Raw genomic sequence first — 55524 nt, forward strand, 5'->3', positions numbered from 1 at the left:
TACTTTCTTGCTAAACATGGTGTAAAAACCGGCTTCAGCAGAATTTATCGGTCTTATTTTTTACGAGGCATTAAATACGTTAGACCGATGTCGGTCTAAAATTTTTGGAGCTCATTAAAGAAAGGGGTGTTATATGCCGAGAAGATATGGGCCCGACGGGACGCGCCTGTGGTATGGAAAAGCGCCGGAGGACTTTAACGAGGCGGATGTTGCCCGCTTTATGGCGGAAACGGAGGCCATTTTACAAAAGCGGGAATTGCTGGGCGGAAGGGATGACGCAAAGACGATTGCCCAGCAGTTAGCCGAAGGGCGGGCGCAGGCCGCCCGTGAAAACGCTGCCCGCCCTGTCCCGGCAAAGGGCAAGGAGGCAAGGGATGACCGATAAGGCGGCTTTGGGACAAAGTGTCCCGAAGTCCCCGGACTGCCCAGAGGGGCTGTTTCTGATGGACGGCATCGAGGGCCTGCGCTCCCTGCCCCGTCATTCGGTGGATATGCTTTTGACCGATCCGCCCTACGGCACTACCCGCAACTTTTGGGATGTGCCGTTGCCGCTCCCGGAGCTGTGGGAGGCGGTGAAATGGGCTGTCAAGCCGAAGGGTGCGGTGCTGTTCTTTGCTCAATGCCCCTATGACAAGGTGCTGGGGGCCTCCAACCTCTCCATGCTCCGCTATGAGTGGATCTGGTACAAGGAGCGTGGGACGGGATTTCTCAATGCAAACCGGGCTCCGCTGAAAAAGTCGGAGAATATTTTGGTGTTCTATCAGAAAGCCCCACTTTACAATCCGCAGTTTACTTACGGCAAGCCGTACAGCCGTGTCCATGCCCGCAGCGGCACCAGCCCGAACTATGGAAAATTCGAGCGGCAGAGCTCCGAGTCCAGCGATGGGCGGCGCTATCCGGGAAATGTGTTGTTTGTCCCTACGGTAACGGGCGGCATCCATCCCACGCAAAAGCCAGTGGAGCTGTGCGAGTATTTCATCAAGACCTACACCCGGCCCGGCGAGCTGGTGGCCGACATCTGCGCGGGCTCCGGCACAACCGCTGTTGCCGCCCTCAACACGGGCCGCAGCTTCGTCTGCTTTGAAACGGCTCCGGCCTTTTACGCCGCCGCCAGTGAGCGCATCCGCGTGGCGCGCTCGGCGGTGGAGGCCGGGGAGAAAGGAGTTTGATTATCGGAGACTATTCTATCATTTACGCCGATCCTCCCTGGCAGTACCAGCGGAGCAAGGTACAGGGGGCGGCGGAAAATCATTATCCCACAATGGGGATTGACGAGTTATGTGCGCTCCCGGTGGCGGATCTGGCCGCCCCGGACAGTGCGCTTTTTTTGTGGGCGACTTTCCCCCAGCTCCCCGAGGCTCTGCGGCTGATTAAGGCGTGGGGCTTTCAGTATAAGTCCGTGGCTTTCGTCTGGCTGAAGAAAAACAGGAAGGCCGATAGCTGGTTTTACGGCCTGGGCTTTTGGACGAGGGGAAATGCGGAGGTCTGCCTGCTGGCAACGAAAGGGCATCCGAAGCGGCAGGCGGCCAATATCCACCAGTTTATCATTTCCCCCATTGAAGCCCACAGCAAAAAGCCGGACGAGGCCCGGGAAAAGATTGTTGCACTTATGGGCGATCTGCCCCGGGTGGAGCTGTTCGCAAGACAGACGCCGCCCGGCTGGGATGTGTGGGGAAATGAGGTAGAAAGCACCGTCCCGGACTTTGGGACAAATTGTCCCGAAGTCTCCGGGGCGAGAAAGGAGGTTTCTCATGCCCTATGTAAATGTCCCGAATGACTTATCCAAAATCAAAACGAAGATGGCGTTCAATTTGACAAAGCGCCAGCTTATCTGCTTTGGCGGGGCGGCGGCCATCGGCATCCCGTCCTACCTGCTGACCCGGGAGCCACTCGGAAATACCGGAGCCATGTTCTTAATGCTGGCCGTCATGCTCCCGGCGTTCCTGCTGGCGATGTACGAAAAAGACGGGCTCCCCTTTGAAAAGGTGGTGCACAACATCATTCGGGCCAAATTCCTGCGGCCCGGGGTTCGGCATTATCAGACAGAAAACATTTACGCCCCGTTTACCGGGCGGAGCGCTGTGAGAAAGGAGGATGCGATTGCGAAAGGCAAACAGCAAAAACAGCCCCGGAAGGGGTAACAGCCGGGCGGCCCTGTCCGTCCAGCAGACTATTCCTTATCTGGCGATGCACCCGGACGGGGTGTGCAAGCTCCCGGGCGGGCTCTATACAAAGACGGTGGAATATGAGGACATCAATTATTCCGTGGCAAGCACCGAGGATCAGACGGCTATTTTCGGCGGCTGGAGCTCGTTCCTCAACTACTTTGACAGCACTCTGCCGTTCCAGCTTTCTTTTATCAACCGCCGCTCCCATTCCAGGAGCCGCTATAAGGTAAACATTCCCCAGGCGGATGATGATTTTAACAGCGTCCGGGAGGAATTTACAGGGATGCTGAAAAATCAGATCGCCAAAAGCAACAACGGCATTGAACGCTCCAAATACATCACTTTCGGCATACCCGCCGAAGGGATCGCGGAGGCCCGCCCCCGCCTGGAGCGCGTGGAGGCCGATGTGATGGGCAACTTCAAGCGGCTGGGCGTTCCCTGTGAGCCGATGGACGGGCGGGCAAGGCTGGCCTTGCTCCACAGCCAGATGCACCCGGGAAACCGAGAGCCGTTCCGCTTTTCGTGGAAGGACATTCCGCAGACCGGGCTCGGCACAAAGGACTTTATCGCCCCGGACAGCTTCGACTTTAGGCAGTCCCGCTCGTTTCGGATCGGCCAGTATTGGGGCGCGGTGTCCTACTTGCAGATTTTAGCGTCCGAACTCTCTGACAAACTCCTTGCGGAGATTTTGGAGATGGATGCGGAAATGACGGTTACGCTCCATATTCAGACGGTGGATCAGCTCAAGGCCATTAAGACCATCAAGGGAAAAATTTCCGACATCGGTAAAATGAAGGTGGAGGAACAGCGCAAGGCGGTGCGAGCCGGGTACGATCCCGACATTCTCCCGCCCGACCTCATCACATTCAGCAAGGACGCGGCGGAGCTTCTGGCTGACCTCCAGTCCCGCAACGAGCGGATGTTCCTGCTCACTTTCACGGTGGTAAACCTTGCCCCCACCCGCCAGCGGCTGGAAAACGATGTTTTTACTGTGGGCGGCATCGCGCAGAAATACAACTGCTCCTTAAAGCGTCTTGACTGGCAACAGGAACAGGGCTTTGTGTCCTCGCTGGCTCTCGGCTATAACGAGGTGGAGATCCAGCGTGGCATGACTACCAGCTCCACGGCGATTTTCATTCCCTTTATGACAAGGGAGCTGCGGATGGCTGGGCAGGCCCTCTACTACGGCATGAACGCCCTTTCCCACAATGTCATCATGGCTGACCGCAAAAAGCTGAAGTCGGCCAACGGTCTTTACCTGGGCTCTACCGGCTCGGGAAAATCTTTTGCCGCAAAAAGGGAGCTCCTAAATGTGTTCCTTGCCATCCCCCAGGATCGGATTTTGATTGTCGATCCGATGGGGGAATATGCCCCGCTGGTTCGCAGGCTGGGCGGCCAGGTAATCGAGATCGCCCCGGACAGCCCCCATCACTTAAACCCGATGGATGTGGAGCTCAATATGACCGCCGGGGAAAGCCCGCTCTCCATGAAGGCGGATTTCCTGCTTTCCCTGTGTGAGCTGGTGGTAGGCGGCAAGGACGGCTTACAGCCCATCGAAAAAACGGTGGTTGACCGCTGTGTGCGGCTGGTCTACCGGGAGCAGGCCCTGGGGATTGCCACGGAAAAAACGCCGCTGTTGCAGGACTTGTACGAGGAGCTTTTGAAACAGCCGGAGCCGGAGGCCCGCCGGGTAGCAACGGCCCTGGAGCTCTACTGTACGGGCTCTCTCAATCTCTTTAACCATCCGACCAATGTAAAAACGGACAGCCGGGTGGTGTGCATCGTGCTCAAGAACATGGGAGAAAATCTCCGCAAGATTGCCATGCACATCACAAACGAGTTTGTCTCCCAGGCGGTGGATACCAACTTCCGGGAGGGCGTGGCGACCTGGTGCTACTTTGACGAGTTCCATGTCCTGCTCCGCGATCCTCTGACCGCCAGCTACTTTGTTGCGGTCTGGAAAATGCTCCGCAAGAAGGGCTGTGTCCCCAGCGCACTTACACAGAATGTGAAAGACCTTTTGGCCAGCCGGGAGATTGAGAACATTCTCGACAACACGGATTTTATGATCCTGCTGTCCCAGGCCCAAAGCGACCGGGTAATCCTTGCAAAACAGCTCGGCATTTCCGAGCATCAGCTTTCCTACATCACCCACTCCAATTCCGGCGAGGGCCTGCTGTTCTATGGGAATGTGACCATCCCCTTTGTGGATCGGTTCCCGAAAGGTGAGATTTATAACCTGCTGACTACCCGCCCGGAGGATGTGAAGAATGAAACGAAAACCGAATAACAACGCGGGCCCAGGGCCCAGGGAGGCGGCTGGGGCCGCCGATCCGGGCGGAACTGGTGCAGAAAGCGCCGGGGGCACTTCGGGACAAAGTGTCCCAAAGTCAAAATTCCGGCAGAAAAGCAACCAGGAGAAAGCGGCGGCATCCAAACTCCGCATGGAAAAGCGCGGGGAAAAGCTGGATCGGGCAAAGGAAAAGCTGGCAAAACAGAAGCCGCCCAAAAAGCCGGGCCCAGTGAGGCGTGTGGGCCGGGTGGCCAGCGGCTCCGCCCACAGCTTTGTGCATGGGAAGATTTACGAAAACGAGCATGAGAATGTGGGCATCGAAGGGGCCCACCGCTCCGAGCTTGTGGGCGAGTCTGCCCTGCGGCATGGCTCCCGGTTTGTGAAGCGGAAAATCCGGGAACATCCGGCGAAAGCGGTTCAGAAGGCGGAGTCCCGGTATATCAAGGCCACGGCGGATTATCACTTTCATACCGCCGCCCAGGAACACCCGGAGCTCTCCAAAAACGCCTTGTCTCGTTTTTGGCAGAAGCGGCGGCTCCGCAGGCGATACCAGAAGCAGGCAAAGGAGGCTGCCAAACACGGAGCCCAGGCCGCCGGGAAAACGGCTGTTACCACAGAAAAGCTGGCGGCCCGGGCGGTGGGCTTTGTCAAACGCCATCCCGTGGGCTGTCTGCTGGCTCTGGCCTGCGTCCTGCTTGTGCTGGTGATGCAGTCCTGTTCTTCTTCTCTTGTTACGCTGGGAAACAGCACCATCGGCGCGGTGGGGGCCAGCACCTATCCTTGTGAGGACGGGGATATGCTGGGAGCCGAAGCCGCCTACTGTGGTTTGGAGGCGGAGCTTACGGACTATCTGGACAGCTACGAAAGCACCCACGACTATGACGAGTACCACTTCGACCTGGACGAAATTGAGCATGATCCCTATGTGCTTCTTTCCCTTTTGTGTTCGCTCCATGAAGGACAGTGGACGCTTGACCAGGTGGAGGGCTCTCTGCAAACGCTCTTTGACAGCCAGTACATTCTGACCGAGGATGTGGTGGTGGAGGTACGCTACCGGACGGAAACCCGCACCGACAGCGAGGGCAACGATTACGAGGTGGAGGTTCCCTACAATTACTATATCTGCTATGTGACGCTGGAAAACAAAAACCTGTCCCATCTGCCCGTCTACCTGTTAAGCGAGGATCAGATGTCCCGATATGCCATCTATATGGCAACGCTGGGAAACCGCCCGGATTTGTTCCCCGGCTCCGAGTATGTCGGCAAGTACACCGAACCGCCCGAAGGGTACGAGGTGCCCCGGGAGTATCTGGATGACGAAACATTTGCCGCCATTCTCTCCGAGGCCGAGAAATATATCGGCTATCCCTATGTGTGGGGTGGCTCCAGTCCGGCCACATCCTTTGACTGCTCGGGCTATGTGTCCTGGGTAATCAATCACTCCGGCTGGAATGTGGGCCGCCTGGGGGCCCAGGGGCTCTATAACATCTGTACGCCGACCAGCAATCCGCAACCCGGCGATCTCGTCTTTTTCAAGGGCACTTATGATACGCCGGGGGTGAGCCATTGTGGGATTTATGTGGGTGACGGGCAGATGCTCCACTGTGGAGATCCCATCGGTTACGCGAACCTAAATACAAGCTACTGGCAGTCTCATTTCTACGCCTACGGGCGTTTACCATGATTGGAGGTTATACATGGCAACGGCAAAAAGCATGAAAATCCAGGCTGAGATTGATAAGGTCAAGGCCAAAATCAGCGAACAGCAGGCCCGGCTGAAAGAATTGGAGCAGAAAAAGCTGGAGGCGGAAAACAGCGAGATCGTGGATATTGTGCGGGGCATGAGCATCCCCCTGGCGGAGCTCCCTCTGCTGTTTGAAAAGCTGAAGGGCGATGGTACTTTGGGACAAAGTGTCCCGAAGTCCGAGCCCGGCGGGAAGGAGGAAAACTGAATATGAAACGATGGAAGTCTTTGACGGCGGCGCTCTGTGCCGCCGTTCTTTTATGCGGCGTTTGCGCTGTCCCGGCCTTTGCCTATGCAGACGGCGGTGAGGGCGAAAACTATGGCGATCCCACCATGACCGAGGAAACCACGGCCCCGGAGCCGGAGCCCACCATCGAACCGGGCGAGGGCTTCTCGGAGGAGGGCAACCTTGTTACCCGCGATCTGCTCTATGACGAGTACACCAACAAGCAGTTTATCACGGTGCAGACGGCGGGCGGAAACACCTTTTACATTGTCATTGACTACGACAAGCCCGTGGACGAGGAGGGCGAGCAGTATGTAACCTACTTTTTGAGCATGACGGACGAGGCCGATCTGCTGGCTGCGGCGGAGGCTGCCGGGGTGGAACAGGCCACCTGCTCCTGCTCTGAAAAATGCGCGGCGGGGGCTGTCAATACGGATTGCCCGGTCTGCTCCATCAATATGACCGAATGTGCGGGCGTTGAGCCGGAACCCGTGGAAACGGAGGAAACGGAGGAACCTGCCCCGGAGGAGGCCGAGCCGGAAACTGGCGGCAATATGGGGATGCTTCTGCTGGTGCTGGCCGTGGCGGTGATCGGAGGCGGGGCTGGCTGGTACTTTAAGATTTACCGCCCGAAACACCAAAAAGCCGCCGAGCCCGAGGAGGACTACGGCGGGGAGCTGGACGGCTATGACGGCGAGGAACCCTACGGGGACGAGGACGATGACGGCCCGCCCTGGGACGAGGAGGACGATGGCGGAGAGGAGGCTGACAAGTGAGGTTTACCAACAGCCCCTTTGAAAAAATGATGAAGCAGAAGCCCCATCCCCAGGCTCCGGCCCCGGCAAAGCCGCCCAGGGGCTCCCGGTGCTCTGGGTGTCCCTACTGGCGGGGCATCCGCTGTGTGTCCTGCTACCGGGAACTTTTGAAAGCCCCGGCTGGCGGGAGGTGAGGCGATGTCCCGCGAACTTACCCGGGAAGAAAAAGCGGCCATCCGCTCTCTTGTGGTAAAATGGTGCGCCAACTATGACCGGGAGTGCGGGTGTCTGCCGCTGGACTGTGAGTGCTATATGCTGGGGAAATGCTGGACGGGCGCATACTGCCGCTATTTCCGGGAGGCCGTCCTGCCCCTTGATCCGGCGCTGGAGGCAGCTCTCTTGACCGAAGGGCCCAGGCCGGATTTCAAGGTCTGCCCGGTCTGCGGCGGGCCTGTTCCCCCGGATCGGCGGCAGGCGTACTGCTCGGCGGCCTGTGCAAAGAAAGCCCACCGCCGCCAGCAGAGGGAATATATGCGGAAAAAGCGGGGCTGGGGTGTTGACAATTAGGCCCCTTAAAACCCGCTTGTATCAAGGCTTTCCGGGGGCTGTTTTGGGGCGGGCCGTATCAGAGTATGGCCTGCCCCATTTCGACCCGGATGCTGTCAACATTTATGCTGTGGCGCTTTGGGACAATTTGTCCCGAAGTGCCCGCTTTTTAAGGAGGTGCTACTTTGGAAAACAATCAAGGCTATGTGATCCGGCAGTCTGTTTTGTTTGACAATGGCCGGGGCTTTGCGATGGGAGAAAATTTCAAGGCCCCTAATCCCTTTGTGACCTGGCAGTTTACCCAGGAGGGCGGGAAACGAGACTACTATTGGGGCCATTACTTCAACGAGGAATGTGAAGCCATCGGGGACTATAACCGCCGCGTGTTCAGCTATGAAAAGCAGTATGGCGTTTCCCGGCTGGAAACCTCCGGCCCGGATTTTTTCAAGTATTATTCAACCCAGCGGCCCGTGGATATAGCTACCTATCCCCGCCCGAAGGACAACCTGCCTGTGGCTCATCTCAACTACAATACCCGCCAACCTGTGGAGGGCGAGTCATTCCGGGCATGGGGTGAGCTTTGGTATCTCCACCCGCTGACAGAAAAGCAGATGGCCGATTATGAGCTGCGGCCCGCCCATGACAATCCCGAAGGCCGTGAACCTGTGCCGGAGCGCGGTGCGGCAAAGAAGCCGCCGATTGCCGAGCAGATGAAAGAGGCCGGACGCAAGGCCCGGGAACAGCGGGCCCCGGATGCGCCGGAAAAGAAAAGTCCCAGCCGGGACGATAGATAGGAGGTCTGTGTTATGGAGAAAAAGCGAGAACAGGAGCTTGCCGACCAGGAGGCCATGCGACTTTACCGGGAATTTCATGCTCCGATCCCCGCAAGCCCCCGGGAGCGGGAGAAGCCTTTAGACAAGGTAAAGGAGCCGCCCCGGGCCAGCCGCAGTCTGGAACGGGAGGAACGATGACAAAGAAACGCCGCCGCCCGATCAATCTCCATGTGATGGTGTCGGAGGAGGAGCAGGCGCTGATCCGGGAACGCATGGCCGAGGCGGGCATCCGAAACATGGGGGCCTATATGCGGAAAATGGCGTTGAATGGGTATGTGCTCCATGTTGACCTTTCGCCCGTCCGTGAGCTGGTGTCGCTCCAGCGGCGGTGCTCAAACAATCTCAATCAAGTGGCAATCCAGGCCAACACCTACGGCGGGATCTATCCCGAGGAAATCAAAGCCCTGCAACGGGACTATGAAAAGCTGTGGGGGCCATTGTCCGATCTTTTGAAAAAGCTGTCTGCTATTGTGGAGCTATGACAAAATGCGGGGAAAGGGGTATATGCCCATATTTCCCCGCGTTATTTTTATGTATCAAGCATATCCCAATCTTCGCCTAATACCCACCTAAGTGCCGATAGTTTTCCATTTAACATTCCCCATTCAAAATCACTATAAGGCCCGAGGTTTTCCTCTCCATATTTCTGTATCATTTTTTCAGCAGACTTTAATGCACCTTCCCAAATTTGAGGATCGACAGTTTCTATACCCTTTTCAACCTTATATTTTAACGATAGATGGCGATCAAACCAAATTTTTTCTACGAACTGATACGCTGCTTCTGCAACTTCGTCCATCGTGCGCGGTTCAATCGTATATTCTTCAGGCTCATCGTCATCAGTCTCTAATTTTGTCGAAACAGATTTGTCTAATGCCTTGTATTCATCCAGACCACTAACCATTCGCTCTAAAATGTTTTCCATCCTTATAAGGCGTTGTTCTTTATCGGCAAAAAAAGATAATTGTTCTTCCTTGCTCATTTCAATATCCAGAAATTCCATTCTGATTCCGTAGAAAGAAGGTGTATTCAGTAAAGATGCAATTCTTTCCAAATGATATATTTGAATATCAATATTAGGGGCCAGCTCAGATAAAATTTTTCTTTCATTAAGGCGTAATTCTTGATTTGTTACAAAAACCAGGCCCTTTGCACCATTGGCTTTTACGCCATCTAGGTCGTGAATAAATTTGTCCTTTATAACCGTAAATGTTTGCTGGCCGCGCGGAAAATATACAGCTCCAATCCACCGTTTTCCTTCGAAGGATAGAGTCATATCTTTTAGTCCGTCTTTACCACCTAACGGATGTGAGGGGTCAATTCCCATAAAGCCCTCATTGGATAATATGATAGCGGCTAAACGCTCCGAAGGAGCTTGTCCTCTATCCCAATTTAGAAGCCTATTGAAGGTTTCCCTACCTTCACCCATTCTCATAAAACCAACCCTTTCTTTTTTCTTAAATATAGAATAGCACAAATTTTACATTTTTACGATGGGATTATACTTCGGGACACTTTGTCCCGAGGTGCTGAAAGCCGGAGGCATCCTTGTTGTCCCTCCGGGACAGAGGTATAATAGTCATATAGAGGTAGACCATCAACAAAAACAAGGAGGTATCAAGCTATGCGGATCATTCTGAAAATCATCGCGGCTCCTGCTGTGCTGGCTCTTACGCTGATTGTCGCAGTCCTCAATTTCAGCGTTTCCCTTGCGTCCTGGGTTCTTGGTATCCTGTCCCTTATTCTTGCAGTGTGCGGCCTGTTCGAGCTGTTCATTCAGAGCAATCCACAATGGGGGAGCACCGGGCTGGTGCTTGCTTTTCTGCTTTCTCCTTTCGGCCTGCCCGCCGCAGCCGAGTGGCTGGTCTGCAAGCTGGATGATCTCAACTACTCGTTAAAGACATTTATTGCGGGATGATGCTTTGGGACAATTTGTCCCGAAGTCCTTTGCGGCGGCTGGAGCACAGCCGCCGTCTTTTTTCAGAAAGGAGGCGCGACTATCGCTACAACTTACATCCGGCCCTACAAGGTAGCGGCAGGAAAAACTGCTGTCCAGACGATGGAAGATCGGTTTGCCTACGGGCTCAATCCGAAAAAGATAGGAGCTGTGTCTTCCTACCTCTGCGATCCGGCATCGGCCCCCGCTGAGTTTCTTCTGACCAAAAGCCAGTACCAGGCGGAAACGGGCCGGGCTGTGGAACGCGGGGCCCTGTTCTTTCAGATCCGGCAGGCGTTTCCTCCCGGTGAGGTCACGCCGGAGGAGGCCAACAAAATCGGCTATGAAACGGCCATGCGCTGGACAAAGGGCAAGTACCAGTTTTTCGTTTGTACCCACATCGACAAGGGCCACATTCACAATCACATTTATTATAATTCCACGGCCCAGGATTGCTCCCGGAAGTTTCATAACTTCATCGGCTCCAGCTTTGCGGTGCGGCGGCTCTCTGACCGGGTGTGCATCGAGCATGAGCTGTCTGTTATCCAAAATCCAAAACAGCACAGCAAGGGCCGCTTTCTCCATTATGGCCAGTGGATCGGGGAAAAGCCGCCCTCTGCACAACAGCGGGTGCGGTGGGCCATCGTGGAGGCCCTGGGGAAAAAGCCCGCCGACTTTCCGGCGTTCCTGCGGCTTATGGAGGAGTCCGGATTTGCGGTGAAGCATGGACGGGGCGGCGTGATCTCGTTCCTGGCTCCTGGGCAGGATAAGTACACTCGTCTGCGGGCTTCTGTCCTGGGCCCAGGCTTTGATCCCGATGACATCCGGGCGGTGATTGCCGGGGAGCGTCCGATCCCGGAGCTCCCGAAAGACGGCCCAGCTCCGTCCCGGCGTGTCAATCTGATTATTGATATTCAAGAGCGCATGGCACAAGGCAAGGGCCCGGCCTATGCGCGGTGGGCCAAAGTTTACAACCTCAAACAGATGGCCGCCGCGCTCCAATATCTCCAGGAGCATAAGCTCACAGACTATGAGGAACTGGCGGCCAGTACCGAGGCGGCGGTAGATCGCTTTCACGCCCTGGCTGAGGAGCTTCGGGAAACCGAAGCGATCCTCTCCCATACAGTACAGCTCATGGGCGCTACGGTGGATTTTGCAAAAACCCGGCCCGTGTTCGATGGCTATAAGGCGGCCCGGTATAGCAGAAAATATCTGGCCCAGCATGAAGCGGAGCTGGCCGCATACCGGGCGGCGAAAGCTGCCATGAATGATCTTTTAGGCGGGGCGAAACTCCCAAAAATGGACACGCTGAAAAAGGAGCGCCGGGAGCTCTCCGAAAAGAAAAAGGCCCTCTATGCCGAGTACCGCAAAGCCCAGGCGGATATGCGGCAGGCCGTTGCGGTCAAGGCAAACATTGATTATCTGCTCGGTCATACGGACGGGCGGGAAAATAAGGCCCAGGAGCGTTAGCCCGGGCCGCATCCAACAGGCGCTTGCGCCGGGACTTTGGGACAATTTGTCCCGAAGTCCAGCGGGTTTGGGGAGCTCCCCAACAAGCATTTTTGCGGGCCTGCGGCCTGCAAAAATTTCGGAGTGTGGCCACACCCGAATTGCTTGCCGTTTTGTGCAAGCCCCGGAAATGGCGCAAAAAACGGAGGCGCGTGTTTCTCTTTACGCATCCTCCGTTTCTTTAGCCGCTTTCATCGCTTGGATCGTGGCTTCTACAATTTTTAATTCTTTTTCGTCCAGGGCGTTAAGCATAGCGTCAATGCGCTTTCTGCACTCGCTCCCTTTATTCTTGGACGGATAGAAGTATTGATCTACCGATATATCAAACATTGTCACCATCTGATAAAAGGTATTAAAGCTGGGGTGCTGGCCGTCATTCTCGTTATACATGATGGTGCGCGGAGCCCGGTCAACAATATAGGCCAGTTGCTCCTGCGTCATCCCGCTGGCCTCCCTTGCCCGCTTGATGGCGAGCCCTATATCGTGAAAATCAAATCGTCGTTCATCTCTCTCAATCTTCATAATATCACCTAATGTAATTTTACATTTCAGGTGTTATTATTTGAACGATTGCATATTTCATACTACTGACTATTTAATTTCATATATATACCGAACGAATGTATCTTGACAGAAATTGAAAAAATGCTTATAATGTAATCATACTGGAAGTATGTTATTCAGATGAGGTGGACACATGGCACGAAACAAATATCCAGAAATCACGGTTGAAAAAATATTAGATGTGGCTCAGCGGCTCTTTTTGGAAAAAGGGTATGACAATACAACTATTCAAGATATTGTAAATGAACTCGGTGGATTGACTAAAGGTGCTATTTATCATCACTTCAAGTCAAAAGAGGAAATTATTGACGCTTTAGGTGAGAAACTTTTTTTTGACAACAATCCGTTTGTTACCGTACAAAAGCAAAAGCACTTAAACGGGTTGCAAAAAATGCGCGAGGTCATAAAGTTAAACCATGCAGATATTGAGAGGACAGAAATTGGAAAACAAAGTATTCCTCTTTTGAAAAATCCCCGTCTATTAGCAGAACTTGCTGACACAAATAGGAGATTGATCGCCCCCCTTTGGCTCCAGCTTATTCAAGAGGGAATAGAGGACGGTTCTATCCAGACAAAGTATGCAAAAGAACTTTCTGAACTTTTGCCGTTGCTTACAAACTTTTGGTTACTTCCATCGGTCTATCCTGCAACACAGGAGGAACTGCTGTCAAAGTTTGCTTTTGTCAAGTATTTGTTGGACAGTATGAACCTACCGATTATTGACGATGAAATCTTCGGAATAGTGAAGAACTACCTTGAACACCTAAATGTAGGTGAGTAAATAAAATTGCCTTGTAAAAGGCAGTTTTATTTTCAAACAATACATTCGTTCATAAGGTATTATTTTTTTAGGGATATACATACCGTCTTAATGTATGAAAGGAGATTGTTATGTCTAATGTAGATCAAAAAATCGAAAACGCTGCAAACAAAATTGAAAGTGCTGCAAATAAGGCATGGGAAAAGCGTTCATTCCGCATTGTATCAAAGTCTATATCTGCTGCGGCAGAAATTGGGCTGATGATAGGAGCTGCACATTTATCTGAAAAAGGCTATAAATCAGCAGCTACCTGTTTGTTTGGTTTAGGCGCAGTAGGACTTGTTTGCGATTTGCTCTTTAACAGAAAATAGGAGGAAACCAATTTATGATACGTTATTTGAAACAATACAAACTCTTGCTGTTCCTTACCGTGTTATTTACTGCAATCAGCTCCCTATCTTATGTGTTTATCGCTATCTTATTGCAACAGGTTATGGATATTGTAGATATGGGCGATATGGACGGCTTCATCAGAATACTACTCTTTTCTTTAGTCTACTTTGCGCTTATGGGAGTATTCATGTACCTACAATCTTTGTTCAGTAAAAAGTTTGTCTGTAAGATTATGAAAGCTGTCCGTTCTAAAACCTTTATAGGAATTGAGCGACACACGATTGAGGACTACTCTAAAAATCATACTGCGGATTATTTATCCGCAATTACGAATGATGTGAAAATGATAGAAGATAACTATTTACTTCCTATGTTGCAAGTTATCCAGTACACGATTATTTTCATAGCGTCCCTTGCTGTAATGATCTACTTTGACATTATCGTTACGATATGCGTGATTATCGCAATCGCCATTATGCTTATTGTACCCAGTCTGTTTGGAGGGCTACTCTCCAAACGACAGGATAAGTATTCTGATATGCTATCCGTTTTTACAAACCATGTAAAAGATCTGTTATCCGGTTTTGAAGTTATCAAGTCCTACCGAATGAAAAACTATGTTCTTTCACGATTTGAAGCAAGTAACGAGGACACGATAAAAGCAAAATATTCAGTTGATAAAGCGATTGCCGCAAATGAAGCGGTTTCTATGGTACTTGCGCTTCTTGTTCAGGTTGTTGTTGTTTTTCTTTCGGCATACTTCATTATCATTGGACGCATCAGCGCAGGAGCGTTATTAGGCATGGTGCAGGTAAGCAGTAACCTTGCCAACCCCCTTTTAATTATTTTTAGTAATATCCCAAAAATTAAAAGCATAAAGCCGATTGCACAAAAGCTAAATCAACTTTCAGATTACGAGAAACAAGACGCAAGTACGAAAAAATCTCCTACCTTCAATGATGCAATTTGTGTAGAAAATTTGCACTTTTCTTATGATAAAGAAAATGAAGTTATAGGCGGTATTTCACTATCCATTGAAAAAGGGAAAAAATATGCTTTTGTTGGTAAAAGTGGTTGCGGAAAATCAACGCTTATTAAGTTAATTGCCGGATATTATTCCGATTTCACAGGTAATGTACTATATGACGCAGACAGTCTATCAATCTTGGATATTGATAAAATAACTGCCCTGTCGTCGATCATTCATCAGAATGTCTATATGTTCGATGAAAGTATTTTCGATAATATTTGCTTGCATGAAGATTACAGCGAAAAAGAATTACAGTCTGCTTTATCTGATAGTGGTTTATCAAGTTTTATCAAGCAAGTACCAAACGGCCTTGAATATCATGTCGGAGAAAATGGCGCTAATCTTTCCGGTGGGCAGAAGCAAAGAATTGCCGTAGCAAGGGCTTTAATCCGTAAAAAACCACTCTTAATTTTAGACGAGGGAACTTCTGCAATAGATATGCAGACTGCTTATGATATTGAAAGCAGGTTATTAGCAATATCTGATTTAACGCTACTTACAATCACGCACAATATGAGTAAAGATATTCTTGAACTGTATGACGAGATTATTTTTATGGCAGAGGGAAAAATCATTGAGCATGGTACATTTGAAACTCTTATTGCAAAACACGCTGCATTTTATGATTTCTACCAACTGAAAAAATAGGCATTTCATTTAAGGGGAGCCGCTACTGGTTTACCTTACGGCGGCTTTGAAATTTTATAACTCAAAGCCGCCGATTTTCTTTTGAAAAATTGAAATTCGGAGGGTGTATTAAAGTCGCCCTTTTTTAAGGATACGGCGGTATCAAGGAGGTATCGCCGTGGCCTTTTTCTTTTTCCATCCCCCTAACCTGTCAAAAAAAGCCCACCCGGCCAGCAGGATCAGTCCGGCGGTAAATGTGCAATTTGGCAGTACATAAATGGATTTATCATTTCATGCGCTTGCGTGGCTTTGTGTCGCGCAGGCGTTTTTTGTTATCCGTACTTCGAGACAAAGTGTCCCGAGGTACAGAGTGGCTCCCCAGGGTGCCGCTCCCCGCCGAGCCCCGTTTCGGTCACTTATCCACCCAACACCAAAACGGAGGTTTATTATGGCTACAATCAATCTGTATTCGGGTCGGGAGAAACTAACCTTCAAGTGTCGGGCGTTCGAGACCAAATTTAGTCGGAAAAGATAAAGCCACTACCGATGCTCTTTTAAATCCTGTACACTGGAAAGTGCCAACAACCCAGCGGAAAGGAATAGCGATGAAAGAGCAAAATGGTAATGGCTTTGCACCAAGTATAGCACAAGCCATAGAAGAAATGAAGGCGTTCCAGGGAGACTCCTTTTCCCTGGAACGTATCAACTTGGCCGAATTAGAACGACGAACCGGCGTATCTCGTAGCAGACTGCGCAGACTCAAGAAAAACAGCTTCCAAGATTTGCCTCGGAGCACCAAAGGCAGTAAACATACGGTCACAAAACTCAGCGGTTATACCGGCCTGTTGGACAGTTTGTTGCGCCAAGGAGTCAAGAACTCCTCTGTAGTGTTGGAGAGTTTGCGACAGGCCGGTTTTGAAGGCGGGGCAACCATTGTAAAAGAGTATATCGCCGCCCACAAACACCTTATTCCAGCCAAGCGCCAGTTGGTTGCGGCGCAGGGAAACCGTGGCCGCCGGTACGTCACAAAGCCCGGTGAAGCTTACCAGATGGATTGGGGATTCACTGATGTTCTGGATTACAATGGGCAAACCTACCGAGTTGCCTGCTTTACCATGATCTGCCACCATTGTGGACAGCGGTATATTGAGTTCTTCCCCAATGCCCGACAGGAAAACCTGTTTATTGGGATGATCCACGCTTTCCAGTACATGGGGATTCCACGCTATGTGTTAACCGACAATATGAAGAGTGTAGTGCTGCACCGGGATCTGGAGGGACATCCAGTTTGGCAGAAAGACTACGAGACTTTTATGCAAGCCCTGGCCTTCGAGACAAAGCTTTGCAAGCCGCGGCATCCCTTTACCAAAGGCAAGGTGGAGCGGTTGGTTCGCTTCGTGAAGGACAATTTCCTGGCTGACCGAGTGTTCTGCGATCTTACAGATCTCAACTGGCAGGCGCTGGAATGGTGCAACAAACAGAACGGAACATACCGCCGTACGGTGGATGGTGCGCCTCAAAAGATTCACGAAACTGTATGCGGAGAACAGCTGCGTATGGTGCCGGAGGATTCTGTCCGATTCTATCTCTGTCCGGAAAGAAAGATCTCCTTTGACGGCTTTGTAAATTACGAAGGCCGACGTTTCGGAGTACCTTACAGCTATCCGGGCGCAACGGCGAGAGTAGAGCGCAGCGGTGATTTATTGCACATCTATTCTGCTGATCTGAAGGTACTGCTGGCTACACATACTGTTACCTGGAGCCGCACCGACAGTTTCTGTGAAGGACAGTACGAATCCTTGGCACAGCCAGAAGAATTTCCCACAGCGCCTGTACAAACACAGATTTTACAGCTTCCAAAGCCCTCACAGGATCTCTCCTTTGCCAAATTTGATTTTGACAAGGAGGACCAGGTATGAAGGAAACAATCTTTGAGCAGGTGGCGTCCGCTGCTTCTGTTTTGAAGCTGGATCTTTCCGCGGAGGAATTCGCACTGTTTGCAGAAGACCGGGAATTCTCGGAAGCTGGAATGGAAGCTGTGCAGGCGCTTCTCTCCTATCTCAGTGAAAAGAAGCAACAGACCACTATTCAGACTTTATTGAAGATGAGCCGTCTTCCCACAAAAGCACCCAAGACCTTTGAAAATTTTGACTTTTCGCTGCTCAAAGGGAGAGATGTGGAGCGTCTGAAGGTTCTGGCGTCCTTGAATGCCATCTACTCTCACCGAAACCTAGCCTTTATTGGTCCGGCAGGTACAGGTAAAACACATCTGGCACAGGCTTTCGGCTACGCCTGCTGCCAGCACGGATTGAAGACCTATTTCATTAAGGCATCTGAACTCCGGGACCGATTCACGGCAGCCAGACGTTCCGGAAAGACCGATTCCTGCCTCAACGGTCTTGTGCGCCCCTCTTGCCTGATTATTGACGAGATTGGCCACTGTGCCTTTGACAAAGAGAATACCCGGCTGTTCTTTGACCTGATTGACCGGCGATACAACAAAGAAGGCAGTTTCAATATGATCTTCACCAGCAACAAGAACCCGGCTCTCTGGCGCGAGGATTTTGAGGAAGACGCTACCTTGCTGTGTACGCTGGACCGCATCTTTGACGATGCTACTGTGTTTAAGCTGCGTGGTGAAAGTTTCCGGGGAAAGAAACTGGAGACCGTTTCTTTGCAAACAGGCAAGATACCTGCGGTTGAGCCGGTAGTGGCGCAGGAGTAACCAATTTATGAGTGCTGGGTTGTTGGCACTCTTTTTATTTATTCTGCTGGCTCCGACTTTTCCGACAAAAATTGGTTAAATACTCCCGACAAAATATGGTCGCGATCTCCCGACGCCAACATCTGAAAGATTTTTATTATTGGCACACGCAGGATCAGTTTATCGAGGTTTCTGACGAGGTGGCCGAAGTGTTTTTGGCTGATACCCGCCATGAGATGGCTTATCAGCGGCGGCTCTCCCGGCACAAGGCGCAGTATTCTTTGGACTGTGATGACGGGATCGAATACTCGGCCTGCCTGCATGAGCCCACGCCCCAGGAGCTCTTGGAGCGCATGGAACTCTTTATCCGTCTGTGGAACGCGCTTAACTCTCTGCCCGAAGCCCAAGGCCGCCGTGTAGATGCCTGTGTCATTCTTGGCAAGACCTATTCTGAGGTGGCCGAAGCGGAAGGTGTTCACGAAAGCGCGGTGCGGCGGGCTGTGGAGCGTGGTTTGGAGAATATGAAAAAATATTTGAAAAAATCCCAATGAACCAGTCCGAATATCATCCAAAAATGTCTCGGTTTATGAGAGGAGGTTTTCTTTTCTCCGTAGATGAACAAGGGCGGCCCCGAGCATGATCCGGGGAGCCAGGCGGCGGGTGCGCGGTGACTTTTTCTAAAAGAAAATGAGCGAACAACACCAGCGCCGCAAGTGGGCCGGGCCATCCCACGGCCACGATCCGGCAGTGGACAGGCTGGCCGCCTGTCCCTCCGGGCCGCCCTCTCGTCTGCGTGGGAGCGCCGCGCCGAGTATAGTTGTCTTTGGACAGGTCAAGGAAATGGGCGCGGCGTTCCCTAAATTTTATCAAAGGGGGAATTAGAAAATGAAATACGATCCCGTATTGGCCGCTATGCTGGCCGAGCCGTGGAGCAACAACGCCTGCCGGGGATATGTGATCTATGCGATGGAAAACTGCGGTTTTTCCCCCGAGGACATCCGGCGCGTTGTCGGTGAGCTCCACTATGTATTTGATTTCAAAACGCTGGACGATGCCCAGCACCATTACGAAAACGGCCCCTATTAACTTCGAGACATTGTGTCCCGATGTGAGGACAGGCCAAAGGGCGGCACTTGTGCAGTGCCGCCTTTTCGCGTTTCCCCACAGGACAACCGGGAGGCGTTTATCAATCTGAACAAAGGAGGTTTTACCGTGAGATTAACCGCACAGGAACTGGAACGAATGAAAAGCGTTGACATTGGCGCAGTCTCCCCCGAGTCTCTGCCCGATGTGAGCGGTATGACCTTTGATAATGCCCTTTCCCGAAAAGAGCGAGTCATAAGGTTTTTGCAAGTTGCCCAAAATCCGTACTGCTTCAGCATCGGCGGTATCGGTGTAAAAATGGAATTTACAGAAAATGGGCCATCCCTCCAGGATATTTTGACGGACTTTTTGATCCGTCAAAAAAGCGGGCTGTAACTTCGGTTATGGCCCGCGCCTACTTCGAGACAAAATGTCCCGAGGCGGAGCCATCCTTGTTGTCCCTACGGGACAGAGGTATAATGTAAGTGTAATGTGATAGGGAAGGAGGAACAATGCCACGAACAAAAAACAGAGGGGTTCAACAGAGTTTCTCCCCCTCTTATACAATCCGGCGCTGGCGGCTGGGCGAATATATCCGGCTTTCCAAAGAAGATTTGAAAAAAGGAAAAGACGATAGCAACAGCGTTAAAAACCAGCGCGACCTGCTGAATGACTTTTATCAAAAGCACATCGAGGAATTTGAAAGCGTTTCCGAATATGTGGACGATGGACACACGGGAACAGATGCCAACCGCGAAGATTTCCAACGGCTCCTGGCCGATGTAATGAGCGGGAAAATCAACTGTGTTGTGGTAAAAGACCTTTCCCGTTTTGCCCGGAATTACAGCGATGCGGGAAGTCTGATTGACAACCTGTTTGTACAGATGGGTGTCCGGTTTATCAGTCTTGCGGAAAATGTGGATAGCTTTACAAACCCGGATAGCGTTTCTAATATTATCGTTCCGATAACAAATGTAATGAATGATAACTATTGCTATCAGACTTCAAAGAAAATCCGCCAGGTATTTGACTATAAGCGGCGCAACGGTCAATACATCGGAGCTTTCGCTCCTTATGGGTACATTAAGCACCCAAAAGACAAACACAAACTGATTGTTGATCCGGATGCTGCTGAAACGGTCAAACTCATTTTCTCGCTATTCTTGCAAGGAACATCGAAACGGGCCATCGCTCTGCATTTGAATGAGCATGGCGTCCCGAGTCCCTCTGCGTATAAACTACTCAAGGGCCTGCCTGTTTCTACAAGAGGCTATGATGAGCCTATGTGGGGCGGCAGGATGATCCATGCAATACTTACCAATCCCACCTATACCGGGGATTTGGCACAAGGCCGTAGCCGGGTAAAAAGTTATAAGGTACACCAGATTGAAACGGTTCCCCGTGAAGAATGGGTAGAAGTAGCTGGAACGCATGAAGCCATTATCGACTATGAAACCTTTGACAAGGTGCAGGCTCTGTTAAAGCGTGACACCCGAACTTCTCCCGAAGGCCGGAAAGTCCATTTGTTCAGCGGCTTTCTGAAATGTGCCGATTGTGGCCGGGCAGTCACTCGTTGCGTTAGTAAAAACAATCATGTGTATTATGCCTGCTCTACTTACAAAAACCGTTCCCGGACAGCCTGCACCATGCACTCAATCAAGCATGAACGGCTGGAGGCCGCTGTTCTATTCGGTATTCAGTACCAGGTACATTTAGCCGTTTCTCATTCTGAGGCGATTGCTCGTATCAATTCGGCTCCAACGAAAAAAAGCCAGTCTTTCAGACTGGACGAGCTGATTGCCACAAAGGAAAAGGAACTGGCGAAAATCACCCGCTACAAGCAGTCTCTTTATCAAGACTGGAAAGACGGGGAAATTACCCAACAGGACTATCGAAGCATGAAAGCCGACTATGAACGGCAGGTAGCGGCCCTCTCTGATGTGCTGGAACGGTTGACCGCTGAACGGGCAGAACTGGCAAACGGTGTTGACAATGAGCACCCGGCGCTGGTGGCCTTTATGAAATACCAGAACATCGACAAACTAACCCGGGAGGCTCTCATTGATCTTGTAGACCATATCAAGGTTTACGAAAATGGAAATATCAGCGTTAAATGCAAATTCGCTGATGAATTTCGTAAGATAGCAGAATACATTGAAATTAACACTTCTGAAATTCCCGCCGTGGCGGGCTGAGTCCCGCTACATCCTTTCTGGCAGTGTGTTTTCCTAATAAGATTTAATCATATGGAGTTTGATATTCTGCTCCTGTTGGCCCGCCGGCCAGGGCAGGTATTTTCTGCCCGCCAGATCTACGAGGCTGTTGCCGCGGACTCCTATGACGCAAGCTGGACGGGAATCTCCAGCATGGTTTATAAACTCCGCCGGAAACTGGGCACTAGCATCATCGAAACTGTCCGAGGCCACGGCTACCGTATGAGAATAACAAAATAGAGGGATACGGCACTGAAGCTATGGCTTTGGTGCCGTATCCCTATTTCTACTCATGGGGTGTTTGCTCCATATTTTCAGCACAGGAGGCTGCGTCCTCCAGTACCTCATATCCAAGGAAACTATTGGTGGAGAGGGCAGCATCCAGATAGTCGTTTCCGACGGCAGGCCGGCTCCCTTTTTGAAAATAAAAGCGGTAGCGGGCGCCGATCTGGAACTTGGCGGTTTTGCTCAACAGCAAGGTGCGCTCCGACCCCTGTTCATCAATCAGCTGGATCTTGCGGTAACGACGCAGCATAGGGGTACTGACGCCGGCGCAGATTCCTTCTACCACTTCGTACTGGCCCCGGGCGGCGGTGCGCCATAGGCTGCTGCCCAGCACCAGAGAAGCGGCAAAAATAAGTCCACCCAGCACCAGAAGGATGCGGTCTGCGGTGACAGTGAAGATCACAAGGCTGACTGCTATGCTGGCGATCCCGGCCAGGAATGTCAGCAGGATCTTGCGCCGCAGGACAAAGGGAAATTGGCTCCATTGGTATTTCATGTACTGATCCTTTCAAAAATGATTTGCTGGCGCAGATACAGGTTGGCAACGGCCAGCGTTACCGCCTGGCTGCTCCGGCTGTTCTTCATCAGGCTGGCGATATTCTGGCAGGTGGTTTCGCTGTCGCCGTACACCTTCTCCATCAGGACCCGCTCGCTGGGGAGGGAGAAGACATCCTGCTCCACACATTTGATGATCTCCGCAGTGGAAAGCAGGGCCTGCCGGGAAAGCCGCATGACGCGGGATTCATAGTCGGTCCGGCGGTCTTTGCGAAACAGCTTCAGCGCCTGCCTGACTGAAACCCGACGGCTGAATACCAGCTTCATAAACGATACGCCGCGCACCAGGGCAGAGCCGCTGGTGGGGATGATGCCCAGGGAACTCAACAGATCATACAGCGCATCGTATTCGGTCTCCCCGCAGCCGGAAACCAGCAGGCCGCGGGTAAGCAGGCGGTTCACGCAGTCATCCCAAGGCCGGCTGACAGCACCGCCCATAGATGAGGCCAGCTTATCACACTGAAAAGAAATATCCTCCCATTTGGAGATCCGCCAATTCAGGGCAGTCCAAACGACCAGCTCCTGCATATCCACCATGTAGGGCTGACCGCCAAGGCGGATGACCGGGCAGGACCGGCCGCAGCCATTTGTTTCCCGCTCCAGACGGCCGATTGCAGTATATAAAGTTTTCTGTTCCATCGATCAATGCCTCCTTTTATATATCCTTTACTGCGGGAAGGCCGTGGTTTTCAACAAAATCAAAGCAGGCTTGCCAGAAAGCGGGGGTCACTGCGCAACTTGGCGACTGAACGCGAGATCCATGCACCCACATGGGAGGGCGGAACCTGGTAGAGTTCCGCAATATCCGTGACCCGCATCCCCTGGAGCTTGAGCGCCAGGGCTTCGATCCCAAGCCGGGCCACACCGTCATAGTCCTGTTTGCTGGCTTCCAGAAGCGACAGCGTTTCCATCAGGGACACTTGGGTGTCAAATACGTCGGACTGCGGCTTCAGGGCTTCGCCGTCAGCGGCCAGTTCCCCATGCTCTCCAATAATGAGGCGGCTGAACATCTTGCCCCTGTTGCAGATCGTCCGGCAATAGGACAGAAGCCCGTTTTTTACGACTGTTTTGGCGTAAGTAGTAAACTGCGCTCGCCCATCGTCCTTATAGGTGGCCGCAGCTTTGCAGAGCCAGACGCACCCCTCCTGGAACAGATCGCTGTACTCCAGGCCGCAGATAGTCGGATTCACATGGATATAATCGCAGATCACCCAATGCACCACCGGCAGGTTTTGAGCAACGAGTTCCTGCTGCTGTTTCGTCAGACTGGTCATGTACTCACCTCCCATCAGGCTGCCGCCTGTCCGGCGGCGGGAGGAGCTGAGGCCTGCCTGCAGAGGCGGACGACCTCATCGCACATCCATTCGGAAAACTGGCCGATATGGGTCTGCCGTTCATCCAGCCCCAGCTTCGCCTGGAGCCAGATGTAGACCTCCCATTTTTCCATGTGCCGGCTCTGCTGTAGCTGTTCCAATGCCCGGTGCGCCAAAATGCGCTTGTGCCGGAGATCTCCATTTGCCAAAGTTCCCATAGGTCGGTGCGTCCTGTCATGGGCGCTCACATAGGCGTCGCAGGCGGGCCAGCGGTCGCAGAGGTAGAGAAATTTTCCCTGGGAGCGGCGGTTCAAGCCATAAACCACGCTGGCCGGGCGGAGCGAGGCATTGGCGTGGCAATAAGGACATTTGATAGGTTTTTGCTTCATCATAAAATCATCACCTCCAAAGACGCGCCAAAGGCGGCGCGATGGCGTCTTTCTGTGTAAAAATCAGCTGTTCTGACTGCAGCTGAGGTCCAGGCATAGCTGCCTGAGCGTACATGCGGAAGGGTCCGGCGTATGCCATTCGATGTACTTGGAAAAGGCGGCGTCAAAAGAGCGGCGCGACAGAACGGCACTGCACTCGGCGGGCTCTACTTCCTCGCCAGTCAGCTCATGGATGGTTTCCGCAGGCAGAAGCATGACCTGCTCGCACTCATCCACTGTCAGCAGGAATCCGGAACAGGGCTTCTCCCGGCCATACACACAGGTATCGCAGCCACAGCTGACAAAGATGGCATTGCGCCAGTTCCCACGGACGGCCCGCAGAAAGGAATAAAATTTGCAGGATGTTTTCATGTCTGCACCTCCGTTATCCTACATTTTGAAAAATAAAAAAGCGGGGACCAGCTGTGGATGTCCACAGGCTGATCCCCGCTGACGGGCATTTAAGCGAACAGGCCCTCGATCTCCTGCGTGATCCGGGGGATGACCGTATCGTTGAAGATGAGGGTCAGGGCCGCCAGCAGCAAGGCGCCCAGCACAACGGCGATGATGATTTTGACCGCATCAGAGATGTAGAAATCGCCGCGCTGGTTGGAGAGCGCCATACGGGTCCGAAGCGCGAGGCCGTTCGCTTTGCTGCGGATGCAGCTGGTAAACTTCTTCATGGAAATACCTCCTGTAAATGTGATATTGGATTTTGGTATGGTTATGGCCGGTCAGGACCGGCGGATAGGCTTGAGCAGGCTGTTTTTGTTGGAGCGAAGCCTGTCCGGATACGCTTTCGGCTTCTGGCGCAAAAGCCACCGGAACCGGCGCCGCCGCCCATCTTCGCCGTCAGGCGGAATATATTTTTTCTTCGACATGGATTTCTCCTGTTCAGACGGTAGGTTCAGGACCGGCCTGGGAGCAGGTCGGCCCTGGGGAAATGGATGGAAGGCAGCCGACATAGCGGCTGCTATGGGAACCCACTGCGGTACAAAACATCACCTCCATCGTAGATTCGCTACCGGGTGGGAGCGGGTATATGGAAAGCCCACACCAGAGGTGAGGGCGGATACCTGTCAGCCGAAGAAAGCGCCCAGGGAACTCATGACCTCGGTGCAGAGGACCACTAGATAGATGATCATAATGCAAATGAGCATCATCATGGAGTAGCGCTGGATCTTCTTGGGGCGCTTGGCTGCTTCTTTTTTCAAATTGTTCTGCTCGATCTGCCTCATGTCAAAGCAGATCATCTTGAAATACATCCGCTGGTCGTCGCCGCGAAGTACGCCAATCAGGCCGCGGATCACATCAGACAGCATAGGGCTGCCAATGCGGGTCTCAAAATGGATCAGGGCATTTTCATAGTTGCCGGTTTTCATGTCGGCAATGGTCTGGTCCAGCTCCGCGCCGAAGTCCTTGCCTGCTACCCGGCGGTAAGAGGTCAGGATCTTCAGCACATCCCGGTCGTTCTCCAGGTTCTGCCCAATGGTCAGGGCAAACCGGGGGATTTCGCTTTCAATGAGCTTGCGGCGCTTCTTAACGAAATCAAAGACACTGTAATAGGTCGAGAACCACAGCGCCACCGCAAGCCCGATCAGTACGGGAACCATCAGCGGCACCAGAAACACCATCAGGACAGAGCAGAGGCCGACGGCGCCCGCCGTGACCCAGGCCCGGGCCGTGTAGATCTCCGGCGTCAGTTCCAGGCCGGCAATATCCAGCGCCCGCTGCAGCTTGTTCCGCTTGAGCTTATCCAGCTTCAGGTACGGGGCGATCAACCCGGCGATTTTGGTGATGTAGACATCCAGCAGCTTCTCGGCCTTTACGCCCTGCTGCTTGCGGGCCAGCATCATCATGCGGGAGGTCTTCTTTGTGGGAATATCCACAAAGGCGCAGGTCAGGTTGTAGGTGGCAAAACCAAAGAAGATGATCGCCACAAGTGCTAAAAGGGTCATGCGCCGTCACCTCCGTATTCAATGGGCTTGCTCAGCTTCATAATCTGCGTCAGGGCAAAGAGAATGATGGCCGCGCAGATCGCCAGGGCAATTTTGCCGGGTGTGGTGAAGATGAGCGTATGGAACCAGTCTTCATTGAGGAAGTAAAGCAGCGGTACATTGGCGACCACCAGGAACATCATCGTGATGGCCTCACGGCGCGGCCCTTGCATCATGGCTTCCAGTTCAGACTGCACCACACGCACATCGCTGAACTTCTGGGCGATGGTGGGCAGCGTGTTTTTCATGGAGCGGTCAGACTGGCACTGAATGAGGATGTTGCACCACTCATGAAATACCCGGTTGGGGACTTTCATCTTCAGCGAGTTGATGGCACTGGTCAGGTTGGCGTTGATCAGTTCCGCCTCGTACACAAATGCCTCGAAGTTGGCCTTCACCGGCTCATTGATGTAGGGCAGGTTTTCCTTGACTGCCCGGATCAGGTCCTCCGTGCGCAGGTAAGAGGTGGTGATGATGGAGATAGCGGTCTCCAGTTCCTCATTCATATGCTTTTTGTAGCTGGCGGCTGTGCTGCGCAGATACCAGATGGGGGCCAGCGAAAAGCCAATGCCCAGGATCGGCACCATATACACATTGTTGATGAGCAGCGCCAGTACAGCGCCCACCGCAAACAGGATCAGCGACAGCCGCTTGACCGCCTCATAGCGGTCGGAGCGGCCGGTGCCTTTCAAAATCTGCTTCAGCTCATAGTCCTGGTTGAAGAAGCCCTTGGCGGGCGTGCCCATCAGGACATTGAGTTCGTCAGACAGAGTAGCTGCCTTGCGCTGGGAGCGGAACAGGGCGTCGATAAAATCCCCCGGCCGCACGCCGAACAGGGCTAGGAGGCCCGCGCTGATCAGCGCAAAGCAAATGATGTAGATCCACTGCAACCTTTAATCCACCTCCTTCGGGGCGTCCATGAACTCCGCCAGCTCCTTATTGGAGATGCCGTTGTCAAGGAGCCGTTTTTTCAAAGTATCCGAGATCAGGCCCACCTTCCGGTGATGGCCTACCACATGGACCTCGCCCTTTTCATCGGTCACATTGTCCTCCACCTCAAACTTGTAGAGTGTGTGGGAAATGAGCTGCCCGTCCCGGTAGTCCTCGCCCTCCAGAATCTCCATGATCTTACGGGAACGGTCTTCCAGCTGCTTGGTAAATACCACGATGGGATAGGCCTCTACCATGATCTCCATGAGCACGGCATCGTCCATGCTGTATTTGCGCTTGGCGAGGGTCATCATCCTGCGGTAAGTGCTGTTGCAGGAGTTGGAGTGGATGGTGGTACAGACGGTATGGCCGGTGCGGGAGCTTTCGGCCGCCGACAGGCTTTCCGCGGCGGACCGCATCTCGCCGACGCCGATGACATTGGGGTGTTTACGCAGCACCCGCTCCAAAAGGAAGTCCTGATTGATGTTCAGCGCCGGATTTTCGCTGGGCCGGGTCAGCAGGTGGATGACGGAGTTCAAGATATTTCCGTTTTCATCCCGCTTGACCAGATCAAACTCGCGGCTGCCTTCCTCAATGGTGATAAGGCGCTGGTTGTTGGGAACATTGGAGAGCAGCCATGCCATGATGGTGGTCTTGCCGGAGCCGGTGGAGCCCGCGATACACACGCTGACGCCATACCGGATGCAGGCCATCAGGAAGTGGAGCATCTCGGCGGTGGCGCTGCCGGAATCCAGCAGCTTCTGTTCGGAGACTGTCTGCTGGTTGACGATACGGATAGAGGCGTTGATGCCCACATCCGGGTCTACAATGGGCGTCTTATCCACAGAGATACGGATGTTTTTGTCCAGAAAGCCCACCACACTGGGCATGGTGTCGTCAATGACCATGCCGCAGGCGTTGAGCATACGGCGCACCACATCAATGGCGTGCTGCGGGGAGGAAAACTTGTCCGGGATCTTGATGCTGCGCCCGCCGGCCTCGATCACTTCGATGTCGTTGTAGGCGTTGATGTTGACTTCCTCAATGCCGGGCTTGTAGATCCATTTCTTGAGGAAGGAGTACCCGGCCATATCCTCGTAGAGCTTTTCACACAGTTCCTCGGTGGTCAGCCCCTCAATGGCGTATTTCCGCTTGACGATGTACTGCACCATCAGCTCTTTGAGCAGTGTGGTGGCCCGCTCGGCGTTGCCCTCGCCGGCCTCGGCAATGGTGGAGGCGTGATTTTCAGCGAAATACCGCTGCACATCCTCCAGCACCTGGTCATAGGTCAGGTCCTGGTTGGCCGCCGGCGCGAAGAATATGTCGTTGAGATTATTCATCGGCGTCATCCTCCTCGAACTCGTCCTCGTCGTCCGCATCCTCTGCCGCCTGCTCGGCCAGCTCCATCTGCTCCAAAGCGTCCAGCACCTTGTTGAGCGAGGCGGTGTACTTGGGATTGCAGTATTTGATGGCCTGGAACATCCCGCCTTCGGTGGCGCAGCGGTCAATTTCCTTGCCGTAGGGCAGCAGCCCATCCCAACCGCCGATGATATAGCCCATCTCATCCAGAGCGTGGAAGGGGCGGGCCATGCCGGCAAAAGTTATGTGCCGGTCATAATGGAACCGGCCATCTACCAGTAGGGGCTGATGGGCTTTCAGATAGTTGACGCCCTTTAAGTCGGGTGTAAGCAGGCGGATGACCAGATCACCGGACTCGATTGCTGCCGGAGTGAACACATTGGTCATGCTGGAACTGCAGTCCAGAATGACGAAATCCACCAGCCTGGCGGCAGCGTTGACCAGCTGGAGTACCATAGCATATTTGACTTCCGGATAGCTCAGCGGATTCTCACCGGCGGAATAGCCCATCAGGCCGATGAAGGGATAGCTTTTGAGCACCGTGACATGGCTTGCCACCAGAGAGGTGTCGATCTCTACGCTGCTCAGGACCTGCCCCACCGAGGCATTGGTCTGAATGATCTGCTCCGGCAGCCAGACCGGGAGCATGGGGACGCTGATTTCCGCATTGATGATGATGGCTTTCCGCTTGTCGCGGGTCAGGGCTTTTGCCAGGATGCAGGAAAACATGCTTTTCCCGCTCCCCGGACTGCCCCAGACGGTAATGACTTTTCCCATAGGAAGCTCCTTTCCCAAGGGCGGAATGCCCTTGACTTTTAGCAAAACAAATGTATAATATAAGATAGATTATCATAAAATGAATTATGATAAAGGAGGCGTTAACATGAAGTTTATCGGCAGACAACGAGAACTGGAGTCTCTTGAAAGGGAATACCAAAAAGACAGCAGCTTTGTTGTGATTTACGGCAGGCGGCGTGTAGGAAAAACAACGCTGATTAAAGAATTTATCAAGGGTAAGCTGGCATTCTACTTTCTCGCAACGGAGGAAGTGGAATCACAAAGCATAAAACGGCTGTCTGGTGTTGTGTCCCGGGTAACACAGAATCCGTTGCTGCAGCGTGCAGCCTTTTCCGACTGGCTGGATTTGTTCCATATCATTGCGGAATTCCGGCCGGAGGAAAAGAAAGTCCTGATTATTGATGAATTTCCTTATCTGGTTAAGTCCAATCCGGCGTTCCCGTCTATTCTGCAAAACGCTTGGGACGAGGTTCTCAAGGACAGCAATGTGATGCTGATTCTTTGCGGCTCCTTGATTGGAATGATGCAAAAACACGCGCTGTCTTATGACAGCCCCCTGTATGGCCGCCGGACTGCACAGATCCGGTTGGCGCCTTTGTCGTTCCCGGATGTGTATGCCGCTCAGCATCTTTCTTTTGAGCGTGCGGTGGAGCAATATGCGATTACCGGCGGCGTACCCAAATATCTGGAGTTTTTCAACGATCAGGAAGGACTGCTGGAACAGGTGGAGTCTGCGGTTCTCTCGAAGAACGGTTTTCTGTATGAAGAACCAAACTTTCTGCTGAAAGATGAAGTGGTATCCGCTGTCAACTATTTTTCCATTATCCGCGTGATGGCGGATGGAAACCACAAGCTGGGGAAAATTGCGGGAGCTCTGGGGACAGAAACTTCCGCGCTGACGCCATATCTTTCCACGCTCAGCGACCTTGGCTTTGTCGTGAAGGAAACGCCGGTTACGGAGAAAAATCCGGAGAAGTCCCGTAAAGGCCTTTATTTCATCTCTGATAACTTTGTGCGTTTCTGGTTCCGGTATGTCTATCCATATAAAGGGGAACTGGAACTGGACAATACGCAGATTGTTCTGGATGAAATCCGAAAAGACTTCGTACAGAAGTTTGTGGCCTTCGCCTATGAAGATATCTGCAGATCCATTTTTGCAGACCTTTGCAGGGAAGGTGTCATTGACTTTGTTCCCTCGCGGATCGGAGCTTACTGGCTGAATGATTTGGACAGCGATACGGAAATTGATGTGATGGCGGTGGACCATCAAAACAAGCGATTCTTTGCAGGCGAGTGCAAATACCACAATAAGCCGGTGGATGCGCCTGTATTTTTTGCTCTCCGCGATAAGGTGCAGGCTTCTGGTGAAATCCAAAAGGTATGGAAAGGCTATCAGCCTATTTTTGGGATATTTTCTAAAAGCGGTTTTACCCAGCGTCTTGTTGACTTGGGAAAAGAAAATCCACAGCTTTTCCTGATTAACGAGGATCATCTTTCTAACCAGCAGTGAGGAAACGGGCGGTGAATCTGTTCACCGCCCATTTTTATTCGCCGTCTTCCGGGATGCTGTCCGCAGGAGTTGTTTCCGTACCGCCTTCCGCCCCATCGGAGCCGGTCTCGCCTGTGGACTCGCCATCTGCGGCGCCTTCAGCGGCTTCTCCACCATCCTGGCTTTCAGCATTTTCCTCAACCAGTGTTTCGGGGAAGTAGATCTCCTGAAGCGTCTTGTCCTGCTCGGCCAGCAGTTCCTCGGCCAGCTGGTCGTTGTTGCGGGAGATCAGCGCCACATGGGCCACGCCGTCATTTTCCATCTCAGTGATGATACGGGCCTGCTCCGGGCTTGCCAGCACAGTGATGGTGGCAGACTGCTGCGGCTCTTCGTCCTCGGTAGGCTCCTTGGTGTTGTCCACATTGATACCGTCAGAGTCGGTGACCGACAGCACCTTGACAAAGCGCAGCTCCGGCACCTCTTCCGCCGTCTCCAAGAAGTGATAAATGCGGATGATGTCGCCCGGCTGCAGCTTATCCGACAGGCCGGAGGCCAGCGTTTTCACAGTCAGCGAAATGGCGACCTTGCCAGAGGGGATGTCGTTGAGCGCCACATCCGAGGAAACAGGGACAGTACTGACCTTGCTGGTGAGGATATAGTCGCCTGCGGCCAGCTCGGCCGTTACATACAGGCCCTCCACATCCTCCATGCTGTGGGCCACATTGGACGGGAGATTGTACCCGCCCACTTCTACGACTTCGGCATTGTCGCTGGTGATCTTTTCGCCCTTCAGCACCGGCTGGGTGATGCGGACGATCTCCGTCTTGCCGTTGGTCTGCCGGGCAATGGTGGGCAGTGCCACAAATGCGATGACCGCCGCCAGAACCAGGGACAGAATGCCGAAGATAAATCGGTTGTTGAGTTTCATAAGCATCTCTCCTGTCATAAAAATAGTTCAGCCAGCGTCGCCACAGAGCAGCCGCAGGCCAGAAAAGGTAAAAACGGGATCGCGGTGGGCTGTTTGTTCCGCAAGAGCCGCCGGTACAGCAGCACCACCGGCATGGCGAAGCCGGCGGCTACCAAAAATACCAGGGCCATGCCGGAGGGACCATAGACCAGACCCAGCACCCCGCAGAATTTGATATCCCCGCCGCCCATGCCGCTGCCGCCGGTCGCCATAGCAGCGGCCAGCGGGATGCAGAAGCCCAGCAGCGCACCCACCAGCGCCTCGGTCACAACAGGCCAGATAAAAATGGGCATCCGGTCATACTCCAGAATGAAGTAGACCTGGATCAGCGGGGCCAGCGCGGCCAGGGGGATAAAAAAGACGAGCGCCCGGTCGGGCACCCGCCTGTATAGGATGTCGTAGACGGCAAAACCCGTCACCACCAGAAAAACAGTGAGCAGGTATGCCATCCACACATTACTCTCGATTGGTGTACCAGTCATCATAGAGGCTCCCGTCAATGGAAACATAGTCATTCAGGTTGATACTCAGCATCCCGTCCGGCGTCCAGGTATCCCAGACCTGGGTGAAGACGGTGTAGTTCGTCGCATCCGGGAACCAGATGGGGGTAAAGTGCACTTCCCGGCTGTAAGTCGAGAACTCATTGGGCTGGAAGGTGAATTTGGCGCTCCGGCCGCTGGACACCCGCTGCAGCAGGCGGAGATAGGTTTCATACTGGAACTCCGGGAACACCGAAAAGGCCGTCTGCGGATGGGTGATGTGGCTGGTGGGCGCGTCGGTGGAGAGCGTGGCGGTCACATCCTGCTTGACGCCGTACCCGCTCTTCATGGACTTTCCGGAGGCTGTCGGTACGATATCGTCCGGCATCAGGGACATAACGCCGCTGATGGAGGCAGAATAGCCGGTGTACTCATATTCCCAATAGCCTTCATCGACCCAGTGCCCGCCGTCTTCCCCATGGTCGCACCAGACCCATACCGGCACCCAATAGCAGCTCCAGACGCCCCAGTTGGCGGTGAGCTTCTGCGTTTCGTTGGGCAGGGACGGTACCGTATAACCGGGGTTGGTATCAGTCGCCACCGGGTCGGGCGGAATATGCTCATTCAGATCCACGATTTCCGCCACAAAGGTATCCTGGGCGGTATAGGCCCCGCTGACGGATACGGTAATGGTGACTGTCTGCGGTGTGGAAGGGGTGTGCCACTTGACCCAGACCACCTGGCTGTCACCTGCGGGAATCACCACATCGTTGACCCGGTAGGTGGTGCCAAGGATGTGGAAGGTCACCGAAGCGGGATTATCCGGCGTCAGGTCGGTATCTGTCCGCAAGGTGACAGAGGTAATGACATCGGTATCTACCCGGTACTCCACATCGGGGGCTTCAATATCCCCCTCGGGCGGGGCTTCATCAAACCAGACGATGCCGACGCCCAGTGTATTGATGATGTCGGAATTGTTCTGCGTCCCGGTGGTGTTGCCGGTCCAGGCGGAAATACCAAGGTCACTGAACTCCAAAAACATTGCCAGCGGCAGGTTCTTATGGGTCAGCGAAGTCATGGTCCGGCGCAGGTTGCCGCCGGACATCTGATCGTAAAGGCCAGCCTCGGTGGCCGTCATGCAGTAATACTGGCTGTTGTGGGTAAAGTAGGCGATGGGCTCGATCAGCAGCTTATATTCGCCGGCGATCATCCGCTCATAGTCCACGCCTGCAGCCTGGGCAACCATCATGCAGGCGTACTCTGAGCAGAAGTACCGCTTGATGGCGTCAATGTTGCTCTGGCCCTTGCTGCTGACGATGGTGGGCATGGACTGTGCGGGCTTGATGCAGGAATAGGCCACCCCGGACTGGAGGGAGAGGCCGGTGCCGCTCAGGTACTGCAGCTTGTTGACTTTGCCAAAATGAAGGATGCTGCTTTTCTGCGTCCGGTTGGAAAAGTCCAGCGGTGAGGACACGGCAGCACCGCTTGCTGCGTCTACAACCGTGATACGCACGCCATCGTTGCCGGGATTCCAGAAGTTTGAGGATGTGCCTTGCCCCATCCCGCCGCCGCCACCGTCAATGTTCCCGTTGCCTCCTGATGCAAATGCCGTGGAAGGGACGAGACAGAACACCAGGGCGAGGCTGCATAAGAGGGCGAGAAGTCGTTTCAAATACATCACGCTCCGTTCTTCTTGAAAATAAGAAGGCCGCCACAATCCTGTGACGGCCCTTCAGGTCCATATTCAGTTGTAGGTGGTCAGCCGCCCATGTTGCCGACCTGCTTGTTCAGGTCACCGTCGCTGTCGCCGGTGGACTGCTGCACATCGCCGGGGACTACCCAGCCAAATACCGGATCATAGACAGCGCCGCTGCCATTGCTGGAGCCGGGGGCCGGCTCATTGCTGGAAGTGGATTCCTCTGCGGGAGGGGCGGTGACTTCCGGTACTGCCGGGTCGGGATTGACCTCATGCTCTTCGCCGGGATCTTCGATCTCCGTCTTGCCTTCCGGCACAGGGGGAGGCGTTTCTTCCGGCTTCTCCGTATCGGTAAAGTCGATTTCAACCTCGCCCTCAGATTCTGAGGTCACCTTGGGATATTCCTCTTCGGCGCTGGAAGACTGACCGGGCGCATAGGCATCTGCGCCCCCGCCTCCGTCGACAGACTGCACACCGCCATCCGACCAGTCGCTGCTGGTACTGCTGGGAGGAGATTCATCCGGACGGAATTCATCCGTGCGGTCCCGGCTCACGAACCAGCAGACGCCCAGGATGGCGACGCAGAGGACAGCCAGGGCCGAAACAATAAAGCCTTTGGATTGGAAAAACTTCTTCATGTGTATGCACACTCCTTTTTTGCTGTTATATAAAGCCTATACTGCGGAGCTGACTGGATTTCAACAGCGCCGCTAAAATTTGGTGTTATGGTAGCCGGTCAGCTCCACCCGCTGGGTGATGGTAGGGTAATTGTGTCCGAACATGCGTACATAGAACTCCACATCACAATAGAAGATGTACTCCACCCGGTCGCCCACCACATTGAACTCCAGGCTGATGTCGGATACCTCATAGTCCTCTGTGTAGAGCGGGATCTTCTCCGCCAGGCCGCCGGCGACAGTGGCCTCCAGCATTTCCGTATAGTCATTGCTGGAATAGAGGGTGCGCAGGTACTCCTCGAAGTTGGTTTCCCGCTGGGAGCGGTAGGTGTCCGCATAGATGGTGGCGCTCAGGTTGTTCAGCTCCATTTTGGCGCCGTTGCGGATGTTGATGCAGGTGATCCGCACCGAGGCGTACAGGAGCAGGAAAGAGATGAGCATGACGACCCCGACTACAAAAAAGCAGGCAAAGAAAGTGATCTCGCCCCGCTCGTTGCAAAGCGGCCGGCGCAGCCGTGAAAGAAAACGCTTCATAGGCCACCTCACTTCCAGTAGTGCTCGCTGACGCCGGAACCGCGTGCTACCACCGTGATGTTGACCAGATCCAGGTTCCAGAAGCCGCCCAGCTTGGCCTCGCCCTCAATGGTGATGTAGAAAGGGGTCCCCAACTGGATGGCCCGGGACATCCCGGACGGCGTAGGCGTCTTGTATGTGGCGTCGATGGAGTATGTGATATTCTCCGCGCCCTCAATCTCCGAGCACAGGAAGTCAAAGAGCGAGTCGGTCTCGCTGTTGATGCCGCCGGACAGCTGGATCTGCTTGACCATCTGATCTGCCGCATGGTCTAACTCCTGTTTTGTGGAGATGATGCCGAACAGGTCGATGATAAAGGCCAGCAGGATAACGGCGATGAAGATGAACACCACCGTGGAGAAATAGTTGGCCTCGCCCCGTTCGCTCTTAAATGTCCTGCGGACTTTTTGCAGGAAAGTATGAATGTGAACCACCACCTTTACTTACAAATGAAAACAGCCGTCCCGACCGGAACGGCTGCATTACAAAGTTTTGACTGTACCAAGTATAGCAGATTTGGATTTACGGCGAAAGGGCAGGACTGCGCCAATGTATGGGCAATCCTGTGCCAATTCAATGTGTTGTTAAAAGCAGGAATGACAATCACACATCATCTTATTTAAAAATAATGTGTGATTGTCGAAGCAACGGAGACGAGTTCTATACGGTCTGCATGATGCTCACGAGAAATCCTACGCACAATTACAGCAGTGATTCAACCAGCTTATGGCTCTTATGGCTAAGTAGATGTAATCAAGAGAAGAAAGGAAAAGCACAATCCAGACGGAACCGGCGGTTGTGTCAAGAAATGTTTGTGGGATAGCAAGAACTTTGATATAATGGGAACAGGAACCCCGGAACCGGGAGAAAGGCAGGAGGATAAATGCACATAAGCTATAAACCCCTCTGGCACACACTGGTTGAGCGAAACATGAGGAAAGAGGACTTGCGGATTGCCGCCGGTCTTACCACAAATATGATTGCCAACATGGGCAAAGGCAAGAATATCAGCATGGAAACGCTGGTTCGTATCTGCGAAGCCCTGAATTGTGGAATTTTGGATGTGATTGAGTTGGAGCAGGACGAAGAAGCGGAAATATTAAATTGACGGAGAAGGTATTGCGAAATGGACAATAGAGAAAGAATTATCAGACTTTGGTTTGATATGTGGCTTGCAAAAAAAGATTTAGGTATATTTGACGTGTTTTCTGATAACGCCGTATATATTGAAAGTTGGGGGCCAGAGTATCACGGTTCCAAGAAAATAAAACTTTGGTTTGAAGAATGGAATACTCGTGGAACTGTCTTACAATGGGACATCAAACAATTTTTCCATAAAGGTAACCAAACCATTGTTGAATGGTATTTCAAAAATAAGATGAACGCCGGTAACGTAGAAGCATTTGAAGGAATGTCGCTGATTAAGTGGACATCAGATGATAAAATTGCCCTCTTAAAAGAATTTGGTTGTAACGAAAATCGGTACGACCCTTATAAAGATGGCAATAGCCCACGTTTCAGAGATGAAAATGCAAAGTGGTTTTAATACAGTCATGCTTTAACTTATGGAGGTGACGTAATGAAGATAGAAATTGAAAAAGATTTCCCACAGTATTTCAAACCTTCATATCCAGAAGAATTTGAGTTGTTTTCACATTTTGAAGTATCCGCAGGAATACCAACAGTTTTGTTCGCAATCACTACATGGAAAGAAAACGGGAAACCGAATGTCTGCTTCCATTCATGGAGTTGCTTTCATGGGGATAAAACTGCTTTCTTCGCAGTAATGGGAAATCTATATCAGCATACCCACACCTATGCCAATATCAAAAGGGAAAAATGCTTTTGTATCAACTTTCTCCCGATAAGCTATTATGATAAGTTGGTAGACACAATTAAACACAACGATATGGAAACAGACGAATTTGCAGTAGGTCATTTTACGCTTTCCAATGCAAAAACCATTCATGCACCAGTCATTCAAGAGGCATTTATCAATATGGAATGTACCTTGAAGGAAACACAGGATTTAAGCGGCGCAGGAATAGCAGCTATGGTTATCGGCCAAGTGCAACACATTTCTGTTGAGAAAGAATATGCACAAGGCTATGAGCAGAGATATGGAAAAGATGGTTTTATGATGTTAATACCGGCACCACAAAACCTTGTCACCGGGGAACCAAACCAATCTGCGATTGCTACGGTAAAGATAGAAAGGTTAGATTAGAAAATGGGTAAATTGCAGGAAATTCCCGGAGTTGGAAAAAATATTGAACGGAATTTTTGTTGCCGGTATATGGTGAAACGAGATTAGAATGGCACGGTAGTGTTATCGAGTTTTCGTCGTTAAAAGAAGGAGACCTTATTGCAATAACCTTTATTGGAGAAATACAGGAAACTACGCCGGCAACGATTACAGATGTTGTACGAATTCAGCTGTTAGAAGATACAGTTTAACTGAGGAATGAGTGATCGAAAATGGTGAGCTCTTCGGAGGGAGTGAATCGAGGGATATAAAATGAAAAAAATCAGAGTAGCAATTTTGTCCGTTACACTTCTTGCTTTTGTGGGTGTTCTTTATGGCATGTCATAGAAGAGGACTATTCAAAAGCGGCATAAGAAAAAATATTCCTCGAAACTAAAGAAGCCCCCATTCTAATCGCACATAGCAGTGTGCTGCCAGAATGGGGGCTTCCATATTTGTATTACAGGTTCTGCCGGATGATCCGCGTGATGATGCCCACGGCCACGCCACGCTCCATATCCAGACGGGTGACGGCAAAGGACACATCATCCTTCTTTCCGGGCATCCGGTAGTCGTAGCAGGAGTGGGCTACCGCATTGACTCCATTGGCGAGCCGGACATAGACCACGCCTTTATGAACATCGGTGACCTTTCCGGCATACTTGCCCTGGATGCGGCACTTCTGCAGGTTGTCCCGGTCAGTGTTTTCCGAAGTGCTCTTGATGTCGGCCCGGATGCCCAGGTCCTCCAGGCTGTTGCGCCGTACACTGAGGATACGGACTAGCACTTCGTCGCCCACAGCAAACCGCTCATGGGCGTCGCCGATCCAGTCCCAGGCAAGGTCGCGGGCCAGAATGGAGCATTCCACGCCGAACACCTCCACACGGACGACCTTTTCCGCCACAGCGATGACCCTGGCCTGGACAATGCGGCCCTCGTAGACGCGGTACATCCCATCGGGGTCAAGGTCGAAATAGAAGGTCTGGCGCTTGCGCATCATGGCCTCCCTGCGGCTGGCTACCACGCTGCGGGTCTTGGAGTCGATACCCCGCACCACAAAGTCAATGTCGGCGCCCAGCATATTCCCCAGGATCTTGTTCTGGCGCAGCATCAGGTCAGTGTATTCCTGGCCGGAAGGGCTGCGGCCCAGGTTGATCATCATTTCCTTCAGGGGGATGATGATGCGGAATCCCTTGTAGTCCACCACAGCCACCGTCTTGCGGTTGTCCAGCTGTTCAATGCCGCCCAGCTTGCCGGTGAGGATGCGGCGGGTGCGGTAGGCGTTGTGGATCTCATGCCAGATGATGTCCTCACGGTCTTCCTGCGTCTCCACATCTTCCCGACTGCGGATGGTCAGGATCGAGGGCTCGCCGCGGCGGGGAGCGGCGGTGCGCCTGGGAGTAGAAGTGGGAGCAGGGGCTGCCTCAGCAGGCTGTTCGGCCAGAGAGGCAGAATCTTCAGCTGCAGCCGCTTCGCTATCATCAGCCAGCGCATCTTCCGCTGCGGGAGCAGGCTCAAGGGTCTCTGTTTCTGCGGAGATTTCGTCCATCGGCGCCGTATTCTCGGCCGGCGCGGTCTTTTTCCTGCGGGTGGCCCGCTTGGGCTTGGGCGGTTCCGGTTCCTCAGCCGCTTCAGAAACAGGCTCACCGGGTACATCGGCCGCACCATCGTCAGCGGGAACAGCAGAGGCATCTTCGCCATCATCACTGTCGGGGGCGTCCATCAGAGCAGCGGTGTCGTTCTCGCCGGGAAGGGCGTCTGCCGCCGTAGTATCGGTGTCCATCTCACCAAACATCTCGCTTTCGGTGAGTTCCGGGAGGCTGCCGTCATCCTCAATGGTGGTTGCCTCTTCATCCGGCTGGTCCATAGAGGCCAGCAGCTCATTCAAATCGCCGCCATCAGCGGGCGCCGCCATATCAGCCTGCGCTTCATCAGGGGGCGGAGTATTCTCCACGGGAACCGTGGTCTCAGGAGCGGAATTTTCCTGCTCCAGCAATTCCTTTTTCTTGGTTGCCATAAGTAAAAAACCTCCTATGATGTGAATTTAAGAAAGGATCGAGTCCTTGTCTGTGGTGATGATCCCGTCCGGGGCCTCGGAAGCAGGCGATGACGGGGGCGATTTCGGGGCAGCCGGCGTACCGGAAGATTTCGGTTTTCTCTTTGCCGCCGGCTTCTTGGGGGTGCTTTCCTTCGGCTTGGGGGGCGGGGACGGTGCGGTGGCAGGCTTTGGCTGCGCCTGTTCCTCCAATTTTCGCCATTCAGGAATGTGCGCCGAGGCTTTGCAGTCGCGGAGCTTGGACGATTCCGGGTGCTTGGAGTAGTCCATCTTCTCCACCTTCAGGGCCTTTTGGCCGCGGATAATGACCAGCGCCTGCGTAATCGGCAGACGAAGCACTTCATCCGGGGTGAGGACGGGCCGTTTGCCGACGCCAGAGGTCTCCCGGTATTCCGGCGTGTAATTGGAGATGCGCCAGGTGCCCAGCTGCTTGGATTTACTGGACACTGACACAGAGGCCAGACCAGTGCGCTCGGAGATGAATTCCGCTGTCAGGCTGTCTGTGCAACCCAAAAACAGCTGCGCATCACAGTTTCCCAAAATTTCCTGCCAAAGATTAAGCGGGTATCTGTTTTGGAGACCCGCAAGGTTTTGGAAGACGCAGCTCATGGATATGTTTCTGGATCGAATCACACTGAGACGGCGGGAGAGATCCGGAATGGTCCCGCAGGCAGTGAGCTCTTCCCCCAGGATATGGACGGGAACCGGCAGCTTGCCGCCCTCACAGTTCTTGTCTGCATATCGCACCAACTTGATAAAGCAGAAGGACAGGAACAGGCTTGCCAGAAAATCAAAGGTGCTGTCCTGGTCGCTGGTAACGAGGAAGTAGGCACACCGCTCCTGACCGGGCAGCTCCAGGTCGATCTCATCCCGGGTGGTGATCTTCTTAATCAGTTCCGACTGGAACACCTGCAGGCGGGAGCCAAGGCCGATGATGACGCCGCTGCGCACCGTGTCGCTGGCCTGCTTGAACAGGCTGTAGGGGGCTTTGGCCGGATGGGTGGGCGGCAGAACATCAAACAGGCTATCCAAGTCGGATTCCCCGTTCAGCGTCAGCAGCCGGTACACCTCACCGATATTCCGGTTTTCTTTCGCATAGCTCTGGTCCACATAGAGGACAAGGGCTTTCAGAAGGTTCATCTCACAGGAGTCCCAGAAGTGGTCGCCCTTGCCGGTGCTGTTGGTGTTCTTGATGATGACATCCACAAAAAGCTGCGCCATCAGTTCCTGCCCTTCCACTTCGGAAAGGCAGTTCCAGCTGTCTGAATTTTCCGGCAGCACCAAGTTGAAAACCTTGACGCAATAGCCCTGCTCCCGCAGGTATTCGCTGGATTTTTCATAGAGTTCGCTTTTCGGATCTGAAATGATCAGCGATTCCCCACGGATTACCGCCTGAAGGATGCGGTTCATACAGAACGACCGGGTCTTCATGCTTCCGCTGGAGCCGTACACGGCCAGGTTGCCGTTGATACGGGGATTCTCGGGAATACAGACGGCTTTCCCGTCCAGCATCCCCAGCACAATGCCCTTGTGCTTGCGCAGATCCGGCACCAGGTCCAGAACACCCTTCATTTCCTTGCGGCCCATCCAGCCGGAGGTGCCATAGGTGCCCTTGGCCGAATAGACAAAGTTCCGGTCCGTGTCATACTCGCCGGTATCACTGTAGCCCATCCGCATGACCATGAGCAGCAGGATCGCCAGCAGGCCAATGCAGATCAGCACCCCATACACCCCATAGGGCGGATGGAGAACAGAGGTCAGGCAGGTAAAAAAATTGGGCGACGCTGCCGCCGGAGATGTGCCGTCTCCGGGGATGCCGCCACCCTGTTTCCATGCTGCGTAGTTGCCCAATATCTGCCCCAGAAAGCCGCCTGCATAGAGAACCGCAAGGATGGCGAACGGCGCAGCGATCAGGCCTGCAATGAGTTTCTTCTTGTCTATGGGAACAACCTCCCCTCGAATTTTGTGAAATCAATGGTTTGAAAGCGGACCCGGCCGCCGCAGTAGCGGCGCAGCACATCTGCCTGGAAGTCAAAACAGATCAGTGTGCCGGGGCGCTCCATCAGGTCGAGGGAGGTGTTAAAGCGTGCGATCCGGGGCAAGTCGCAGGAGTAGCCGAACAGCACCGGCGTGCCGTCCTGCTCCGCGGCATCCTGCTCTATGGCCCTTCCGGCATTTCCGGTAATCAAGCCCTGGGACAGAATGCAGTTCAGCTCTGCGGTTTTCAAGGGGTCACACAGTAAAGCAAGGATCACCTCCCCCTGGTGGTTATTTGTGAGAAAATAAAAATGGTCGTAGCTGCCGTCCAGCATGAAATAGTCGTGCTTGGCCCCGCCGGTACTGGTGAGCATCTGGTAGGCCAGTTCCATGCTCTCGCCCAGCACCAGCCCATGCACATCTTCGGCGCGGTACTGCCCGGCCAGACGCTGTTGGCACAGGACACTCCACATCAGCGCCTTTACCCGCATCTCAGACTTGCAGCGCCATTTCATCAGGGCTGCGCCGCTGTTGTAGGTGACAAAAATGCCGGTGGGCGCCAGAAGCACCCCCGTAAACCGGGAGCTGCGAATCTGCGTGGTGTCGATCCCCATTTCCTTGACCTCACGGGAACTGTAAAAGGCGGGATACTCGATGGCTTCGCCGTGATAGCCTTGCGGAGAAAAGACCTTCGGCTTTTCATCCTGAAAGAGCCCAATTCCCGCATTGTCCATTGTGACATAGGTTTCCGCGAGGCGGTGGAGCCGGAGCCGCCGGTTCACCTCGCTCTTGAGGCGGTTGGTGTCGGTGTCGCCGGTCAGGTAGGAAGAGAAACGCTCCGGCCAGCCGTCCAGCAGGGCGGCCTTGGCCTTTGCCCCCAGCCGATAGCCCCGGAGCCTGTCGCGGTAGTAGGTCCGCAGCAGCCCGCTCTTTTTAAGCGAGGTCACGACCGCCTCCAAATAGTAGGGGCTGGCCGGAAGACGGTTCAGCTGGCTGGTTGGGAACTCTCCAGAGATGGCGGTCAGCGATAAAAGCCGGAACGGGAGCGTATCCGGCTGTGGAAAAGTGCGGCTGTTTTTCCCAAGGGATCACCTCCTTTGTCGGTGCTGGATTTTTACCGTAATGACTGAGAACTTCGGTAAAATAAAGCTTCTCCCAAGTGGCCGCAAGCCCGAAAATCCGGGGCTTTCGACGGCTTCGCGGGATGTCGGGCCGCAAGGGGCCCAAAATGCTCAAAAATCCGAGATGGATTTCAGGCTTGATTTATGCTCTGCAAGCCAACCGGGAAAGCGGTGCTTCTCCATGACGAAAATCATCGTGCAGTCCTGCTCGCCCAGCTCGGCGGTGTTATAGGCATCACACAGCAGGCCGGTATCATCAGCCATTACAAAAGAGGACAGCAGATCTAAAATCTGCTTTTCCTCCAAGTTGTCATAGTCGCGCACCCGCCTGGTGGGGAGCGCCTGGTCATACACCTGGGCGAAGCAGACAACACATTCCCGGTAATGGGGCAAAGTGTTCTCTTTGGCGTACTGCTCCAGGGCAAAATAGAGGGGGTCCAGCAGAAACTCGGCGCTCTGCCGCTGCCTGCGCTTTGGCAGAAGGCTGGGCAGCGTCACCGCAAGCACCTCGTTCTCATAGGTGATGGTGATGCCGTGCATCACACTGGCGGATTTAAGGTAATCGCCCTTGCGGATCGTCGTGCTGGAATAAATCAGATGCCGCAGCCGGCAGGCGATACGCTCTGCCCGCAGCGCGGCATCGGTGGAAAGGGTCTCATAGTTATCGGGATAACGCTGGATGTCGGTGGTGTCCATCGCATACAGCGCGTTGCTCAGCCGGGATATATCATCAAGAATGCTCCCAATCCGGCGGGATATAAGTTTTCGGTCCAATCATGTGCCTCCTGCTTTCTTGAAATAGTGTGTCTGGCCGTTTTCCTCTACGGTGCAGAACCCGGAAATGCCGGGACAGTCGATTTTGGCGATCTGCGCCGGTGAATCGACCAGAATAATGCGGTGGCTGCCGCCCTTATTGCCCCGCAAGGCATGGCAGACAAGCGCCTCCTGCCCGTCCTCAACGCAGGCCACCTCGTAGAGTTCGCCATCGGCAAAGAAAACGAGCTTGACAGGAAAATCAGCGGGAGCATGGTAATCGGCCCGCTGAATGAAGTCCAGCAGGACCCATACTGCCCGGACAAGCGCCTGGTCAATTTTAGCTGACTGGCCGGCCGGGAAATAGCCGCCGCTCTCTGTTTGAAAAATGCGGCCCTGCCTCTCCAGGTGGGAGAGCAGGGCCTTTGCCGTATCTTCTTTGCCAGGGTGAAAACAAAGAAGCTGCTGTTCACTGAGGCCAGGGTACATTGTGACCGTCCGCAGCAAGTCCGCAGCCTCATTTCCATAGATTTCAGCCCTGGTCTTCATGGGGGCTCACCTCCTTTATCAAATGGCGTCATCAAGGCGGCATCGGAACGCCTTATCGAATATTGGAACGCCGGAAAGACGCCATCCGGGCGTCAAACCGGCGCTTTTCTTCATGGAAGGCGTCATATAGACGCACACCCAGCGCAGTACATCAAAACATGGGATTCACCTCGCATATATATCATTTGAACCTATGCGGATTCCTGCTCGCGGCGCTTGCGTTCCAAAATTTCACGCAGCTCGCGGCGGTCGGTGGTGATCAAATCCTTTTCCAGCGGGCTGGCCTTAAACTCCACCATAATGTTGTTGTTATTGGTGGAAATCAAGCCATTGCCGCGTTCAAAGTGGGTGACCTCCATCGTTTCCGCATCGGACAGGTGCAGGGTCTCCTGGACCCGTTCCGCCTCGTCATCCTCCAGATTGAGGATGATCTTGGTCTTGCTGTTATTGATGATGCCTTTCCCAAAACGGCCTTCGTCCAGATTGAAAAAGTCGTTCAGGTCCTGGCTGGCGCAGACCGCTGAACCGCCATAGCCGCGGATGGTTTTGAAAATTTCCAGTACGAAATCGCCGGCCAGCCGGGTGCCCGTGGCGCCGGCGCCGGAAAGAAGCTGCCAGCACTCGTCGATAAAAATGGCTTTTTCCTCGGTGCGGTCAGCTTTGGCGCGGTCCCACACAAAGTCGAGCACGACAAACATCCCCACAGTCAGCAAGTCGCCGGTGAGGGAGGAAATGTCCAGTACGGTGTATTTGTTATCCAACCGCACATTGGTCTGCTTGTTGAAGGTACTGGCGGAGCCGTTCACCAGACGGTTGAGGATATGGGCCATTCGTGTGGTTTCCGGGGCGGCCTTCAAAATCTCATACAGGTCGCCCAGCACCGGCATCTCCCGGTAGTGGCCCGGATTGGCCGGGTCTTCCAGAGAGGCGTTGTCGTGGGTGATACCTTTGGCATTGTAGGTGCGGATCAGGGCCTCATCCAGCAGCTGACGCTCCTCATGGCTCATATCGGGAATGAGCAAGCTGAAGAAAATGTGAAGCTGCTGGATCTTCGCCGCCAGTTCCGAGAGTTGGATACCGGGGCCATCCAGTATTTCATTGACCGACCGATCCACCTTGCGGATTTCCATGACATTGATGCAGTGCGGGCTGGCCGGGGAGATCTGGATAAATTCTCCGCCCACATTGGCACAGGCCCGGTGGAACTCGTGCCCTTTTAGCGGCGCAATGATAAAAACGGGGATGTTCTTGCGCCTCATCCTGAGCCCCATCAGTTGAAGAGTAAAGGTCTTACCGGCACCGCTGGTGCCCAGGATCGCCATATTGGCGTTCTTATAGATCGCGGAATTGAAAATATCCACGATAATCAGAGAGCTGTTATATTTGTTGACTCCCAAAAGAATGCCATTGTCATCGCACATCTCAAACGAGGTGAAGGGATAGCAGCTGGCCGCACCGCCCGTCAGCAGGTTGCGCTTGCCGCGCTCATAGAGCCCTTTCTCCATAGAGACCAGCGGGAGGGCAGAAAGAAACGCCTGCTCTTCACGGAAGTGGCAGGCGCTGACATTCATATCCTGCGAAAGCAGGAGCTTTTTCATTTCGCTGACTTTCCACTCCAAATCCTCCACAGAGGGGGCCGTCACAGTAATCAGCAGGTTCAGGTAATAAAAATCTTCGTTGTTGGCAAGACCCTCCTTTAAGAAATATCCGCTCCGGATGGCGCCGTCGATGTCGTCAAAATCGGTGTTTGTGTCGCTGGCGTCTTTGATTTTAGAGCGGTTGATACGGAGCTGCTGGCCCACTCGCTGGATGATGCGCTCTTTGGGCTGGCGGGCGAGGAACATATCCATGTCGATGCCGTCACCGGCATTGACGATCAGGCTCAGCCAGCCCGCCGGCACCTGCGTTTTGTACCCGTCCGAGGGGATCAGCAGATAGGCATAGTACAAGCCGTCAATACAGATATAGCGCCCGTGGGAAAAATCAATGCTTCGGGGGGCGGCAAACTCCGCTGCCGGGATATGGTCTATTTCATTCTCCCGGCCTTGCTCCATATACTGCGCCACTACCTCCTGCGCCCGTACCGACAGCGGCTTGACGGCGCTCTCATTCCGGCACAGCAGGTTATAGAGGACATCAACGGTAAATTCGTCCTCGTTTTCGGGGACGATGACCTCGTTCCCACACTGGCGCAGGTAGTTGGAGGCCGTATGGACGGCGCTCTGGAGGGACTGGATTGCTTCATCTTCCTGCTCCGACCGCCGGGTATTGGCCCAGGGCTCATACTCGAAAATCAAAAAGAACCGCCGTGTAACAGCCTCACGGGAGCCGACCTGCTGCACAAAATTCAGGTAATCCTCCTGCATCAAGCGGCATTGCTCGTTTTCCTCATGGGCCATCTCCCGGCGCACCGTGTCCAGGTGGCGGTTGATGTCCGCACGGCGGGTCAGGACCTTGATTTGAAGCTTGACGGGCGAGATTTTCAAGTACGAAACGAAGGAGTAGATAATATTCCTCTGCTCCCGGGCGCTCCGCAGCATAAAGTTGATAGGGACAACCTCGACCACCTTGACAAACCGATGGTCTTTGGTATAGATAATGCCGTTCTCCACCTTCTCAATGGGCAGATAATCCGCCACCGGATTGAGGCAGGCGGGCTTCTGCTCCTTGACATGGGCAGGGCGTTTAGGCAGGCGCCCCTTTTCAGGGCGCTTCTTTGCTTTCTTTTTCGCCTTATTAGCCTTGGCAGGACGCTCCTTTTTGGCATTTTTCTTGGGCCGCAGCTTTTCACGGATCTCATAGCTGCGCACTTCATCAAACTCGGCCGGAAAATCTGCCTCACCAGACCGCCGACGCTTCGGGGCCTTTGGCTTTTTCTCCTTGGGAGGCCGCTGCTTGAGATGCTTGCCGGCCGATTTGGAGGGCGCCGCCTTATCCTCCGGCTGCTCACCGTCACCGCCGACAACGCGGCGGTTCCGCAGGTACTTCAAAAAGATGACCAGGAACTGCGAAAGGCTCTCACCGGATATGCCGATCAAAGCGACCAGCCCTACCGGAAGAGCGGTCAGGCACAAAATGATGATGCGGGTGGTCAGCCCAAACGGAAGGAACAGAAAAACCGGCGCCCCGATGGCAAACACCAGGATGCCGGCCTCGATCACATTCCGCGCACGGAACATACCGCCGAAAAAAGTGCCTGTTTCTATAAAATTCGGCGGTATGATATAAGTATCATGGTCGTTTTTGTTGCTCATGTATTACCTCGTTTCCGCAGCCGAGGGGGCAGGTCAGCCGATGATCCAAAAAGGACCGCCCGCTCCTGCACGGCGGCTTGCTTCATTTAGGATGATGGACAGATCCCAAAGCTGTTCGCTGCGCTTATAGCTGGCCGGGTCCGCCACCATGATCTGGCCGTCTTTCACGCCACGGAGAACGATAAAATGCCCGGACGAAGTAAAGTGACCTTCTGACATGATCGCCACGACCAGCTTTCCATCGGCGAGGGCATCCAATATCCGCTGGGGCTCGGAAGTCGTACAGCCGGATACCGGCAGGCCCCATGCCTCAGCGGCAGCGGGGATCAATGCGTGATAGGAGCCGCTGTTCTTGCACCAGTAGCCGTTTTCGTAGGACCACTGGGCCATCGCCACCGGGTCCACAGTTTCGTCCGTGAGAGAGGACACCACAATGGACATGGCGGTAGGCCCGCACCCGTAGCCGCCGATATTGTCGGTGCCGTAGGGCTGGCTGGCATAACGCTCGTCGAGCTGATTGAAATAGACCACCGGCGTCACGCCGTCTGTAAAGGTAACATCGCCCAGGGAGGGGATCCTGTTTCCGGTCCATTCTGTCAGGTTCTGCAGCAGGCCGTCCCCCAGGAACATGCTCAGGTTTGAGGCATAATCGGATGCCAGCTCTTTCTGCTCATCCGTAAGCGCGAAAACATGGTCGGCAAGATAGGACTCGCCGTTGTAGCGGATGGTGTAGATCATCCAGATCTCGGTGGTTGTGGTTTCCTCCCCGGTCTCCGGGTCTTCCGATGTGACCTCACGGCTCTCCCGCACACTGGTATAGGAGTAAAGATGCTCCTTATTCTCCCGCAGGACAGCGGCCAGGTCATCCAGGGAAATGCTCTCAAAATCTTCATCCCGGGCAGCACAATACTGCGAGATGATGAGGTTGGCGTTGTAGACAGGGCCGGAGGAATAGGGATTTTTAACCTCCATCTGGTCAGCGCCGGAAGAAGCAAAGTCCGCTTCAATGCGGGCCATCACATCGTCCAGCGCCTCACCCAAGATAGAGTTGATGGTAAAAGTGATGTCGTTGGCGTTCTCCACGATTGCAGTTTCGCTGTTGAGGACAGGCTGCTCCGTGTCTGCCGGCGAAAAAGCGTTGATCAAACCGCCGAAAATCAGCCCGGGCAGCATCAAAACAAACAGGACCGGCAGCAAAAGCAGAATGATGATGACGGCGATGATCTTGCCGATATGCTTGCGCCCGGCCCAGACTGCCCCGGCCACAGCCCCATAGGGGCCGCCGGCGGCAGCGCCCTTGGCCGCGCCGGAAATCGCCTTGCCGGCCTTGATAGCGCCCTTGACCGTATGCGCTGCGGAGGCCGCAGTGTCTACCGTTTCAGCAAAGCTGTCCTTGCGTTCTTCAGCCATCAGATCTTATCCTTTCGTTTGGGGGTGGGCGGCAGCTTCTTCACAATGGACTCATTGTAGGCAATCGAGCCGTCCGGGGCCATGTAGGGCGTCTTGTCCACTGCGTCCACTGCATACTGCTTATACCAGGCGGTGCCATCTGCGGCGTGAACTGTCGTGTACTGGCCCTCCGGCGCAACATACTGGTCTGCATGGTACATACCGAAGGCAATGCCCTCCGGGTATTCCGGCGTGACCTCCGTGCCGGTGATACGGCCGCCGCCGATCTCGACATTCTGGTAGGTGGGGATATTTTCTGCCCCAGGCCCAAGTGCCGTGTGGCCCATATAGGAGTGCAGGGCGTCAACAGCCTTTTCGCCGGTGATCGTGCCCATTTGGGTGATGTTCCCGGTTGCCACAGAGCCGACGACATGATTGGCGAAATCACCGCCCTTGCTCACCGAGGAAGAATAAATGTGGCCGCCGACACCGCCTGCAGCGCCGCCCACAAGACCGCCGAGGCCGGAAGGCTTGGCATCCGAGGGCGTTGTGGCCGTTTTGACGGCATTGTTCGTGACATTCCGCTTAATCACGCCGGCCAGACCGCCGCTGGCAAAGCCTGCGCCGAATCCGGCGGCGCCGCTTTTCCCACCTCCGCCATTGGCATTGACATGGGTAGAGTTACTGCTGCGTCCTCCGCCAAAATGGTGACTGGAGAAGTTCTTAAAGCCGCCGATGCCCTTGGCCGCAATCATGGCCTCAGCCAGCATACTGCCGCCGGTGTGGCCTACATTGACACCCAGGCTTGCCATGAACGAGTCGATTTTCTGCGATACCTTCAAAAAGCCTATCGCACACATGAACCAGATCAGGACATTGCCGGAAACCGCCTCCTTGCCCACAGCGTCCACCTGGGCTTGCACTTCTTCCTCAGAGATGGCAAAGGCCGGCTGGCAGAACAGGCAGGAGAGAGTCGCAATCATCAGCGCGAGGAATAAAATTTTCTTGAATTTTTTCAAAGCGCCCCTCCTTACAAAGAGAGCGGATTGGCAATAAAAGAGCCAACCATGCTCGTGAACAGGCGCAGGCACCAGGCATTCATAAGCAGCAGAAAAATCTGCCCGCCCAGCATCCGGCACCAGGATTTCCAAATGTTCGATGTGGTCTGGCTTGCGCCCATCGAAAAAGCGACCGGCGCCGTATAGACCAGCACGCCCAGCAGAACATACCGTTCCGCCGCCTCCAGCAGCAATTTCAGGTAGTTCCAGGCCAGGATGATGACGAGGATCAGGGTGATCAGCGCAACAGCGCCATTGGCACAGACGCCGATGATCACCAGCATGACCGAGTTAAAATCGGCAAAGCTGAGGGGCGGCAGCTCCGAATCCATGATCCAGCGGTACGGCGTGCCGCCGATGGTCAGGACGATGTTGACGATTTCATCGGAAAAGAGCGCCAGCAGGATGAAAATGACCGACCGGATGCTCAACTTGACCGGATCTTCCGCCTCGATTCCTGCACCCAGGCCGAAGTTTTTGAACAGCTGCCAGACCCAATTCAGCAGGATAATGCCGACAGCCAGCGCCACAAAGACGCTATACATCGTTTCGGCAGCGGGAAAGTACCGCAGAAAAACAGCCATGTCACAGCCCAGAGCGCCCAAAACCGAAGTGGTCACCAGGTCAAGGCCGGCCATTACCTGCTCCGCGATCCATTCAACGATGCCATCCAGGATACCCATAGCTTACGCCTCCTTCCAGTGGGTATATTGCGGCGGCGATCAGCCTGTCCACTGACCACCAGAGAACAGAGGCGTCACATAAGCCATGATGAATCCGAGACCATTGAGGACGGCCCAGGTAATGCAGATGCGCTTCAGCCACGCCCGGCTCTCATCGACTGTCCGGCCGGAGCGCGAAAAGTTCATAAGCAGAAGCGCCACCGAGGCGGTCACGATGGCCGCAATGGTGGAGATGGCGAGAATCTGCGTGTAGACATCCTGCATAATTTCCTTGGCCTTCGTCCAAACATCGGTTGCGGCAAATGCCGGCTGACAGAACATCATCGCCATCATCACACAGAGGAACGCCGTATAGGCGATCCGGCCGATGGAAACTCGACGAGGCGGGCTGCTGTCATCTTCCCGCCGCTGCTGTTGAGGTGTTCTCAGTTTTTTCAATTTTGCGGACCTCCAATCCAAATGTGATGTTCATTGCTCAAAAAGCAAAGAAGGAGCCCGCATCCGTTGTGCAGATGTGGACTCCTTCTCAGGCCAAAGACCGTTTGGGCAGCAAAAAAGCACCTCGAAAAAGGTGCTGTTCACTGCCTGTATTCAGTTTTGGGTGCAAGTTTGAGCATATTCAGTCTAACACATAGGGATTTACGGCTCAAGGGCAGGAACGCGCCAATTTCAGTCCCGAATTGTGCCAATTACTTGCCCGCCTGTTTCTCGGAGGATTTCGGCTCTGGGAAGAACTGCTCCAGCACATCCAGACTGTCCTTGGAGGTATAGCCCCATAGCACAGAACTGAGGGCTTCAATGGCCTCCCGCCGCTTACGGTAGTAGGTGCGGAAGGAGATGTCTCGGATGTGCGGGCGCAGGTTCTCGATGATTTCCTCCACATTCTTCAGCTGCTGGGGAGAGAGGAAGGAGTAGTACAGCAGCCAGTAATACGCCTCGCCGTTCTTATGGCGGGTGCGGAGCAATTCGACTGCCGAATCCAGGAGCTTCAGCATCTTGTGGCTGCGCTCAATGCACTTGGCATGGTGCTCAATGTCGCTCCCGTTCAGGTCTGCGCCGGCCAGGTAGACAGAATCCAGAAATTCTTCGATGGAAGTGCCGTATTCGATCTCGAACTTGGCCCGCACATGCTGGACGGAAATCTCCAAGCTCCACACCACATCGCGGTATTTTTTCAGCAGTTTCCAGGTATCATGGTACAGAGGGTTTTCTGCGACATCTTTTTCAACAAATTTCTTCATGGTAAGACCTCCTGTTCAATTCTCCGCCGAGGGAGAGAGTGTAAGTTCAAAAGTGGCGACCTGCTTGTTCCCGCACAGAACAGCAAGGCCAAAACGCAGCAAGGATTGCTCTCGCGCGCGGGGAAGTAAATCTTCCCGGCAGTCGCCCGATAAGGAATATAACTTGTAGCGAGAGAACGGGCAGCCAAAGCATGAAATCCCTTGTGCCATCAGGATTTGCGCCATTTTCTGAAGGATAATTTCAATGTGCGATTTTGAAACGCTGGCGAGTTCATCTGAAACGATGACCTCATGCTCCAAGGCAGGGGCATCGTGGCCTGTGCTGTCCTCCTTCGGGAGTTCCAGGCGAATGTTAAGCGTCATAGCGACCTCCTCTTTATCTACCATCACATCCGAGATCTCGAACATGGTGGACAGATATTTTTGCAGATAGATTACGCTGCCATGCCGGCCCGGGAAGGACATGAGGGAGAGGTAGTCCAGCGCAGCCAGCTTTTTCAGGATACGGCCGACTGTCGCCCGGGACAGCCCCCAGCGGGCAGCCAGCTCCGTGTAGGTAACAAGGGGATTGCCGGTGCCGTTGCGGAAATAGACCACTGGCCCCAGGTCTGATCCCTGCACCTGATTGTCGTTGTAGATGGCGGAGATCCACAGGTCCAGAACAATGTCCATCTCAGAGCAACGGTCTGAACTGATAAGATCAGTGGCAACAGAAACCGGCAGGAAGAAAAAGCCGGTGTCCTTCTGGCAGGGGGCATTGTACTCCAGGACTGTATTATGCCGCGCCCAATCACAGATTTTATAACGGACTACATTCCCGTGGCCCAGGGTCTGGAAAGAAATGAGGTGCTGCTTCTGCAGCCGTTCCAGCACGGCCAGCGCCTGACACTGGAACCGGGTGCGGAACCATTGGGACAGTTCCTTGAGGGTGCAGACCCACTCGCCGGGGTAGACGGTATAACTGATGCCGTCGATGCGGCGGTATGAGGTGCGGAAGTTTGCGTAGCTGCAAAGTACCGTAAAATTAAAAAGGCCGGAGCCGCCGCTTACGCGAATGCTCCGGTCCTCCATCAGAAAGCGGACGAACTGCCGATAGATCCGGCAGCGTGGATAGTCCACCACCTGTTTAATTTGTAATTGATAGGTTGGCATGGCTTTCTCCTTTTTATATATAAGGTATGAAATTGAGTTCGCCAACGAAAAAACCGTTGACTTGAATATCTTTGAGGCTTATGCTATACTTGTTTCTGTATGAATCCGCAAGATAATCCTGCGCGGGACTCATACAGGCTTTCCTGCAAATGGGGCAATTTTACAATGGCGTCTTTGAAAACAATGTAGCCATTTACTGTGCCAATTTGAAGCCGATATTGAGCCGATTTCGTGCCAATACAACTTTCCACAACTTTTTTACAACTTTTGCCCCGAACCAGACGGCACAGGAGGACACACTATGGAATCCAATAAGTTAGAAAAATCTCGTAAAAATGGCACTTTTTCAACCTTACGGGGCGTGATGAATCCGCATGAAGAGGACAGAGGGGTGTTCCCGACAATGAAGAGCATCGGCGGAGCCGAGGGCAAGAAAACGGACAAGAAAGAGGAGTCCGAACCGGCTGTGAAGATCGATCTTTCCAAGGTGAAAGTTGAGCCGCTGTTCGAGGATACCGTTGATTTTGACACATTCAGCAAATCCGATTTCCGGGTTGTAAAGGTGGAGGCATGCGAGGCAGTTCCGAAATCCAAGAAGCTCCTGAAGTTCACACTGAACGACGGAACAGACCGGAAACGCACGATTTTAAGCGGTATACACGAGTATTACGAGCCGGAAGAGCTGGTCGGAAAGACCTGTGTAGCCATTGTAAATCTGCCGCCGAGGAAGATGATGGGCATCGACTCTGAGGGTATGCTGATCAGTGCGGTGTATGAGTACGACGGACACGAAGGACTGAATCTGCTGATGCTGGATGACAGTATCCCGGCGGGTGCGAAGCTGTACTAAGGATAAGAAATGACCTTCAGGTTTGACAGCAAAAATTCATTTTGACAACAATTTGACAACAATTTTCGAAATAACCACGAAGTATCACGAAGCGTGGTGAAGAGTTGTTATCTGCGAATCATATCGGGAAACCGATGATTTGAGCACTTTTTGAAAGAAAAAATTTCAAAGAGTGCTCTTTTTTTATTCCTCACGTATAAACAGCAGTAGTGGCCGCATTTAAGAAGGGAGACTGTTTCATGAGAACAGAAGATATGTACTATAATGAGCAGAAACGCAGTGAAGTTATGGAGGCGGCCCGGAGGCTTAGAAGAAAATTTCTCCGGTATCAACAGGCAGAGATTGTATACAGTCTGTCTCATAAGAAATTAATGGAATTAGCCAATGCTGCAGGAGCAATTTACAGAATGGACGGAATTGTATTAATTAACCGTGAAATTTTTGATGAATATCTTGAAAGGTTTCATGAGACAGAAGAAAATTCTGCTCCAAAGAAGGAGGACTAACATGCATGGAAAAGTATGGATGTTTTCCAATTTGATCGATGATGAGGACCTGGCGTTCCTGCAGAGGGAATTTGTCAGTTATCAGCAAGCAATGGACTATTACGGATTGGGCTATAAACCAATTGTCAGGCTGTCTCATATATCGGGATCTGTTTATAAGATTGGGAAAAAGGTATTGATACGGCGGAGCATTTTTGAAGAATATTTGAGAAACCATGTGAAAAGGGGAACTGAAGAATGGGAAGAGTTATTGCGGTAGCAAATCAAAAGGGCGGAGTCGCCAAAACAACAACAGCGGTAAATTTAGGAATTGGACTTGCAAGAAAAGGGAAAAAGGTCCTGCTTGTTGATACAGATCCTCAGGGAAGTCTCACAGCCAGTCTCGGATATGTGGAACCCGATGGGATTCCGATCACGCTGGCAAATATATTAACAGCAGTGATCAACGAGGAAGAAGTCACCCCCTCTGGAGGCATTCTTCATCATGAGGAAGATATCGATATTATGCCTGGAAATATTGAACTTTCAGCATTAGAAGTTGTTATGGGAAATGTGATGAGCAGGGAGCTGATCCTAAAGGATTATATCGATATGATGAGAGAAAGATACGACTACATTTTAATTGATTGTATGCCGAGTCTTGGAATGATGACAATCAATGCTTTAGTTGCTGCAGATTCTGTTCTTATCCCTGTTCAGGCAGCATATCTGCCGGTAAAAGGACTTCAGCAGCTGATTAAGACAATACTGATGGTCAAAAAGAGATTGAATCGGGGACTTGAGATTCAGGGGATCCTTCTTACTATGGTGGATTACCGGACCAATTATGCAAAAGATATCACGGCGAAGCTGCGTGAAACCTATGGATCACGGATTGCAATATTTGAAACTGCAATCCCCATGTCGGTGAAAGCGGCAGAGACAAGTGCGGAGGGAGTCAGTATCTATTCCCATTGCCCGAAAAGCAAGGTTGCCGAAGCTTACCGAAATCTGACACAGGAGGTGCTGGAATATGAAAAATAGCAGGAGCGGAGAAAAGATAAAGCTGACAAGCATTGATGAATTGCTGGGGGTTGTAAATGAAGAGTCTGCAATGGAAATTGAGATAAAAGCAATTAGTCCATTTAAAGGCCATCCCTTTAAGGTAATAGCTGATGACAAGATGGAAGAGTTGATCAATAGTGTAAAGGAGAGCGGAGTTATTACACCTGTATTGCTCCGTCCGGCGGGAGAAAATCACTATGAAATGATATCCGGTCATCGGAGAATGTATGCGGCACGTAAAGCAGGACTTTCTACAGTTCCGGCGATTGTAAGGGATATGACAGATGATGAAGCGGTAATCGCTATGGTTGATGCCAACATTCAAAGAGAAGAGCTTCTGCCGAGCGAAAAAGCCTTTGCTTATAAGATGAAATTAAATGCTATGAAAAGGCAGGCCGGCAGACCCTCTAAAAATAATTCTGGTCAAAATGACCAGAATTTATCCGGAGCAGTCTCAAGAGATATTTTAGCCGAACAGGTGGGTGAAAGTTCAAAACAGATACAGCGTTACATTCGTCTTACCGAACTTATCCCTGAATTGCTTGATATGGTCGATAATAAGAAACTGCAGTTTACGGTGGCTGTAGATATTTCTTATATCGATAAGGAAATGCAGAAATGGATTTATGAATATATCAAAGACAATGGGTTTATAAAACCAAATCAGATTGCTGTCTTAAGGAAGCGGCTGGAAGATGAAAATGTAGGTCACAATT

At 53.0% G+C, this 55524-nt stretch carries 64 protein-coding genes (1 of these 64 only partly in view); 33 read left to right on the plus strand and 31 right to left on the minus strand.

Annotated elements, in window-relative coordinates:
* The first annotated feature begins 133 nt into the window (after positions 1–133).
* The 12 genes from FGQ85_RS07540 to FGQ85_RS07590 all read left to right on the plus strand — a co-directional run bounded on the left by FGQ85_RS07540 (position 134) and on the right by FGQ85_RS07590 (position 9047).
* The gene (locus FGQ85_RS07540; protein ID WP_087385712.1) at positions 134–385 is read left to right on the plus strand and encodes a hypothetical protein; all 252 of its coding nucleotides are present in this window, start codon (positions 134–136) and stop codon (positions 383–385) included.
* Positions 375–1169, plus strand: a complete 795-nt coding sequence (locus FGQ85_RS07545; RefSeq protein WP_138373086.1) for a site-specific DNA-methyltransferase — start codon at positions 375–377, stop codon at positions 1167–1169. The genes FGQ85_RS07540 and FGQ85_RS07545 overlap by 11 nt, the downstream gene beginning before the upstream one ends.
* Complete coding sequence (locus tag FGQ85_RS07550; protein ID WP_138373087.1) at positions 1166–1777, plus strand: MT-A70 family methyltransferase; 612 nt, start codon at positions 1166–1168, stop codon at positions 1775–1777. Before FGQ85_RS07545 ends, FGQ85_RS07550 begins: the two co-directional genes overlap by 4 nt.
* Positions 1752–2141, plus strand: coding sequence for a PrgI family protein (locus tag FGQ85_RS07555; protein ID WP_138373088.1), 390 nt, complete (start codon positions 1752–1754; stop codon positions 2139–2141). The genes FGQ85_RS07550 and FGQ85_RS07555 overlap by 26 nt, the downstream gene beginning before the upstream one ends.
* A 46-nt stretch (positions 2142–2187) precedes the next feature.
* Positions 2188–4458: a VirB4-like conjugal transfer ATPase, CD1110 family gene (locus FGQ85_RS07560; RefSeq protein ID WP_138373148.1), complete on the plus strand. Its 2271-nt coding sequence runs from the start codon at positions 2188–2190 to the stop codon at positions 4456–4458.
* Complete coding sequence (locus tag FGQ85_RS07565) at positions 4439–6145, plus strand: C40 family peptidase (RefSeq protein WP_138373089.1); 1707 nt, start codon at positions 4439–4441, stop codon at positions 6143–6145. Before FGQ85_RS07560 ends, FGQ85_RS07565 begins: the two co-directional genes overlap by 20 nt.
* A gap of 13 nt (positions 6146–6158) precedes the next feature.
* A complete protein-coding gene (locus FGQ85_RS07570) occupies positions 6159–6413 on the plus strand; it encodes a DUF4315 family protein (protein WP_087385715.1) in 255 nt (84 codons plus the stop codon).
* 2 nt (positions 6414–6415) lie between these two features.
* A complete protein-coding gene (locus tag FGQ85_RS07575) occupies positions 6416–7207 on the plus strand; it encodes a DUF4366 domain-containing protein (protein ID WP_138373090.1) in 792 nt (263 codons plus the stop codon).
* A gap of 177 nt (positions 7208–7384) precedes the next feature.
* On the plus strand, positions 7385–7753 hold the full coding sequence (locus tag FGQ85_RS07580) for a cysteine-rich VLP domain-containing protein (protein ID WP_087385717.1): 369 nt from the start codon (positions 7385–7387) through the stop codon (positions 7751–7753).
* Positions 7754–7917: 164 nt separating this feature from the next.
* Positions 7918–8526 (plus strand): hypothetical protein, encoded by a 609-nt coding sequence (locus FGQ85_RS07585; protein ID WP_138373091.1) that lies wholly within the window; start codon positions 7918–7920, stop codon positions 8524–8526.
* Positions 8527–8538: 12 nt separating this feature from the next.
* Positions 8539–8703, plus strand: a complete 165-nt coding sequence (locus tag FGQ85_RS18330) for a hypothetical protein (RefSeq protein ID WP_171027910.1) — start codon at positions 8539–8541, stop codon at positions 8701–8703.
* Positions 8700–9047 carry a plasmid mobilization relaxosome protein MobC gene (locus tag FGQ85_RS07590; protein ID WP_138373092.1) on the plus strand — a complete coding sequence of 116 codons (348 nt, stop codon included), beginning with the start codon at positions 8700–8702 and terminating at the stop codon, positions 9045–9047. Before FGQ85_RS18330 ends, FGQ85_RS07590 begins: the two co-directional genes overlap by 4 nt.
* Before the next feature lie 47 nt (positions 9048–9094).
* Here the strand turns inward: FGQ85_RS07590 and FGQ85_RS07595 are convergent, their stop codons facing one another.
* Complete coding sequence (locus FGQ85_RS07595) at positions 9095–10000, minus strand: hypothetical protein (protein WP_138373093.1); 906 nt, start codon at positions 9998–10000, stop codon at positions 9095–9097.
* Between the two features lie 189 nt (positions 10001–10189).
* Here FGQ85_RS07595 and FGQ85_RS07600 point away from each other — a divergent pair, with 189 nt between their 5' ends.
* Together FGQ85_RS07600 and FGQ85_RS07605 are read left to right on the plus strand one after the other, a co-directional pair.
* Complete coding sequence (locus FGQ85_RS07600; RefSeq protein ID WP_138373094.1) at positions 10190–10483, plus strand: CD1845 family protein; 294 nt, start codon at positions 10190–10192, stop codon at positions 10481–10483.
* A 141-nt stretch (positions 10484–10624) separates the two neighbouring features.
* Positions 10625–11971 (plus strand): relaxase/mobilization nuclease domain-containing protein, encoded by a 1347-nt coding sequence (locus tag FGQ85_RS07605; protein WP_138373095.1) that lies wholly within the window; start codon positions 10625–10627, stop codon positions 11969–11971.
* A 201-nt stretch (positions 11972–12172) separates the two neighbouring features.
* Here FGQ85_RS07605 and FGQ85_RS07610 read toward each other — a convergent pair whose 3' ends face one another.
* Positions 12173–12532: a helix-turn-helix transcriptional regulator gene (locus FGQ85_RS07610; protein WP_138373096.1), complete on the minus strand. Its 360-nt coding sequence runs from the start codon at positions 12530–12532 to the stop codon at positions 12173–12175.
* A gap of 175 nt (positions 12533–12707) precedes the next feature.
* Here FGQ85_RS07610 and FGQ85_RS07615 point away from each other — a divergent pair, with 175 nt between their 5' ends.
* The 10 genes from FGQ85_RS07615 to FGQ85_RS07660 all read left to right on the plus strand — a co-directional run bounded on the left by FGQ85_RS07615 (position 12708) and on the right by FGQ85_RS07660 (position 21624).
* Positions 12708–13355 (plus strand): TetR/AcrR family transcriptional regulator, encoded by a 648-nt coding sequence (locus tag FGQ85_RS07615; RefSeq protein ID WP_138373097.1) that lies wholly within the window; start codon positions 12708–12710, stop codon positions 13353–13355.
* A 110-nt stretch (positions 13356–13465) separates the two neighbouring features.
* Positions 13466–13705: a hypothetical protein gene (locus FGQ85_RS07620; protein WP_138373098.1), complete on the plus strand. Its 240-nt coding sequence runs from the start codon at positions 13466–13468 to the stop codon at positions 13703–13705.
* 14 nt (positions 13706–13719) lie between these two features.
* The gene (locus tag FGQ85_RS07625; RefSeq protein ID WP_138373099.1) at positions 13720–15405 is read left to right on the plus strand and encodes an ABC transporter ATP-binding protein; all 1686 of its coding nucleotides are present in this window, start codon (positions 13720–13722) and stop codon (positions 15403–15405) included.
* A 584-nt stretch (positions 15406–15989) separates the two neighbouring features.
* Entirely contained in the window at positions 15990–17303 is a 1314-nt protein-coding gene (gene istA, locus FGQ85_RS07630) for an IS21 family transposase (protein ID WP_138373100.1), read from the plus strand.
* Positions 17300–18109, plus strand: a complete 810-nt coding sequence (locus tag FGQ85_RS07635) for an ATP-binding protein (protein WP_138373101.1) — start codon at positions 17300–17302, stop codon at positions 18107–18109. Before istA ends, FGQ85_RS07635 begins: the two co-directional genes overlap by 4 nt.
* A gap of 95 nt (positions 18110–18204) precedes the next feature.
* Positions 18205–18639 carry a sigma-70 family RNA polymerase sigma factor gene (locus FGQ85_RS07640; RefSeq protein WP_138373149.1) on the plus strand — a complete coding sequence of 145 codons (435 nt, stop codon included), beginning with the start codon at positions 18205–18207 and terminating at the stop codon, positions 18637–18639.
* Positions 18640–18973: 334 nt separating this feature from the next.
* The gene (locus FGQ85_RS07645; protein WP_138373102.1) at positions 18974–19174 is read left to right on the plus strand and encodes a hypothetical protein; all 201 of its coding nucleotides are present in this window, start codon (positions 18974–18976) and stop codon (positions 19172–19174) included.
* A gap of 126 nt (positions 19175–19300) precedes the next feature.
* Positions 19301–19567 carry a DUF6870 family protein gene (locus tag FGQ85_RS07650; RefSeq protein ID WP_138373103.1) on the plus strand — a complete coding sequence of 89 codons (267 nt, stop codon included), beginning with the start codon at positions 19301–19303 and terminating at the stop codon, positions 19565–19567.
* Positions 19568–19683: 116 nt separating this feature from the next.
* Entirely contained in the window at positions 19684–21366 is a 1683-nt protein-coding gene (locus FGQ85_RS07655; RefSeq protein WP_138373104.1) for a recombinase family protein, read from the plus strand.
* Positions 21367–21417: 51 nt separating this feature from the next.
* A complete protein-coding gene (locus tag FGQ85_RS07660) occupies positions 21418–21624 on the plus strand; it encodes a winged helix-turn-helix domain-containing protein (protein WP_243128506.1) in 207 nt (68 codons plus the stop codon).
* Positions 21625–21670: 46 nt separating this feature from the next.
* On the opposite strand, the gene FGQ85_RS07665 is transcribed toward FGQ85_RS07660, so the two are convergent.
* The 11 genes from FGQ85_RS07665 to FGQ85_RS07710 all read right to left on the minus strand — a co-directional run bounded on the left by FGQ85_RS07665 (position 21671) and on the right by FGQ85_RS07710 (position 29028).
* Positions 21671–22165: a hypothetical protein gene (locus FGQ85_RS07665; protein WP_138373105.1), complete on the minus strand. Its 495-nt coding sequence runs from the start codon at positions 22163–22165 to the stop codon at positions 21671–21673.
* Positions 22162–22863 carry a hypothetical protein gene (locus tag FGQ85_RS07670; protein WP_138373106.1) on the minus strand — a complete coding sequence of 234 codons (702 nt, stop codon included), beginning with the start codon at positions 22861–22863 and terminating at the stop codon, positions 22162–22164. Before FGQ85_RS07670 ends, FGQ85_RS07665 begins: the two co-directional genes overlap by 4 nt.
* A 59-nt stretch (positions 22864–22922) precedes the next feature.
* Positions 22923–23498, minus strand: a complete 576-nt coding sequence (locus tag FGQ85_RS07675) for a sigma-70 family RNA polymerase sigma factor (RefSeq protein WP_087231454.1) — start codon at positions 23496–23498, stop codon at positions 22923–22925.
* A gap of 14 nt (positions 23499–23512) precedes the next feature.
* Positions 23513–23929 carry a zinc-finger-containing protein gene (locus FGQ85_RS07680; RefSeq protein WP_087231458.1) on the minus strand — a complete coding sequence of 139 codons (417 nt, stop codon included), beginning with the start codon at positions 23927–23929 and terminating at the stop codon, positions 23513–23515.
* A 60-nt stretch (positions 23930–23989) separates the two neighbouring features.
* Entirely contained in the window at positions 23990–24337 is a 348-nt protein-coding gene (locus FGQ85_RS18765; protein WP_243128507.1) for a hypothetical protein, read from the minus strand.
* A gap of 89 nt (positions 24338–24426) precedes the next feature.
* Entirely contained in the window at positions 24427–24648 is a 222-nt protein-coding gene (locus FGQ85_RS07690; RefSeq protein ID WP_138373107.1) for a DUF6133 family protein, read from the minus strand.
* 51 nt (positions 24649–24699) lie between these two features.
* Positions 24700–24846, minus strand: coding sequence for a hypothetical protein (locus FGQ85_RS18335; RefSeq protein ID WP_171027911.1), 147 nt, complete (start codon positions 24844–24846; stop codon positions 24700–24702).
* Positions 24847–25044: 198 nt separating this feature from the next.
* The gene (locus FGQ85_RS07695; protein WP_138373108.1) at positions 25045–25923 is read right to left on the minus strand and encodes a hypothetical protein; all 879 of its coding nucleotides are present in this window, start codon (positions 25921–25923) and stop codon (positions 25045–25047) included.
* Positions 25920–26852: a hypothetical protein gene (locus FGQ85_RS07700; protein WP_138373109.1), complete on the minus strand. Its 933-nt coding sequence runs from the start codon at positions 26850–26852 to the stop codon at positions 25920–25922. The genes FGQ85_RS07695 and FGQ85_RS07700 overlap by 4 nt, the downstream gene beginning before the upstream one ends.
* A 3-nt stretch (positions 26853–26855) precedes the next feature.
* Positions 26856–28232, minus strand: coding sequence for a CpaF/VirB11 family protein (locus tag FGQ85_RS07705; RefSeq protein WP_138373110.1), 1377 nt, complete (start codon positions 28230–28232; stop codon positions 26856–26858).
* The gene (locus FGQ85_RS07710) at positions 28225–29028 is read right to left on the minus strand and encodes a ParA family protein (protein ID WP_138373111.1); all 804 of its coding nucleotides are present in this window, start codon (positions 29026–29028) and stop codon (positions 28225–28227) included. The genes FGQ85_RS07705 and FGQ85_RS07710 overlap by 8 nt, the downstream gene beginning before the upstream one ends.
* A gap of 106 nt (positions 29029–29134) precedes the next feature.
* On the opposite strand from FGQ85_RS07710, the gene FGQ85_RS07715 reads away from it, so the two are divergent.
* Positions 29135–30559 (plus strand): ATP-binding protein, encoded by a 1425-nt coding sequence (locus tag FGQ85_RS07715; RefSeq protein ID WP_171027912.1) that lies wholly within the window; start codon positions 29135–29137, stop codon positions 30557–30559.
* Positions 30560–30593: 34 nt separating this feature from the next.
* Here FGQ85_RS07715 and FGQ85_RS07720 read toward each other — a convergent pair whose 3' ends face one another.
* From FGQ85_RS07720 to FGQ85_RS07745, 6 genes are all read right to left on the minus strand, one after another.
* Positions 30594–31466 (minus strand): RcpC/CpaB family pilus assembly protein, encoded by an 873-nt coding sequence (locus FGQ85_RS07720; protein WP_138373113.1) that lies wholly within the window; start codon positions 31464–31466, stop codon positions 30594–30596.
* Between the two features lie 14 nt (positions 31467–31480).
* Positions 31481–31990 carry a prepilin peptidase gene (locus FGQ85_RS07725; protein WP_138373114.1) on the minus strand — a complete coding sequence of 170 codons (510 nt, stop codon included), beginning with the start codon at positions 31988–31990 and terminating at the stop codon, positions 31481–31483.
* Entirely contained in the window at positions 31962–33662 is a 1701-nt protein-coding gene (locus FGQ85_RS07730) for a hypothetical protein (RefSeq protein ID WP_138373151.1), read from the minus strand. The genes FGQ85_RS07725 and FGQ85_RS07730 overlap by 29 nt, the downstream gene beginning before the upstream one ends.
* An 80-nt stretch (positions 33663–33742) precedes the next feature.
* On the minus strand, positions 33743–34318 hold the full coding sequence (locus tag FGQ85_RS07735) for a DUF6550 family protein (protein ID WP_138373115.1): 576 nt from the start codon (positions 34316–34318) through the stop codon (positions 33743–33745).
* A gap of 72 nt (positions 34319–34390) precedes the next feature.
* A complete protein-coding gene (locus FGQ85_RS07740) occupies positions 34391–34891 on the minus strand; it encodes a hypothetical protein (protein WP_138373116.1) in 501 nt (166 codons plus the stop codon).
* Between the two features lie 8 nt (positions 34892–34899).
* On the minus strand, positions 34900–35367 hold the full coding sequence (locus FGQ85_RS07745; protein ID WP_171027913.1) for a DUF4320 family protein: 468 nt from the start codon (positions 35365–35367) through the stop codon (positions 34900–34902).
* 446 nt (positions 35368–35813) lie between these two features.
* Here FGQ85_RS07745 and FGQ85_RS07750 point away from each other — a divergent pair, with 446 nt between their 5' ends.
* From FGQ85_RS07750 to FGQ85_RS07760, 3 genes are read left to right on the plus strand one after another with little or no spacing between them, the layout of a single operon-like run.
* Entirely contained in the window at positions 35814–36038 is a 225-nt protein-coding gene (locus FGQ85_RS07750) for a helix-turn-helix transcriptional regulator (protein ID WP_138373117.1), read from the plus strand.
* Positions 36039–36056: 18 nt separating this feature from the next.
* Positions 36057–36476, plus strand: coding sequence for a nuclear transport factor 2 family protein (locus FGQ85_RS07755; protein ID WP_138373118.1), 420 nt, complete (start codon positions 36057–36059; stop codon positions 36474–36476).
* Positions 36477–36509: 33 nt separating this feature from the next.
* On the plus strand, positions 36510–37157 hold the full coding sequence (locus tag FGQ85_RS07760) for a flavin reductase (RefSeq protein WP_015527897.1): 648 nt from the start codon (positions 36510–36512) through the stop codon (positions 37155–37157).
* A gap of 478 nt (positions 37158–37635) precedes the next feature.
* Here FGQ85_RS07760 and FGQ85_RS07765 read toward each other — a convergent pair whose 3' ends face one another.
* The 12 genes from FGQ85_RS07765 to FGQ85_RS07820 form a co-directional block, all read right to left on the minus strand.
* Positions 37636–39192, minus strand: a complete 1557-nt coding sequence (locus tag FGQ85_RS07765; RefSeq protein ID WP_138373119.1) for a S1 RNA-binding domain-containing protein — start codon at positions 39190–39192, stop codon at positions 37636–37638.
* Positions 39193–39219: 27 nt separating this feature from the next.
* Entirely contained in the window at positions 39220–41085 is a 1866-nt protein-coding gene (locus tag FGQ85_RS07770; RefSeq protein WP_347563069.1) for a type IV secretory system conjugative DNA transfer family protein, read from the minus strand.
* 83 nt (positions 41086–41168) lie between these two features.
* On the minus strand, positions 41169–42197 hold the full coding sequence (locus tag FGQ85_RS07775) for a hypothetical protein (RefSeq protein WP_171027918.1): 1029 nt from the start codon (positions 42195–42197) through the stop codon (positions 41169–41171).
* Between the two features lie 243 nt (positions 42198–42440).
* The gene (locus FGQ85_RS07780; protein WP_006573834.1) at positions 42441–43103 is read right to left on the minus strand and encodes a DUF6100 family protein; all 663 of its coding nucleotides are present in this window, start codon (positions 43101–43103) and stop codon (positions 42441–42443) included.
* Positions 43104–43631 carry a DUF5697 family protein gene (locus FGQ85_RS07785; RefSeq protein ID WP_138373122.1) on the minus strand — a complete coding sequence of 176 codons (528 nt, stop codon included), beginning with the start codon at positions 43629–43631 and terminating at the stop codon, positions 43104–43106.
* Positions 43632–43822: 191 nt separating this feature from the next.
* The gene (locus tag FGQ85_RS07790) at positions 43823–46885 is read right to left on the minus strand and encodes a PrgI family protein (protein ID WP_138373123.1); all 3063 of its coding nucleotides are present in this window, start codon (positions 46883–46885) and stop codon (positions 43823–43825) included.
* A gap of 33 nt (positions 46886–46918) precedes the next feature.
* Positions 46919–48295 carry a C39 family peptidase gene (locus tag FGQ85_RS07795; protein WP_138373124.1) on the minus strand — a complete coding sequence of 459 codons (1377 nt, stop codon included), beginning with the start codon at positions 48293–48295 and terminating at the stop codon, positions 46919–46921.
* Positions 48295–49293: a hypothetical protein gene (locus FGQ85_RS07800; RefSeq protein WP_138373125.1), complete on the minus strand. Its 999-nt coding sequence runs from the start codon at positions 49291–49293 to the stop codon at positions 48295–48297. The genes FGQ85_RS07795 and FGQ85_RS07800 overlap by 1 nt, the downstream gene beginning before the upstream one ends.
* Positions 49294–49304: 11 nt before the next feature.
* Entirely contained in the window at positions 49305–50015 is a 711-nt protein-coding gene (locus FGQ85_RS07805; RefSeq protein ID WP_138373126.1) for a hypothetical protein, read from the minus strand.
* A gap of 39 nt (positions 50016–50054) precedes the next feature.
* The gene (locus FGQ85_RS07810; protein WP_171027914.1) at positions 50055–50453 is read right to left on the minus strand and encodes a fimbrial protein; all 399 of its coding nucleotides are present in this window, start codon (positions 50451–50453) and stop codon (positions 50055–50057) included.
* A gap of 251 nt (positions 50454–50704) precedes the next feature.
* On the minus strand, positions 50705–51256 hold the full coding sequence (locus FGQ85_RS07815; RefSeq protein ID WP_006573826.1) for a hypothetical protein: 552 nt from the start codon (positions 51254–51256) through the stop codon (positions 50705–50707).
* A 15-nt stretch (positions 51257–51271) separates the two neighbouring features.
* Positions 51272–52408: a helix-turn-helix domain-containing protein gene (locus FGQ85_RS07820; RefSeq protein WP_138373127.1), complete on the minus strand. Its 1137-nt coding sequence runs from the start codon at positions 52406–52408 to the stop codon at positions 51272–51274.
* 301 nt (positions 52409–52709) lie between these two features.
* On the opposite strand from FGQ85_RS07820, the gene metG reads away from it, so the two are divergent.
* From metG to FGQ85_RS07845, 5 genes are all read left to right on the plus strand, one after another.
* The gene (gene metG, locus FGQ85_RS07825; protein WP_243128508.1) at positions 52710–53258 is read left to right on the plus strand and encodes a methionine--tRNA ligase subunit beta; all 549 of its coding nucleotides are present in this window, start codon (positions 52710–52712) and stop codon (positions 53256–53258) included.
* 239 nt (positions 53259–53497) lie between these two features.
* Positions 53498–53764 (plus strand): DUF6462 family protein, encoded by a 267-nt coding sequence (locus FGQ85_RS07830; RefSeq protein WP_118636990.1) that lies wholly within the window; start codon positions 53498–53500, stop codon positions 53762–53764.
* Position 53765: 1 nt separating this feature from the next.
* Positions 53766–54023: a DUF6462 family protein gene (locus tag FGQ85_RS07835; RefSeq protein ID WP_118636992.1), complete on the plus strand. Its 258-nt coding sequence runs from the start codon at positions 53766–53768 to the stop codon at positions 54021–54023.
* Positions 54002–54787 carry an AAA family ATPase gene (locus tag FGQ85_RS07840; protein ID WP_118636994.1) on the plus strand — a complete coding sequence of 262 codons (786 nt, stop codon included), beginning with the start codon at positions 54002–54004 and terminating at the stop codon, positions 54785–54787. Before FGQ85_RS07835 ends, FGQ85_RS07840 begins: the two co-directional genes overlap by 22 nt.
* Positions 54777–55524, plus strand: the 5' portion of a protein-coding gene (locus FGQ85_RS07845; RefSeq protein ID WP_118636996.1) for a ParB/RepB/Spo0J family partition protein. The gene runs 173 nt beyond the window's last position; 748 of the gene's 921 nt are visible here — the first part of the coding sequence; the start codon lies at positions 54777–54779; its stop codon lies off the right edge, out of view. Before FGQ85_RS07840 ends, FGQ85_RS07845 begins: the two co-directional genes overlap by 11 nt.

The organism is Pseudoflavonifractor sp. BSD2780061688st1 E11, from assembly GCF_005844125.1.
GTDB lineage: Bacteria > Bacillota > Clostridia > Lachnospirales > Lachnospiraceae > Sellimonas > Sellimonas catena.

Coding starts and splice junctions, on each gene's coding strand:
- FGQ85_RS07540 (WP_087385712.1), top strand. CDS start 134: ATGCCGAGAAGATATGGGCCCGACGGGACGCGCCTGTGGTATGGAAAA.
- FGQ85_RS07545 (WP_138373086.1), top strand. CDS start 375: ATGACCGATAAGGCGGCTTTGGGACAAAGTGTCCCGAAGTCCCCGGAC.
- FGQ85_RS07555 (WP_138373088.1), top strand. CDS start 1,752: ATGCCCTATGTAAATGTCCCGAATGACTTATCCAAAATCAAAACGAAG.
- FGQ85_RS07560 (WP_138373148.1), top strand. CDS start 2,188: ATGCACCCGGACGGGGTGTGCAAGCTCCCGGGCGGGCTCTATACAAAG.
- FGQ85_RS07565 (WP_138373089.1), top strand. CDS start 4,439: ATGAAACGAAAACCGAATAACAACGCGGGCCCAGGGCCCAGGGAGGCG.
- FGQ85_RS07570 (WP_087385715.1), top strand. CDS start 6,159: ATGGCAACGGCAAAAAGCATGAAAATCCAGGCTGAGATTGATAAGGTC.
- FGQ85_RS07575 (WP_138373090.1), top strand. CDS start 6,416: ATGAAACGATGGAAGTCTTTGACGGCGGCGCTCTGTGCCGCCGTTCTT.
- FGQ85_RS07580 (WP_087385717.1), top strand. CDS start 7,385: ATGTCCCGCGAACTTACCCGGGAAGAAAAAGCGGCCATCCGCTCTCTT.
- FGQ85_RS18330 (WP_171027910.1), top strand. CDS start 8,539: ATGGAGAAAAAGCGAGAACAGGAGCTTGCCGACCAGGAGGCCATGCGA.
- FGQ85_RS07590 (WP_138373092.1), top strand. CDS start 8,700: ATGACAAAGAAACGCCGCCGCCCGATCAATCTCCATGTGATGGTGTCG.
- FGQ85_RS07595 (WP_138373093.1), bottom strand. CDS start 10,000: ATGAGAATGGGTGAAGGTAGGGAAACCTTCAATAGGCTTCTAAATTGG.
- FGQ85_RS07600 (WP_138373094.1), top strand. CDS start 10,190: ATGCGGATCATTCTGAAAATCATCGCGGCTCCTGCTGTGCTGGCTCTT.
- FGQ85_RS07605 (WP_138373095.1), top strand. CDS start 10,625: ATGGAAGATCGGTTTGCCTACGGGCTCAATCCGAAAAAGATAGGAGCT.
- FGQ85_RS07610 (WP_138373096.1), bottom strand. CDS start 12,532: ATGAAGATTGAGAGAGATGAACGACGATTTGATTTTCACGATATAGGG.
- FGQ85_RS07615 (WP_138373097.1), top strand. CDS start 12,708: ATGGCACGAAACAAATATCCAGAAATCACGGTTGAAAAAATATTAGAT.
- FGQ85_RS07620 (WP_138373098.1), top strand. CDS start 13,466: ATGTCTAATGTAGATCAAAAAATCGAAAACGCTGCAAACAAAATTGAA.
- FGQ85_RS07625 (WP_138373099.1), top strand. CDS start 13,720: ATGATACGTTATTTGAAACAATACAAACTCTTGCTGTTCCTTACCGTG.
- istA (WP_138373100.1), top strand. CDS start 15,990: ATGAAAGAGCAAAATGGTAATGGCTTTGCACCAAGTATAGCACAAGCC.
- FGQ85_RS07635 (WP_138373101.1), top strand. CDS start 17,300: ATGAAGGAAACAATCTTTGAGCAGGTGGCGTCCGCTGCTTCTGTTTTG.
- FGQ85_RS07640 (WP_138373149.1), top strand. CDS start 18,205: ATGGTCGCGATCTCCCGACGCCAACATCTGAAAGATTTTTATTATTGG.
- FGQ85_RS07645 (WP_138373102.1), top strand. CDS start 18,974: ATGAAATACGATCCCGTATTGGCCGCTATGCTGGCCGAGCCGTGGAGC.
- FGQ85_RS07655 (WP_138373104.1), top strand. CDS start 19,684: ATGCCACGAACAAAAAACAGAGGGGTTCAACAGAGTTTCTCCCCCTCT.
- FGQ85_RS07660 (WP_243128506.1), top strand. CDS start 21,418: ATGGAGTTTGATATTCTGCTCCTGTTGGCCCGCCGGCCAGGGCAGGTA.
- FGQ85_RS07665 (WP_138373105.1), bottom strand. CDS start 22,165: ATGAAATACCAATGGAGCCAATTTCCCTTTGTCCTGCGGCGCAAGATC.
- FGQ85_RS07670 (WP_138373106.1), bottom strand. CDS start 22,863: ATGGAACAGAAAACTTTATATACTGCAATCGGCCGTCTGGAGCGGGAA.
- FGQ85_RS07675 (WP_087231454.1), bottom strand. CDS start 23,498: ATGACCAGTCTGACGAAACAGCAGCAGGAACTCGTTGCTCAAAACCTG.
- FGQ85_RS07680 (WP_087231458.1), bottom strand. CDS start 23,929: ATGATGAAGCAAAAACCTATCAAATGTCCTTATTGCCACGCCAATGCC.
- FGQ85_RS18765 (WP_243128507.1), bottom strand. CDS start 24,337: ATGAAAACATCCTGCAAATTTTATTCCTTTCTGCGGGCCGTCCGTGGG.
- FGQ85_RS07690 (WP_138373107.1), bottom strand. CDS start 24,648: ATGAAGAAGTTTACCAGCTGCATCCGCAGCAAAGCGAACGGCCTCGCG.
- FGQ85_RS18335 (WP_171027911.1), bottom strand. CDS start 24,846: ATGTCGAAGAAAAAATATATTCCGCCTGACGGCGAAGATGGGCGGCGG.
- FGQ85_RS07695 (WP_138373108.1), bottom strand. CDS start 25,923: ATGACCCTTTTAGCACTTGTGGCGATCATCTTCTTTGGTTTTGCCACC.
- FGQ85_RS07705 (WP_138373110.1), bottom strand. CDS start 28,232: ATGAATAATCTCAACGACATATTCTTCGCGCCGGCGGCCAACCAGGAC.
- FGQ85_RS07710 (WP_138373111.1), bottom strand. CDS start 29,028: ATGGGAAAAGTCATTACCGTCTGGGGCAGTCCGGGGAGCGGGAAAAGC.
- FGQ85_RS07715 (WP_171027912.1), top strand. CDS start 29,135: ATGAAGTTTATCGGCAGACAACGAGAACTGGAGTCTCTTGAAAGGGAA.
- FGQ85_RS07720 (WP_138373113.1), bottom strand. CDS start 31,466: ATGAAACTCAACAACCGATTTATCTTCGGCATTCTGTCCCTGGTTCTG.
- FGQ85_RS07725 (WP_138373114.1), bottom strand. CDS start 31,990: ATGATGACTGGTACACCAATCGAGAGTAATGTGTGGATGGCATACCTG.
- FGQ85_RS07730 (WP_138373151.1), bottom strand. CDS start 33,662: ATGTATTTGAAACGACTTCTCGCCCTCTTATGCAGCCTCGCCCTGGTG.
- FGQ85_RS07735 (WP_138373115.1), bottom strand. CDS start 34,318: ATGAAGAAGTTTTTCCAATCCAAAGGCTTTATTGTTTCGGCCCTGGCT.
- FGQ85_RS07740 (WP_138373116.1), bottom strand. CDS start 34,891: ATGAAGCGTTTTCTTTCACGGCTGCGCCGGCCGCTTTGCAACGAGCGG.
- FGQ85_RS07750 (WP_138373117.1), top strand. CDS start 35,814: ATGCACATAAGCTATAAACCCCTCTGGCACACACTGGTTGAGCGAAAC.
- FGQ85_RS07755 (WP_138373118.1), top strand. CDS start 36,057: ATGGACAATAGAGAAAGAATTATCAGACTTTGGTTTGATATGTGGCTT.
- FGQ85_RS07760 (WP_015527897.1), top strand. CDS start 36,510: ATGAAGATAGAAATTGAAAAAGATTTCCCACAGTATTTCAAACCTTCA.
- FGQ85_RS07765 (WP_138373119.1), bottom strand. CDS start 39,192: ATGGCAACCAAGAAAAAGGAATTGCTGGAGCAGGAAAATTCCGCTCCT.
- FGQ85_RS07785 (WP_138373122.1), bottom strand. CDS start 43,631: ATGAAGACCAGGGCTGAAATCTATGGAAATGAGGCTGCGGACTTGCTG.
- FGQ85_RS07790 (WP_138373123.1), bottom strand. CDS start 46,885: ATGAGCAACAAAAACGACCATGATACTTATATCATACCGCCGAATTTT.
- FGQ85_RS07795 (WP_138373124.1), bottom strand. CDS start 48,295: ATGGCTGAAGAACGCAAGGACAGCTTTGCTGAAACGGTAGACACTGCG.
- FGQ85_RS07805 (WP_138373126.1), bottom strand. CDS start 50,015: ATGGGTATCCTGGATGGCATCGTTGAATGGATCGCGGAGCAGGTAATG.
- FGQ85_RS07815 (WP_006573826.1), bottom strand. CDS start 51,256: ATGAAGAAATTTGTTGAAAAAGATGTCGCAGAAAACCCTCTGTACCAT.
- FGQ85_RS07820 (WP_138373127.1), bottom strand. CDS start 52,408: ATGCCAACCTATCAATTACAAATTAAACAGGTGGTGGACTATCCACGC.
- metG (WP_243128508.1), top strand. CDS start 52,710: ATGGAATCCAATAAGTTAGAAAAATCTCGTAAAAATGGCACTTTTTCA.
- FGQ85_RS07830 (WP_118636990.1), top strand. CDS start 53,498: ATGAGAACAGAAGATATGTACTATAATGAGCAGAAACGCAGTGAAGTT.
- FGQ85_RS07835 (WP_118636992.1), top strand. CDS start 53,766: ATGCATGGAAAAGTATGGATGTTTTCCAATTTGATCGATGATGAGGAC.
- FGQ85_RS07840 (WP_118636994.1), top strand. CDS start 54,002: ATGGGAAGAGTTATTGCGGTAGCAAATCAAAAGGGCGGAGTCGCCAAA.